This is a genomic window from Spirosoma harenae, assembly GCF_054776975.1.
On the sequence record NZ_BAAHBD010000031.1, the window covers coordinates 173,015 to 230,685 of the forward strand.

General features: G+C 43.4%; 45 protein-coding genes (1 of these 45 cut by a window edge). 23 read left to right on the forward strand and 22 right to left on the reverse strand.

What is annotated here, in order from left to right; all coding sequences use genetic code 11:
• The 7 genes from ACYVE4_RS28450 to ACYVE4_RS28480 all read left to right on the forward strand — a co-directional run.
• A protein-coding gene (locus ACYVE4_RS28450; protein WP_461043803.1) for a serine hydrolase crosses the window boundary here: on the forward strand, positions 1–1,133 show its 3' portion. Its footprint begins 367 nt before the window's first position; the window shows 1,133 of its 1,500 coding nt (coding positions 368–1,500); the start codon falls outside the window, past its left edge; the stop codon is at positions 1,131–1,133.
• A 97-nt stretch (positions 1,134–1,230) separates the two neighbouring features.
• Positions 1,231–2,871, forward strand: coding sequence for a TldD/PmbA family protein (locus tag ACYVE4_RS28455; RefSeq protein ID WP_461043804.1), 1,641 nt, complete (start codon positions 1,231–1,233; stop codon positions 2,869–2,871).
• A 462-nt stretch (positions 2,872–3,333) separates the two neighbouring features.
• Positions 3,334–4,731, forward strand: coding sequence for a serine hydrolase (locus ACYVE4_RS28460; protein WP_461043805.1), 1,398 nt, complete (start codon positions 3,334–3,336; stop codon positions 4,729–4,731).
• Between the two features lie 74 nt (positions 4,732–4,805).
• A complete protein-coding gene (locus tag ACYVE4_RS28465; protein WP_461043806.1) occupies positions 4,806–6,497 on the forward strand; it encodes an N-acyl-D-amino-acid deacylase family protein in 1,692 nt (563 codons plus the stop codon).
• 28 nt (positions 6,498–6,525) lie between these two features.
• Complete coding sequence (locus ACYVE4_RS28470; protein WP_461043807.1) at positions 6,526–8,571, forward strand: M13 family metallopeptidase; 2,046 nt, start codon at positions 6,526–6,528, stop codon at positions 8,569–8,571.
• Positions 8,572–8,770: 199 nt separating this feature from the next.
• Positions 8,771–12,844, forward strand: a complete 4,074-nt coding sequence (locus ACYVE4_RS28475; protein WP_461043808.1) for a sensor histidine kinase — start codon at positions 8,771–8,773, stop codon at positions 12,842–12,844.
• A gap of 148 nt (positions 12,845–12,992) precedes the next feature.
• Positions 12,993–14,957: a response regulator gene (locus ACYVE4_RS28480; protein WP_461043809.1), complete on the forward strand. Its 1,965-nt coding sequence runs from the start codon at positions 12,993–12,995 to the stop codon at positions 14,955–14,957.
• A gap of 131 nt (positions 14,958–15,088) precedes the next feature.
• On the opposite strand, the gene ACYVE4_RS28485 is transcribed toward ACYVE4_RS28480, so the two are convergent.
• The 7 genes from ACYVE4_RS28485 to ACYVE4_RS28515 form a co-directional block, all read right to left on the reverse strand.
• Complete coding sequence (locus tag ACYVE4_RS28485; RefSeq protein ID WP_461043810.1) at positions 15,089–15,700, reverse strand: hypothetical protein; 612 nt, start codon at positions 15,698–15,700, stop codon at positions 15,089–15,091.
• Positions 15,701–17,062: 1,362 nt separating this feature from the next.
• Positions 17,063–17,488 carry a PH domain-containing protein gene (locus ACYVE4_RS28490; protein WP_461043811.1) on the reverse strand — a complete coding sequence of 142 codons (426 nt, stop codon included), beginning with the start codon at positions 17,486–17,488 and terminating at the stop codon, positions 17,063–17,065.
• Positions 17,489–17,643: 155 nt separating this feature from the next.
• Positions 17,644–17,997, reverse strand: coding sequence for a T9SS type A sorting domain-containing protein (locus ACYVE4_RS28495; protein ID WP_461043812.1), 354 nt, complete (start codon positions 17,995–17,997; stop codon positions 17,644–17,646).
• A 341-nt stretch (positions 17,998–18,338) separates the two neighbouring features.
• Entirely contained in the window at positions 18,339–19,715 is a 1,377-nt protein-coding gene (locus tag ACYVE4_RS28500; protein WP_461043813.1) for a DUF3748 domain-containing protein, read from the reverse strand.
• Positions 19,716–19,884: 169 nt separating this feature from the next.
• On the reverse strand, positions 19,885–20,472 hold the full coding sequence (locus tag ACYVE4_RS28505; protein ID WP_461043814.1) for an HD domain-containing protein: 588 nt from the start codon (positions 20,470–20,472) through the stop codon (positions 19,885–19,887).
• A 10-nt stretch (positions 20,473–20,482) separates the two neighbouring features.
• Positions 20,483–22,390 carry a patatin-like phospholipase family protein gene (locus ACYVE4_RS28510; protein ID WP_461043815.1) on the reverse strand — a complete coding sequence of 636 codons (1,908 nt, stop codon included), beginning with the start codon at positions 22,388–22,390 and terminating at the stop codon, positions 20,483–20,485.
• Positions 22,374–24,047: an adenylate/guanylate cyclase domain-containing protein gene (locus ACYVE4_RS28515; RefSeq protein WP_461043816.1), complete on the reverse strand. Its 1,674-nt coding sequence runs from the start codon at positions 24,045–24,047 to the stop codon at positions 22,374–22,376. The genes ACYVE4_RS28510 and ACYVE4_RS28515 overlap by 17 nt, the downstream gene beginning before the upstream one ends.
• 176 nt (positions 24,048–24,223) lie before the next feature.
• Here ACYVE4_RS28515 and ACYVE4_RS28520 point away from each other — a divergent pair, with 176 nt between their 5' ends.
• Positions 24,224–24,391 (forward strand): hypothetical protein, encoded by a 168-nt coding sequence (locus ACYVE4_RS28520; protein WP_461043817.1) that lies wholly within the window; start codon positions 24,224–24,226, stop codon positions 24,389–24,391.
• Here the strand turns inward: ACYVE4_RS28520 and ACYVE4_RS28525 are convergent.
• The 5 genes from ACYVE4_RS28525 to ACYVE4_RS28545 all read right to left on the reverse strand — a co-directional run bounded on the left by ACYVE4_RS28525 (position 24,370) and on the right by ACYVE4_RS28545 (position 28,053).
• Complete coding sequence (locus ACYVE4_RS28525) at positions 24,370–25,122, reverse strand: cupin domain-containing protein (protein WP_461043818.1); 753 nt, start codon at positions 25,120–25,122, stop codon at positions 24,370–24,372. The genes ACYVE4_RS28520 and ACYVE4_RS28525 overlap by 22 nt on opposite strands.
• Before the next feature lie 138 nt (positions 25,123–25,260).
• On the reverse strand, positions 25,261–25,974 hold the full coding sequence (locus ACYVE4_RS28530) for an LrgB family protein (RefSeq protein WP_461043819.1): 714 nt from the start codon (positions 25,972–25,974) through the stop codon (positions 25,261–25,263).
• Positions 25,971–26,333 (reverse strand): CidA/LrgA family protein, encoded by a 363-nt coding sequence (locus ACYVE4_RS28535; protein WP_461043820.1) that lies wholly within the window; start codon positions 26,331–26,333, stop codon positions 25,971–25,973. The genes ACYVE4_RS28530 and ACYVE4_RS28535 overlap by 4 nt, the downstream gene beginning before the upstream one ends.
• A gap of 485 nt (positions 26,334–26,818) precedes the next feature.
• Positions 26,819–27,409, reverse strand: coding sequence for an HD domain-containing protein (locus ACYVE4_RS28540; protein ID WP_461043821.1), 591 nt, complete (start codon positions 27,407–27,409; stop codon positions 26,819–26,821).
• Between the two features lie 74 nt (positions 27,410–27,483).
• Positions 27,484–28,053 carry a Crp/Fnr family transcriptional regulator gene (locus ACYVE4_RS28545; protein WP_461043822.1) on the reverse strand — a complete coding sequence of 190 codons (570 nt, stop codon included), beginning with the start codon at positions 28,051–28,053 and terminating at the stop codon, positions 27,484–27,486.
• 728 nt (positions 28,054–28,781) lie between these two features.
• Between ACYVE4_RS28545 and ACYVE4_RS28550 the strand changes: the two genes are divergently transcribed.
• From ACYVE4_RS28550 to ACYVE4_RS28605, 12 genes are all read left to right on the forward strand, one after another.
• The gene (locus ACYVE4_RS28550) at positions 28,782–29,363 is read left to right on the forward strand and encodes a C39 family peptidase (protein WP_461044012.1); all 582 of its coding nucleotides are present in this window, start codon (positions 28,782–28,784) and stop codon (positions 29,361–29,363) included.
• Between the two features lie 716 nt (positions 29,364–30,079).
• On the forward strand, positions 30,080–30,934 hold the full coding sequence (locus ACYVE4_RS28555) for a hypothetical protein (protein ID WP_461043823.1): 855 nt from the start codon (positions 30,080–30,082) through the stop codon (positions 30,932–30,934).
• Positions 30,935–31,006: 72 nt separating this feature from the next.
• Entirely contained in the window at positions 31,007–32,161 is a 1,155-nt protein-coding gene (locus ACYVE4_RS28560; protein WP_461043824.1) for a phosphodiester glycosidase family protein, read from the forward strand.
• A 43-nt stretch (positions 32,162–32,204) separates the two neighbouring features.
• Positions 32,205–32,813, forward strand: coding sequence for a hypothetical protein (locus ACYVE4_RS28565; RefSeq protein WP_461043825.1), 609 nt, complete (start codon positions 32,205–32,207; stop codon positions 32,811–32,813).
• On the forward strand, positions 32,810–33,616 hold the full coding sequence (locus ACYVE4_RS28570; protein WP_461043826.1) for a retropepsin-like aspartic protease family protein: 807 nt from the start codon (positions 32,810–32,812) through the stop codon (positions 33,614–33,616). The genes ACYVE4_RS28565 and ACYVE4_RS28570 overlap by 4 nt, the downstream gene beginning before the upstream one ends.
• Before the next feature lie 105 nt (positions 33,617–33,721).
• Positions 33,722–34,282, forward strand: coding sequence for a hypothetical protein (locus ACYVE4_RS28575; RefSeq protein WP_461043827.1), 561 nt, complete (start codon positions 33,722–33,724; stop codon positions 34,280–34,282).
• Positions 34,283–34,534: 252 nt separating this feature from the next.
• A complete protein-coding gene (locus tag ACYVE4_RS28580; RefSeq protein WP_461043828.1) occupies positions 34,535–35,395 on the forward strand; it encodes a hypothetical protein in 861 nt (286 codons plus the stop codon).
• A gap of 82 nt (positions 35,396–35,477) precedes the next feature.
• Positions 35,478–36,674 (forward strand): phosphodiester glycosidase family protein, encoded by a 1,197-nt coding sequence (locus tag ACYVE4_RS28585; protein ID WP_461043829.1) that lies wholly within the window; start codon positions 35,478–35,480, stop codon positions 36,672–36,674.
• A gap of 44 nt (positions 36,675–36,718) precedes the next feature.
• Positions 36,719–37,216 carry a hypothetical protein gene (locus ACYVE4_RS28590; RefSeq protein WP_461043830.1) on the forward strand — a complete coding sequence of 166 codons (498 nt, stop codon included), beginning with the start codon at positions 36,719–36,721 and terminating at the stop codon, positions 37,214–37,216.
• Between the two features lie 148 nt (positions 37,217–37,364).
• Entirely contained in the window at positions 37,365–38,702 is a 1,338-nt protein-coding gene (locus ACYVE4_RS28595; protein ID WP_461043831.1) for a M12 family metallopeptidase, read from the forward strand.
• Positions 38,703–38,737: 35 nt separating this feature from the next.
• Positions 38,738–39,598: a hypothetical protein gene (locus ACYVE4_RS28600; protein WP_461043832.1), complete on the forward strand. Its 861-nt coding sequence runs from the start codon at positions 38,738–38,740 to the stop codon at positions 39,596–39,598.
• A gap of 80 nt (positions 39,599–39,678) precedes the next feature.
• Positions 39,679–40,578, forward strand: a complete 900-nt coding sequence (locus ACYVE4_RS28605) for a phosphodiester glycosidase family protein (RefSeq protein WP_461043833.1) — start codon at positions 39,679–39,681, stop codon at positions 40,576–40,578.
• 300 nt (positions 40,579–40,878) lie between these two features.
• Here the strand turns inward: ACYVE4_RS28605 and ACYVE4_RS28610 are convergent, their stop codons facing one another.
• The gene (locus tag ACYVE4_RS28610) at positions 40,879–41,193 is read right to left on the reverse strand and encodes a hypothetical protein (RefSeq protein ID WP_461043834.1); all 315 of its coding nucleotides are present in this window, start codon (positions 41,191–41,193) and stop codon (positions 40,879–40,881) included.
• 349 nt (positions 41,194–41,542) lie between these two features.
• On the opposite strand from ACYVE4_RS28610, the gene ACYVE4_RS28615 reads away from it, so the two are divergent.
• From ACYVE4_RS28615 to ACYVE4_RS28625, 3 genes are all read left to right on the forward strand, one after another.
• On the forward strand, positions 41,543–42,388 hold the full coding sequence (locus ACYVE4_RS28615; RefSeq protein WP_461043835.1) for a hypothetical protein: 846 nt from the start codon (positions 41,543–41,545) through the stop codon (positions 42,386–42,388).
• A gap of 96 nt (positions 42,389–42,484) precedes the next feature.
• Positions 42,485–43,546, forward strand: coding sequence for a vWA domain-containing protein (locus ACYVE4_RS28620; protein ID WP_461043836.1), 1,062 nt, complete (start codon positions 42,485–42,487; stop codon positions 43,544–43,546).
• 2 nt (positions 43,547–43,548) lie between these two features.
• Entirely contained in the window at positions 43,549–44,157 is a 609-nt protein-coding gene (locus ACYVE4_RS28625; RefSeq protein WP_461043837.1) for a hypothetical protein, read from the forward strand.
• A gap of 223 nt (positions 44,158–44,380) precedes the next feature.
• Here ACYVE4_RS28625 and ACYVE4_RS28630 read toward each other — a convergent pair whose 3' ends face one another.
• The 9 genes from ACYVE4_RS28630 to ACYVE4_RS28670 all read right to left on the reverse strand — a co-directional run bounded on the left by ACYVE4_RS28630 (position 44,381) and on the right by ACYVE4_RS28670 (position 57,651).
• Positions 44,381–46,864, reverse strand: a complete 2,484-nt coding sequence (locus ACYVE4_RS28630; RefSeq protein WP_461043838.1) for an outer membrane beta-barrel protein — start codon at positions 46,862–46,864, stop codon at positions 44,381–44,383.
• Positions 46,865–47,153: 289 nt separating this feature from the next.
• Positions 47,154–47,876: an outer membrane beta-barrel protein gene (locus ACYVE4_RS28635; RefSeq protein WP_461043839.1), complete on the reverse strand. Its 723-nt coding sequence runs from the start codon at positions 47,874–47,876 to the stop codon at positions 47,154–47,156.
• 368 nt (positions 47,877–48,244) lie between these two features.
• Positions 48,245–51,376 carry a PAS domain-containing sensor histidine kinase gene (locus ACYVE4_RS28640; RefSeq protein WP_461043840.1) on the reverse strand — a complete coding sequence of 1,044 codons (3,132 nt, stop codon included), beginning with the start codon at positions 51,374–51,376 and terminating at the stop codon, positions 48,245–48,247.
• A gap of 158 nt (positions 51,377–51,534) precedes the next feature.
• A complete protein-coding gene (locus ACYVE4_RS28645; protein ID WP_461043841.1) occupies positions 51,535–51,891 on the reverse strand; it encodes a VOC family protein in 357 nt (118 codons plus the stop codon).
• Between the two features lie 18 nt (positions 51,892–51,909).
• A complete protein-coding gene (locus ACYVE4_RS28650) occupies positions 51,910–52,947 on the reverse strand; it encodes an aldo/keto reductase (protein ID WP_461043842.1) in 1,038 nt (345 codons plus the stop codon).
• Between the two features lie 672 nt (positions 52,948–53,619).
• Positions 53,620–54,528, reverse strand: a complete 909-nt coding sequence (locus tag ACYVE4_RS28655) for a carbohydrate kinase family protein (RefSeq protein WP_461043843.1) — start codon at positions 54,526–54,528, stop codon at positions 53,620–53,622.
• Between the two features lie 21 nt (positions 54,529–54,549).
• On the reverse strand, positions 54,550–55,875 hold the full coding sequence (locus ACYVE4_RS28660) for a sugar porter family MFS transporter (protein ID WP_461043844.1): 1,326 nt from the start codon (positions 55,873–55,875) through the stop codon (positions 54,550–54,552).
• A gap of 234 nt (positions 55,876–56,109) precedes the next feature.
• Entirely contained in the window at positions 56,110–56,979 is an 870-nt protein-coding gene (locus tag ACYVE4_RS28665; RefSeq protein ID WP_461043845.1) for a winged helix-turn-helix domain-containing protein, read from the reverse strand.
• Between the two features lie 192 nt (positions 56,980–57,171).
• A complete protein-coding gene (locus tag ACYVE4_RS28670) occupies positions 57,172–57,651 on the reverse strand; it encodes a hypothetical protein (protein WP_461043846.1) in 480 nt (159 codons plus the stop codon).
• Between the last annotated feature and the right edge of the window lie 20 nt (positions 57,652–57,671).

The window sequence follows — 57,671 nt, forward strand, 5'->3', positions numbered from 1 at the left end:
ACGGCGTTGGCGTCATGCGGTTGGTACAGGATAAAAAAATCGATCTTTATACAGATATCAACCAGTACCTCACCGCCTGGAAATTCCCGTACGATTCTATTTCGAAAGGCAAAAAAATCAATACAGCCAACCTCCTAAGCCACACAGCAGGTCTGACCATTCACGGTTTTCCCGGTTATGCCGTTGGAGCAGCAATCCCTTCGCTAACACAGGTTCTTGATGGGCAGAAGCCTGCTAACACACAAGCCGTTCGGTCGATGTTTGAGCCAGGAGTAAGATTCAAATATTCCGGTGGTGGTACAACAATTTCGCAGTTGATGGTCATGGATATCACCAAGCAACCCTATGATCAATTTATGTGGGAGAACGTCCTGAAGCCCATGGGCATGGCAAACAGTTCGTACACCCAGCCACCCGCAGCCAACGCATTACTGGCAACTGGTTACCACGCCAATGGGCAAGCAGTAAAAGGTAATTACCATATTTACCCTGAGCAGGCAGCCGCCGGATTGTGGACAAACCCCAGCGATTTATGCCGCTACATCATCGAAACCCAATTGGCGTACGCTGGTAAATCCAGCAAAGTACTTTCGTCGCAAACGACGCGCCTGCGGCTAACGCCATATGTGGATAGCTCGGCTGCATTGGGGGTATTCATCGTAAAAAAGGGAGCTTCCATGTATTTCAACCACGGTGGAGCCGATGAAGGTTTTTTGAGTACCTATTACGGAAGCCTGACGGATGGTAATGGAGTTGTGGTAATGGTTAATTCCGACAACGGTCGTATTCTGGAGGAGGTTGTGAATAGTGTGGCGCAGGTCTATGGCTGGAAAGATTTTTACAAACCAACAATTAAACCCGTTGTCGCCGTACCGGAAGCTACGCTGGAAACCTATGTAGGTGATTATGAACTGGCACCCAATTTTGTTCTGACCATTGCCCGAGAGCAAAACCGACTCATATCCTGGGCAACCGGCCAACCCAAATTCCCCCTCTTCGCGGAAACGGAGACCCTATTTTTCCCAAAAGAATTTGAGGCTAAAATCGAATTTGTGAAGGATGAATCGGGAAAGGTGAATAAGGCAATTCTGTGGCAGGGCGGACGAAAAACAGAAGCGAAAAAGATCAAATAGGCCCGCTCCTAACACTCTAACAATCAGACATCGGCCTGGCCATTGATTATAGTTTTACTGTCGCATCATTCTATTCAGTAAATAGGAGAACCAAACCTTGAATCGTCGAGCTTTCAATCAACTTATGGGCCTGGGAACCGCTGGCATCCTGCTGCCTGCCCTTCCTCCCTTTTCACGTCCTGTCAGTGCCGAAATCCTACTGGAACCTGGCCTGGATGTGTCGGTAAAGAAACGGCTGGCCGATGCCGCCCTGAACGCAGCAAAAAGCAATGGAGCCACGTACGCGGATGTTCGGATTGGTCGCTATCTACGACAATACGTTATTACCCGCGAAGACAAAGTACAGAACATTATCAATACGGAGTCGTACGGCGTTGGGGTTCGCGTGATCGCGGATGGTTGCTGGGGTTTTGCGGCAATAGTTGACGCTAAACGTGAGGCCGATACGGCTAAAGCTGCCGAAGAAGCGGTGGCCATTGCCAAGGCGAATGCTAAACTGATGAAGCAGCCTGTTCAGTTGGCCACTCAACAAGGCTATGGCGAAGTTTCCTGGAAAACGCCCATTCAGCGCAATGCGTTTGAAGTGCCCATCAAAGAAAAGGCAGATTTTTTGCTATCGGCCAATAAGGCGGCTTTGAAAAATGGCGCTAATTATGTGAACTCGATGCTATTTATGGTCAACGAGCAGAAATATTTTGCTTCGACCGATGGTACGTACGCCGATCAGGACATTCACCGAATCTGGCCCACGTTTACTGTGACGGCTATTGATGCCAAGACGGGAAAATTTGAAACCCGCGACGCGCTGAGCGCTCCCGTTGGCATGAGCTACGAGTATCTGCAAACCAATCCAACCGATAAAGTTACTGGCATCACAACCCGTTACAATAAAGGGTACGATATGGTGGAAGACATAACGGCAGCCGCAAAACAGGCCCGCGAAAAGCATAAGGCAAAATCGGTAGAAGCGGGTAAATATGACCTGGTTCTCGATCCTTCCCACCTCTACCTGACCATTCATGAATCCGTCGGTCATGCAACCGAACTAGATCGTGTACTGGGTTATGAAGCGAATCTGGCAGGTACTTCGTTTGCCAGCCTGGACAAATGGAAATCGAAGATGTTCAACTATGGTAGTAAGCTGATCAATCTGTTTGCCGACAAAACACAGGTCGGGTCTTTGGGCGCCGTTGGCTACGACGATGAAGGGGTGCAGACCAAAAAATGGGATCTGGTCAATGAAGGCATTCTGGTGAATTACCAGGCCATACGTGATCAGGTGCATTTTATCGGAGAGAAAGAATCTCAGGGCTGCTGCTATGCTGATAGCTGGGGCTCGGTACAATTCCAGCGTATGGCCAACGTTTCGCTAGCTCCTGGCAAGGAACGCCTGTCGGTAGCTGATATGATCAAGGATGTGAAAAAAGGGATATACATTATCGGTGATGGGTCGTATTCGATTGATCAGCAACGCTATAATTTTCAGTTTGGCGGGCAGTTGTTCTACGAGATTAAGGACGGCCATATTGTGGGCATGTTGAAAGATGTAGCCTATCAGTCGAACACCCAGGAGTTCTGGAATTCCTGCGTAGCCGTATGCGACGAGCGCGACTATCGACTAGGTGGCACCTTCTTCGATGGCAAAGGGCAACCCGAACAAGTGAGTGCTGTATCACACGGTAGCAGCACCGCTCGTTTTAATGGCGTCAATGTGATCAATACCGCCCGGAAAATATAGCTTATCCTAGTCTTATTGCCGTTTTGTATCAATCTCTAACACACCATCTGAATTGTTGCTATAACATCTAAAGTCGCTCTCGATTCGCTGACGATTACTTAAGGACAGACAATTGCCAAAAGCCGTAAGAATTATCCTAAACTCCTCTTATTACCCAATGGACGATCGGATAATTACCCCCGAGCGCAGCCATTTGACCTGTGCTGACCAAAAAATGAACCTGAAAATTCTGGGTCCCGATCGGTATTGCTAAGTCTGCTAGTAGTTCGTCTACGAGATGAGTTATTTCGAGCCGTTCGACTCGCAGCCGATACGGGTATTCACTGTAAACGCTGGCTGCGGAGGAGCCATTGCCTATATGGTTACCAATACAGCCAGGGCTGATAACAAGATAAAAACTGACGTAGAACGATATCTTACCTTTACAAAATGCATTATACCACCTCTTTGATACCAGTAACCATGAAAAGCTACTTTACCTTCCTGCGCATTGCCATAGTCGCCTTCGCCTTAACTCTGAGCTTGGCCCTCAGTTCTTTATGTGTCCAGGCCCAGCCTCAAACCGATGCCCAACTCACGGCCCAGTTCGATAAGTTGCTGATGGAGCAGTTCAAATCCGACGGACCCGGTTGTGCCGCTCTGATAACCCGCAAAGGTCAAATCATTTACCAGAAAGCCTTCGGTTTAGCCAACATCGAACTGGCCGTGCCAATGAAGCCGGATAATGTCTTCCGGATTGGTTCCATCACCAAGCAGTTTACGGCTGTTGCTATTCTGCAACTGATGGAGCAGGGTAAACTCTCCCTTCAGGATGAAATCACCCGTTTCTTACCCGACTACCCAACTCAGGGCAAAAAGATTACGATCGAGCACCTGCTCACCCATACGTCGGGCATTAAGAGCTATACCGACATGAAGGAGTTTGAAACGATGATGCGAAAAGACATGACTCCGATGGAAGTGATCGATTTATTCAAGAATCAGCCGATGGAGTTTGATCCGGGTACCAAATGGAAGTACTGTAACTCTGGTTATTTCCTACTGGGCTATATCATCGAAAAAGTGTCGGGTAAAACCTATCCGCAATACCTTGAGGAGGTAATTTTCAAACCGCTGGGCATGACTAATTCCTACTATGGCAACGACACTAAGCTTATCAAGAACCGGGCAGCAGGCTATCAGGGCGGCAAGGATGTCGTCAGCAATGCCGATTACCTAAGCATGACGCTGCCTTACGCAGCGGGCTCGATTCAGTCGACGGTCGGTGACCTCTGGAAATGGCATCAGGCAGTACATAGCAACAAACTACTTAAAAAAGAGTCGCTCGCCAGGGCGTTTACCCGCTACAAGCTGAGTGATGGCAAGGAGACCAGTTACGGTTACGGATGGGGTTTGGGCACTTTACAGGGCAGCCCAACAATTGCCCATAACGGAGGCATCAACGGCTTTCTGACCAAAGGGCTCTACCTGCCGCAGGAAGACGTGTTTGTGGCTGTATTTTCTAATTCAACGGCCAATGATCCTGGTGGAGTAGCCGACAAGATCGCTACATTGGCTCTGGGAAAACCCCTTCCGGCTCCTCGTTCGCCTATATCCGTCAGCGAACGTATTCTGGATAGTTATGTAGGTGACTATCAGATGGCTCCCAACTTTATTCTGACGATTACCCGAGAGCAAAACCGGCTTATATCTCAGGCAACAGGTCAGAGTAAGTTTCCACTTTTAGCGGAAACAGAAACTAAGTTTTACCCGGAAGCTTTTGAAGCCCAGATCGAATTCGTAAAGGATGATACGGGGAAGGTCACGAAAATAATGTTATTACAGAATGGGCAGACAACCGAAGCGAAGAAGATAAAGTAGCTATATCAAATTCTACAAATAGCCTAACCGATTAATACTTATTTTCATCAATAAGTAATCTTCTTCTTCAAACTATGAAAGCACGCTACTCGCTTATTTGTCTTGGTCTTGCGTTCTCAGTAAGTTGTCTGGGGCAAAATCGCTCTTCAACCACCTATGACGTACTCATCCGCAACGGACTGATTTACGACGGTTCAGGTCAGAAACCCTACCAGGGTGATGTAGCTATTCGCGCTGATCGTGTCGTGGCGGTTGGTAAGCTGACGAATCTTAAAGCCGCTACCGTGATTGATGCCAGGGGAATGGCCGTGTCGCCCGGATTCATTAACACACTCTCGCATACCCACGCTAATCTGCTCCGTGACAACCTTTCTATGAGCGATTTAAAGCAGGGTGTAACCACCGAGATTTTTGGAGAAGTCTCCTGGGGGCCCGTCAAAACCGAGTCCGTGCGGAACGAAATGAATCGCCAGTTGAAATTATCGTTCGTGAATGATACCTGTTCCTGGACAACCCAGGAAGGGTTTATGCGTACCCTTGAACGAAAGGGAATCACGCCCAATATTGCGTCATATATTGGAGCCGGGGAGATTCGTATGAATGTGCTGGGTGAAGAGAATGTCAGGCCGACACCTGCTCAACTAGCGCAAATGCAGAAACTGGTACGCGATGAAATGCAGGGCGGTACACTAGGTATAACAACAGCCCTGATTTATCCGCCCAATACCTTCGCCAGCACCGACGAACTAATTGCCCTGTGCAACGAAGCGGCTCCCTACAAAGGCCGCTACATTGTCCATATGCGAAGCGAAGCCGACCGACTGGAAGAGGGAATTCAGGAACTGATTCAGATTGGCCGGGAGGCACACGTACCCGTAGAACTCTACCATTTCAAAGCAGCCGGGATGCGAAACTGGCCTAAAGTTGAGCGAGCCATTGCCCTCATCAATGACGCCCGCAAACGGGGCCAGGATGTTTCGGCAAATATGTACACCTACACCGCTGGAGCCACAGGGCTGACCAGTTGTTTACCGCCCTATGTTTTCAACGGCGGCTTCATGGCAGGCTGGAAACGGTTGCAGGACCCCGAACAACGCCGGAAAATTGCCGAAGAAGTTCGCCATCAGACGACCCAATGGGAGAATTTTTTTGTGTTATCGGGCTCGCTCGATAATATCCTGATAACGGGGTTTGAACAGGACTCCCTGAAAAAATACGTGGGCAAAACGCTGGGACAAATTGCCAGGCTACAGGGCAAAGATCCCGTAGAGACCGTAATGGATTTGATTGTCCATGACAAAACACGGGTCGAAACAACCTATTTTCTGATGTCGGAGGAGAATATTAAAAAGCAGATTCGCCAGCCCTGGGTTAGCTTTGGCTCCGATTGCCCGTCGATCAGCGATACCGACACCCTGTTTGGCAAGATGCATCCCCGCGCTTTTGGCAACTTCGCCCGATTACTGGGTAAATACGTCCGCGACGAAAAAGTGATCTCGCTCGAAGAAGCTGTTCGTCGGCTCACCAGCCTGCCCGCTACCAACCACAATCTGCCTAATCGGGGCTTCCTCAAACCCGGCTACTTTGCCGACGTAGTCATCTTTGATCCGGCCACTATTGCCGACAAAGCCACTCTTGAAAAACCCTTTCAGTATGCGGTTGGGGTACAGCACGTCTGGATCAATGGCAAACAGGTGCTGAACAATGGTGAACATACGGGTGCTTTACCCGGTCGGGCCTTGTGGGGTCCGGGAAAGAAAAAATAACTGAAACTATAAAACAAACCTTAACTTAATGAATACCTGTACACAAATGATGGTAGTTGGCTTGTGTCTACTGAGCGCCGTAGCCTGTCAGCAAAAGAAAGCGGATGAAGTACCCGTGCGGACTTCGTTCTTCGATAAATCGGGTATGGACACGACCGTTCTGCCTGGGAATGACTTCTTCTCCTATGTCAATGGGACCTGGCTCAAAAAAACCAAAATCCCCGACGACCAGGTTGCCTGGGGATCGTTTGATCAGCTTTACGAAAGCAATCAACTAAAAACCAAAACCATACTGCAGGAAGCAGCAAAAGCGGGTGCAGGAGCGGGGAGCATTGAGCAAAAAATCGGTGATTTTTATGCCAGTGGTATGGATACAGTTGCCATCGACAAGCGGGGCTATGAGCCTGTAAAAGCAGAGTTAGCAAAAATTGCGGCCCTGAAAGACTACAAACAGGCACTGACTTATTTAGCGGCTAATGAAAGCTATAGAGGAGGAAAATTTATCGGCTTTTATGTCGGTGCCGATGACCGACAAAGTACCATTAACCGAATCAACTTTTATCAGGCTGGGCTATCATTACCCGAAAAAGATTACTACACTCGGACCGACGAAGCCACCAAAAAAATCCGGACGGCATTCGTCACCTACGTAGCGAAGTTGTTTACCCTGACAGGCGTTGACTCTACGCTTGCCAAAACGAAAGCACAAGCGATTCTGGCATTCGAGACAGCCCTGGCTAAATCACATAAAGCACCCGCCGACCTGCGCGACCCAGTGGCTAATTACAACAAATTTGCCGTTGCCGATCTGGCGAAACGAATGCCCGCCCTGAATTGGCGCCCGCTGCTGGATAACATGGGCTTGACCAAAGTAGATACAGTGCTTGTATCTCAGCCCGGTTATTATCAGGCGCTTGCCAAATCGCTTTCGAGCGTACCCATTGAGTTGCTGAAAGATCGGCTGACGTTCGACTGTCTGGATCATGATGCAAACCTGCTCAGCAAGGAATTCGAACAGGCTCGATTTGAGTTCAATAACAAAGCACTGCAGGGGCAGCCAAAGATGCCTGAACGCTGGAAATCCATGACCAGGGTTGTCGACCGATCATTAGGCGAAGCGTTAGGGCAATTATGGGTCAAAAAGTATTTTCCGGCGGAAGCCAAAGAGCGGATGCTAACGCTGGTCGACAACCTGCAAAAAGTGTATCGAGTCCGTATCGAAAAACTCGACTGGATGGCTCCCGAAACCAAAAAAGTAGCCCTGACCAAACTGGATCGATTTCTGAAGAAAATTGGCTATCCCGACAAATGGAAAGATTATTCCGACGTGGAGGTAAAGCGTGATGATTTCTTTGGCAATGTACAACGAGCTCGTAGGCATCAGTACCGGGAAGATTTTGCCAAAATTAACCAACCCGTCGACCGTATGGAATGGGGTATGACCCCACCCACCGTCAATGCTTACGCCAATCCGACGAATAATGAAATTGTATTCCCAGCTGGCATTCTACAATTCCCCTTCTTCGACAAAGATGCCGATGACGCCATCAATTACGGAAGTATTGGCGTTGTGATTGGCCACGAAATGACACATTTATTTGATGATCAGGGCCGTCAATACGATGCCAATGGAAACCTGCGTGACTGGTGGACCAAACAGGATGCCGAACGGTTTACGAAGAAATCACAGGTTGTTGTGAATCAATTCAATGGATATAGCATACTGGACAACCTGCACGTCAATGGGCGACTGACCTTAGGCGAAAACCTGGCCGATTTAGGCGGTATAACGCTGGCCTATCAGGCATTTAAACTGACCAAGCAGGGCCAGGGCTCTGATAAGATTGATGGATTCACGCCCGATCAGCGATTTTTTCTGGGTCACGCCCAGGTCTGGCGTAGTAAAGTACGGGACGAAGCAGCCCGCGCCTGGATTACCACTGACCCTCACTCGCCCGATAAATTTCGAGTCAACGGCCCCTTGGCGAATTTCGAGCCATTCTACCGGGCTTTTGATGTAAAACCCGGCCAGAAGCTTTATAAGCCAGAAGTCGATCAGGCAAAGGTTTGGTAATACGCCTTACCCCCTGAAGGGAGCTTAAGTCGAGAATACTCAAGCAGAGCCCCCTTCAGGGGGTTGGGGGTAAGGCGCAAAAGCTGTCTCAAACCTTACAGTTTTTGTCTCAAACGATATAGCCCCGCTGTGTAGAAGCCACTTATTTTTGAGTGGCTTTTATGCGTTTAGCCAACCGCTTTCCTCTTCCATTCATGCCATGAGTTACCTCCGCTTATCTTTCCTCTTTCTGGTAAGCCTTACTATGCTATCCACTGGGTTGCTGGGCCAGCAACCCAGTGGAGCATCCACACGACAGGCGGTACCCCGTATCCGGTTCGAGCACCTGACTACAGCCGATGGCTTACCGGAAAACTCAGTAACGTCTATACTTCAGGATCACTTAGGCCTGATGTGGCTGGGTACGCAAAATGGACTGGTTCGCTACGATGGTACTACTATGACTACGTTTCGATATGATCCCAGACAACCATTTAGTTTGAAGGGAAGGCAGGTAAGAGCCTTACATGAGAATCGAAACGGCGACATATGGGTTGGCTGCGAAAGCCTTTTTCGCTTTGAGCGAGCTACCGGACGATTTATCGAGTATCCGCAACCGAAAGCGAATCGAGCCGACAAGGAAGTCCGAATAGACTTTCTCCATGAAGACCAACAGGGATACATATGGACCATTACAGCTCAGAATGATTTTGAAACCTATGTACTGGATCGGCTCGATCCTAAAACCAAAACCTGGCTATCCTTTCGCCATAATCAAAAGAACACTCATAGTTTAGCCAGCGATAATGTATATGCAAGCACTGCCAATGTGCTTAAGTTTTCCTTTGCCGAAGCCCCAGACGGCACCATTTGGGTCGTCACCAGAGGGGCAACCGAGAATATACTGCACTGGTTTGACCCCAAAACGGCTCAATTCAACCGCTTTCAGCCAAAGGCATCACCAGATATACTTCACGCGTTTAAAAAGGCTGGCTTTGTGCTACCGGTGGGCGATCAACTTTATGTGTCCAGTTACGTGAATGGGATGTTTCGGCTTAACCCAAAAACTGGCCAACTCACCCAATTCAAACATGATCCTCGCAATCCGGCTAGTCTACAAGCGGATTCGGTTTCCTGGCTCTTTCGAAGTCGGGATGGGCTAATTTGGGTACCCAACCCGCAAAGTGTGGACCGCTTCGACCCCAAAACGGGTCAATTCACGCATTACGTTTCGCGGCCCAACGACCCTACTACGCCCAGCAAGAATTTGGTTAGGGGACTCCACGAAATGCCCAATGGTGATATATGGTTTGTAGCTGGGAACGGCATAAATCTGTATCATCGACAAAGCAATCGCTTTGTCCGTTACGAGCATAATCTGGCTGGTGGAGAGGAAAACTTACAGGGAAACATAATCTTCTCGTTTCTGGTGGATAAAACGGGGTTAGTTTGGGCTGGTAGTTGGGGATTGGGTCTCAACAAACAAAGCCGAATGGCCCATTTTCCGTTACTCACGAGCAAAGCTGGCAGTTCCAATAGTCTGCAAAGTAATGAAGTCAAAACCGTTTACGAGGCTCCATCCGAACCCGGCGTCATCTGGTTCGGTACGGATAAGGGCCTGAGTCGACTAGACAAAAAAACAGGCCTGTACACGCATTATCGGCATGATAGTCTCTCGAGACATTCGTTGGGTAAAGGAGAAGTTTGGGCGCTGGCCGAAGACCCAAAAGGCCGTTTTTGGGTAGGTACAAGTGCGAACGGGTTATATCAGATGGACCGAAAAACGGGCCAATTCACTCGCTTTGTCCCCGACCTGAAAAAGAATCCGAACGAATCGCGTTTTCAATATATCCGCCGACTACTTCCTGCCAGCGATGGTACACTTTGGGTAGTTACTGATGCCGAACTGGTTCATGCCGATGTCGATCAGCAACGCTACCAATATTTCCATAAAACAGCCGATGCCTATTCGCCTGACCTATTTGCTTCGCTTACCCCACTGCTTATTTCTCAACGTCGGATCGCCGACATTCTTCATCCGCAGGGAAAGGTCGATAAAACGGTTGCCTTCGTTCTGAACGCGCCAACTGACCTCTGCGTAGTGATCGGCGGAAGTATGCGCGCCGACGTGAAGTGGGATTATGGCTGGATTGAAGACGCCAACGGGAAGACGGTTTGGGAGATGACGATCGAAAACAGCAAAACGGATAGTTTCTCCGATCAGCGGATCGAAGTCAAAACGCTGCAGTTGCCAGCCGGTCGTTACCGACTGCGTTACCGCTCTGATAACGCATTTTACTACGGTTCGTGGCCGATGTTCCCGCCAATACACGCCGATCTTTGGGGAGTACAGATCGTAAAAGTGACCCCCGATGAGCGGAGTGCGCTCGATCGGCTTATTGCCCGGAAATATCAGCGGGAAGGGCTGTCGGATAACACACTTTTTACAATTCGACAGGATAAGCAGGGGCGAATCTGGACGGGATCTAATTCGGGCGGAGTCTGTATGCTCGATCCTGCAACGGGCCGGTTCAGTACCTGGATGACTAAATTGAACGGTCCGAGCTGCGTGCTGGCTCTGCTCGAGGATCAGTCGAGCGGGGGTTGGTGGGTCGGTGATTATGCCAATGGTTTATTATTGCTGGACCAAACGGGCAAGCGCATTCGCAGTTATAATTCAACGAATGGCTTACCAGGCGACCGGGTTAGCGCGATTCAGCGCGATAAACAGGGCTGGCTCTGGCTAATGACCGACAACGGTTTATGTCGGTTTAACCCCAAAACGGAGCAGTTCCTGTCTTTTACGGATCAAAATGGCATTCCCGCAAAAGGACGTGGTATTGCCGATGGTTCGTTTAAAGCTCAGGATGGCCAGTTGTATTTCTGGGGCTCAAAAGGAGTCAATGCCTTTTATCCTGATCAGGTACAGAACGACACGTATACTCCGTCTGTGATACTGACCGACCTAAGCATCAACGGCAAACTGGCCACGCTGAGCCCTGACGGTCAACTGCCCACTCACGTTTCAATGGCCGACGATATTACGCTGCCACATGACCAGAATGACCTCAATTTCCAGTTTGCAGCACTCAACTATAATCGAGGCAGTGAATCGCAGTATGCGTTTAAACTATCTCCGCTTGATACAGCCTGGTTGCCGATCGGAACCACCCGACAAGCTCGCTTTCTGGATTTACAGCCCGGTACTTATACCTTTCATGTCAAAGCGGCCAATGCTGATGGCGTCTGGAATGAAAAAGGAACGAGTATTCAACTAACGATTTCTCCCCCCTGGTGGCAAACCTGGTGGGCCTATATGGCGTATGCGCTGTTGATTAGCGGAGCCATCTGGACGTTTATTCATTACCGTTCAAGCGTGTTACGTCAGGAGAACCGTATTTTAGAGGAAAAAGTAGCTCGGCGCACGAACGAAGTTCAAGAGCAGAAAGAAGAAATCGAAGCCCAGCGGGATCACCTCGAGCAGACCCTAACGGAACTGAAAACTACCCAGGATCAACTTATTCAAAAAGAAAAATTAGCCAGTCTGGGCGAGCTAACGGCCGGTATTGCCCATGAAATTCAGAATCCCTTGAACTTCGTTAATAATTTCTCCGAAGTATCAACCGAACTGATCGATGAATTAAAGGAAGGGCCGTTTCAGAACTTACCTGATTCAGAGAAAAAGTATGCTGAAGAAATCCTGGGTGACCTGACTAGTAACCTGCAGAAAATCACGCACCACGGTGGCCGTGCCAGTAGCATTGTTAAAGGCATGCTGGCACACTCTCGTACGGAAACCAGCGAGAAACGTCCTACCGATGCAAACGCACTAGCCGATGAATATCTCAAGATTGCCTATCACGGTCTACGGGCGAAAGACAAACGCTTTACCTGTGGGTTAGTAAGTGAATTTGATGGAACTCTAGCGCCAGTGGTAATGGTGCCCCAGGAGATTGGTCGGGTTTTACTGAACCTGTACAATAATGCGTTTTATGCCGTTTCAGAGCGGGTAAAGAAAACGAACGAACCTGACTATCAACCAACAGTTACCGTTAGTACCAGGCAGCTACGAAATGCCGTAGAGATTCGTGTATCAGACAACGGGACAGGTATTCCGGATTCGGTAAAGGCCAAGATTTTCCAACCCTTCTTCACCACTAAACCTACGGGTGAAGGCACTGGCTTAGGCCTCTCTCTTTCCTATGACATTATTACCAAAGGACATAGCGGTACATTCAAAGTAGAAAGCATAGAAGGCAACGGAACAACCTTTGTCATTCAACTACCTGCATAAACTACTATACTTTCACAAACACCTCATTAAGAAATACGTTGAAGTCACGAACAAAATTTTTCGATGTTATCCATGAAATTATTGTCATGCTCATAAACTCGATTATTTTTGTTAACCTCTCTATAACCGTGACTTTACTTCTTACTTAATGACAACCAAAATCTTACTCGCTGATGACGAAAAAGATCTGGAAGATTTGTTTCGTCAACAGTTCCGCCAACAAATCCAGAATAAAACCTACGAATTCTTTTTCGCCCACGATGGTCAACAGGCGCTGACCATGCTGGAACAGCAACCGGATATCGATGTTCTGCTCAGTGATATTAATATGCCCGGCATCGATGGGTTGACCCTTCTCACTAAAGTTCCGCTCGTTAATCCTGTGTTGCGCACGATTATTGTCACGGCCTACGGCGACATGGCTAATATTCGTACTGCCATGAACGAAGGCGCATTCGACTTTCTGACCAAGCCGATCAAGTTTTCCGACCTCAAAAAAACGCTGGATAAAGCCATTCACTCGGCCGCTCAACACCGCGAAATGGTTGAATTGAAAGCTATGGACGAGATGAAAACTCGCTTTTTCGCCAATGTCACCCATGAACTTCGGACGCCACTTTCCCTGATTGTTGCCCCCGTGGATAATCTGCTGGAAACCGCTGAACTACCCCCAAACCATCAACATCAATTAGCGACCGTACAGCGCAACGCCCGCCAGTTACTTAGGTTGTTCAATCAACTACTGGATATTAATAAGCTCGAAGCCAAGCAAATGGAGCTCGTTAACGAGGTAGGCGATTTGCCCGAATTTGTTGGCCAAATTGTTGAGTTATTCCGGCCGTCAACCGACATTAAAAAACTCTCGTTAACCTATCAGACGGATTTACCCGCTGGCAACTATCTGTTCGATGCCGACAAGTGGGAAAAAATCCTGTATAATCTGCTATCGAATGCCATAAAATTTACTCAAACTGGGGGCATTAGTGTCCATCTACGGAAAATGCCTACTGCGGCTCAACTGCTAGTTAGTGATACCGGCATGGGCATTTCAGCGGATAAACTTCCTTATATCTTCAATCGATTCTATCAGGTAGATCAATCGCTGAACCGGACGCACACTGGGACAGGTATTGGGCTGGCTTTAGTCTATGAACTGGTGATTCGCTTAGGCGGCACGATTCAGGTGTTCCCTCAGGAAACTGGCCAGGGAACTCACTTTTTAGTGGAACTCCCCGTGCAACAGGCAGCTCCCGAACCGGATTCACATGCCTTGAAACCAGTCTCTTTCGACCGGTTGGTTGAAACAGAATTGCCTTTCGTTCAAGAAGTACAATCAGAGTACAGCCTGTCGGATACGGCCCCCTTACTGCTGATTGTGGAAGATAATACGGAATTACGGGAGTTTATGACCAACGAATTGGTCAATTCATTCCGAATCCGATCGGCCAGCAACGGGTATGAAGGCTGGGCAATAGCCAAAGACGAACTGCCCGATATTATCGTGACCGACCTGATGATGCCGCGTATGGATGGATATGAACTGATCGAACAACTCCGGCATCATCCCGAAACAGATCATATTCCAGTTGTTCTGCTGACGGCGAGTCATGATTCATCGAAGCGATTAGAGGTACTAAATTCGGGCGTCGATGATTACCTGACCAAGCCTTTTAGTATGAGTGAATTGCGGCTACGGTTACGAAATATCCTGAATCGACAGGCTAAACTGCGGGAATCCTTACTTCGTCAGCTCACACAACCCCAGCCCGCTCCGGTTCAGGCACCAGTAGAAACAATTGAGGAACAGTTTCTGGCCCGATTCTATCAGTTGCTGGAAGGTCGACTGGATGATTCGGCGTTGAGTGTCGAGTGGCTGGCAGGCGAGTTAGCGATGAGTCGCCGGAAATTGCATCGCAAGTTGCAGAGTTTATTACAGTTATCTCCCCACGATGTGATGCGACAGTATCGGCTTCGTCGGGCGATTGATCTGTTACGATTGGGGCACAATGTATCGGAAACAGCCTACAAAGTCGGGTTTGAGTCGCCATCGTATTTCACGAAGCTGTTTAAAGAATTCTATCACCAAACACCTACAGATTACGTTCAGGGCTGACTTACTGATTTCCCGTTGGTGGTACTGGTCTCATTTATGTCTTAAAACATACCGTACTATAGCCAGACTGATACCGAAACCGACTGGGTAGGCTATTTTTCTAGCCCCCGTCGTTTTCATCATTAAGTTAGCTACCTGGCAATCGTTATTGCTGGCATTGCAAATTGATTAACCTTAGTCAGCAAATCAGCTTTCGTTTGGTTCAGTGTACTCAGGAATACTTTTGTATTGGCTCCATAGCTACGTTGGCTAATGCCGAATAATAATATCCCTCTATTTCCAGACGGGTCGGTCAGTTGTTTGTATCGATATACGTTTCGCTCAACAATACTCAGCGATTTCCCATCAGGGGTAGCCTGGCTTAGTAGAAAATCAAGTACGTATTCCCCCATCTCTGGCTTTTCAATGACCTGATAGCTTACCATCGGATTCGTTGTTTTTAGTTTCCTAAGTTCGGCAACTTTGCTCGATACGACGTCTTTTACAGGAATGCGTTCGGTCAGTAGATCGAGCAAAAGCATTGACTTAAACTGGGAAAGATCATCTCCTTTGGTAAGGTATTCCTGCTTATAATAAGTAGATGTCGGATGAGACGTCCAGGCTAAGTAATAGGGTGTCTGGCCAAACTTTAGCGGACCAGGAAGTTGTAAATAATCAATGGATGAGCTAGAGGTCTGCGCGAGTGAACTGATAGAAAACAGGCTGGCTATTAGTAGCAGCCCAAGCGGGTGGTTGGTATTCATGGCTGGAAAACTCAGTTAATCAAAATTCTATACCTTTTTATACAAGCATCGAATACGGCTTTACACTCCTGGCAGAAATCGAATGCCATATCCGTGAACTAAGGCTTGCTATCCGGACAAAGGTCGACTCCTTTATCGCGCGAAACCAGCCAGAATGTATAACTGGCAGCTTTGGCGATATTTCTAGTCTTTATTAGCAACTGGAGGAGATTGATGAACTCGCCAAAACCTACCTATTTACAAAACAAAACCCTCGCTAGCAGCAAGGGTATGTTCTAGACTTGTAAACTTGAAAAATGGGTTAGACATTGGTTGATGTGCAACCGCATATTTTCTCAAGAAACGACAAAAGGCCACTGTTTGTTTTTAGAGTAATCAACTCACTCTCAAACCAATACAGATAAACAAATCCCTCACGTACACAGGAGGGATTGTAATCAATGTGGTAGCTTGTCCTTTTTGAGAATAGTATAAAAGTAGCGAATCCTGAGTCAGGCGAAGACGGGGTTTTCCCCGTATTTGAGCAAAACAAAACCCTTACCAAAGGCAAGGGCATGATTACAATCTTAACTTGAACTTTAATTAATCAATTACGTCTGGATGGCCGATTCGGGCTATTTACATGCTGAAAAGTGGGATCAGATTTTTTGTCACGCAGGATAAAACAAAGCCCGATTCTAGTCGGAACCGGGCTGTTCATTGTTTCCTCAAGGTTACTAATAAGTTTGCTGAAGCAAGTCTAACTGGTTATGCTAAAAATCAAATTACGGTAGGTACACTTTTTCCGTTTCAGTTCAAGTTACAGGCGGTATTCTCTTCTAAATTCAGTTCAAGTTACGAGACACTCTTCTCAAAATCGGTCAAGTTACAGGGGCACTTTTTTCAGTTCAGTTCAAGTTACAATCGGTACGCTTCCTTTTAAATTCAGTTCAAGTTACGATAGGTACTCTCTTTCAAGTTTAGTTCAAGTTACGATTGGTATTCTGCTTCCAGCTTAGTTCAAGTTACGGCTTCTGTGAAATCTCTCGAGCGATTCAGTGAGCCAAAATTAGCGGGTTCAGCCGCGATAGCCATTGCGAAAACCGTTCAACTAATTATGATTTACTATTAATCATTAACCAGCTATCAATCAGCTATTTAAATAAAAACCGAAAGGCCATTTTTTACTTTTTGATACGTATATTTTCATTTTTGTTACTGAAGGTTGATATAGATTTTCTATCGAAACACTATCCATAGTGTCGACACAAAACAAGAACACCCCGACTGCTGGCCGGGGTGTTCTTGTTTTGTCATAAACCGATGTTAACCTAGCCAACACTAGTGATGGCAGAACGATGCTGAGAGACAGAATGAGTGGTTCTAATACTCTGCTGCTCTTAAGGTAATCTGACTTGTGGGATAGACTTCAATGAAACGACCAAGTCCATCACTACCAGCCTGCCCTATGTATTCGTCGTTATACAGCAGTACATACATATCCTGATCGAATGCATTCTGGCCGCTAAAAACAACATCTACATTTTCAAAAAAGTAGTTAAACGGAGTTTTTCCTACAGCGCCGGTTATTGTTATGTTGATCACTTCACTTGTAAGTTCATCAACGCGAATGGTTCCCTTTGGTTGATTATCCGCCAGGCTCTCTGTTGTGTATTGGGTTAGTTGATAGGCTCCCACTGTAGCAGAGGCCACATGGGGCCTAACAGACGTGTGACCACAACCAGACAGAAATAAACTACCTATAGATACTAAAACAAAAAATGACTTTTGTAGGTGATTTACTTTCATGAGAAGTTGCTATATAGATGGATAAGTCAATTTAACGAACTATAAGATAATAGCTATTTTTTGAGTAAAAATACGCATAAATATCTTAAGTACTTTATTGACGGCTCATCAATTAGACTCTTTTCTTACAGTAGTCGTACCACCTACACAACTAACTAGGACTCCTGCATGATGAAGCTCGTATCGGGATCAGCCTGCACCACAAACGTTTTCGTCACCACCTGGCCACCAGTTTTCAGGGTCATTTGGTAAGTGCCTGTACCCAGGTTAGACAAATCGAATTGCTGGCTCAAGCCTTTCTTAAGCGCTACTATTGACTGATAAAGCGTTTGCCCTTTTGCATCCCGGATCGAAAGCTCGCCCTTAGTAGCTATAGGTTGTATGTAGAGTTTAATTTTATGGTTGTTAGTCATCACCACACGCGTTTCCGAACCAGCAGGGTTCATCGGATTAGCGAAAGATGCTGTAGTAACGGTCAGACCTAACAGGAAAGCAAGTATTTTTTTCATGGCTTTATTTAGTTTTGATTAACTCTCTGATTTGAACAAAACAAAGTTGCGCTCAAAATAAAAAATAAGAAAATCAAAAATGACGAGTGCCGTTATTAGCCCGATGAATGCGGCCTTTTTAGGGATGAACTACCAAGATACGCTCACAACGCATTAATTATCAGAAGTATATACCAAAATAAATTCACTATTTTAATCAACTATGCCTTTCTTAGATCCTATTTTCCGAATTCTTTCGCAATAACCAATCGAATAACTATTTCGAATTTACTTTGTACTATTATAATATATCCTTAACCTCAATAGCAGTACACTGTCGATAGCAGACATGCATTACAGATTTATAATCCCGTTAGCTGAAACAATTGAATGTAACGCCCGGTAGCGGCTGAAACGTAGCGATTATACACGATTCGATCCCCTTTGTTAGACCATACTACACCATTAATCGGTCGCTGCTCATCGGTCGAACGGGGAGTAAGCCGATGAAACTTTCCACTGGCCAGATCACTCACAAAAATGCTATTATCAGCCGCATAAGCAACCTGTTTCCCATCGGGACTGAAATTGAAGGTTGTTTGTATGGCGAACGGTTGATGAGTCAATTGCCGGATCGGACCACCATTGGGCGAAACCCCAAAGAGCTGAATCAGTCCAGCAGCATCTTTCGCTAAGAAACCGATGAGAGAACCATCGGGCAAGCTTCGTAACCAGTGCCGGGGACCTTCAATGCCGTGTTTGGTGAAAGTAATCCGGCGCTGGGTAACGCCAGCGGGGGGATTTGGGCGGCTCGTGGCTGTACCTTCCAGCGGTCGGCCTGGGCTGGCCTGCGTCAGATCTTCCGGCAAATCCACGACAAACACTTCCGTTAGGAGCTGATTGGATTGATCCCGAACATTACCCTGAAACGCTATGGCTCGTTTTTGTTTACTCCCATCAGCTTTACGATATCCATCGTTACCAATCCAGGTTTCATCAAAAGCCCGCTCGATCTCGTCGCTACCAGCCTTAGGTTGCTCGGTTACCTGAGCAATAACCGTAGCAAACCATTCGCCATCAAAACAGTCGGCATCATTTGAATCGTGTACGTTTACAGGATGACCTTGGGTTAAAACGCCTACCGTCCGAAGATCTTTTACAACTGGATTTGTCTGAGAGAGCCGCTCCATGACTTCATCGTTGTACGTAAAACTGATTCGCTGTCCATCGGCACTCCACTGATGCGCATGCGTTCCCCCGCGTAAAGCACCCGGCACAAACGGAGTTTTAAGGCATCGGGCATCCAAAAAATGGGGTTTCTGCGGCTGATCGACAGCGACCAGCACGCCCGTTCGCCGACTCATGGAATACGGGTATTGAGCGTCGGCATTCCTAAGCCCATGTAAGAACAGCACTTTGGGTTCTATAGGTGAAAACGTAACAGCGCCCGCTCCCGGCCCGTATTCGGTTTGATTGGGCGTTTGATAAAGCTGCCTGATTTCTTTCGTGTTCACATCGACCAGCTCAATGGAACGGGTTTGGCCTAAACCCGTATCGACATTGCGCGTATCATACACAATCCAGCGATCGTCTGGCGAAAATGTCTGGTTATTGTTAAGCGTATGGCCTTTGGCCTCGAAAGTCAGTTGTGTTTCAATCGGCATTGTCTGTCGTTCGCCAGCCAGCAAAAGTCCTAAAAAAAGCGGCCAACCGGGTATCAAGTGTTGAAGAGAGGGCATGACATACATACTAGTAACTCTGACGATACTATCTCATCCGTTTACTGCCATAGTACTGATGTCTAGTCCAATCGTACCTCCTCTCACTAGAAAAATGTTAAAACGGCTCGCAATGTTGTCATGTCAGCTATTTATACAATGTACCTGTGCGCAGACAATCACAAGTACATTATACACGGACAAAAGATGGTTGGAGATTGGTTAATGTTTGCTGTTTGCGGGGTTCACGAAGTTGTTGATTCGTTCTGGTGAAATAGGAGTGTTTCGTTAGAAACGAGCGCTGAATAGAAAGCCACTGACTAGGATCAGGCAGATAGCCGAACGTCAGCCATTCCGTAAGCAGTAACTGACTGATAGACGCATAATCGTCGCGGCCGAGGTAGTCCAGATCGGCATCGCACAGAATGGCTTCTGCTAATGTGGTTGGAGCCTGCGGAAGTCGGGTCGCCCGGATAAGCTGGCAAACCTGTGCGATCTGCGAGGGAGAATAGTCAAACGTTGGCAAGTGACGGGTGGCAATCTGGCAGCTCTCCTCCTCGTGATTGGCATAGACATACAGAAAACCCGCATCGTGGTAGCAGGCTGCTGTGTGTATTAGCGCCAACAATTCGTCATCGATAATACCTTCGGCGCGGGCAATTCGGTTGGCCTGCTTCACTACGTCATACGTATGGTCTATATTATGGTAGGTAAGCTGGTGAGGCAGATGAGCTGTCAACGCATTTAGTATGAACTGACAGGCAAGTTGAGTTTGCATACGTAAAGTGTTACGCCCGTAATCGGGCCAGTTCATCGGAATTTAGTTGGTTTAATACAGTTAGAGCATGCTCGTATCCTTTCTGTACGATGCTGTCATAGGATGACCAGTTCATTATACCATAGCGGCTCACATCGGGATTGAAGTAGAGGTCGGTATACTGAATATTTTCATTACGCCGGGCACTGCTATATAACAATGTAGCATTAAGAATGATTGACATTAATGAAGGCAACCGGAATTTACGTTGCCGCTTCGAGCGAAACCGATCCCGTAGCAGGGCTGATGGACTGGGCATCTGCTCCATAGTCATCTTCCTGGGTTTATCGATACTGAGGTCTACGCCAATAATCTTACCCACCCCGAATCGACTCATAACATCAGAAGGGAAGTTATTAAATGAACCGCCATCTACCAGCAGGTCGTTGCCATCGATCACCGGTGGAAATACCCCCGGAATAGCGGAAGTAGCCAGCAAATATTTGACCATAGCGCCCCGTGTATGAACCTCTTCACGTGCCTGCGTATAATTGCTTGACAGGGCAAAGAAGGTCAGCCAACTATCTTCGATGTCAGGATTCCTGTTACCCGTGAAATCGCTGATGCAGGTTTGAATCATCTGTTCAATACGTCGGCCACGGATCAGGGAAATAAACGGCAGGAAGTTATAGTCCTTCGTTGGGTTGAAATGAGCGGCTTTTCGGAGGTGACGGGTAGTAGGTTCAATGGCTTCATCGAACGAGAAGGTAGCTGCTACCAGGGCACCCACGCTGGTGCCGCCTACATAATCGATTGGAATTCCCCACTCTTGTAAAGCCCTCAACACACCGATATGCGCAAAGCCCTTTGCTCCGCCCCCTGCTAACACCAGTCCAACAGATGTACCGCTCAGGATGCGGGCCAGCCGCGCCATATCCCGACCTAGTTCCGGACGGATGTGGTAGTGCGATTTTACGGCCGGACGCAACGCCAGCCAATCGGCCGTACGGCGCGGATGAGCCGTATCGGACGGGTGTAGTAGTAGTAACGTGTGTGGCACACCGGCGCGTAGTTCGTTCGTCAGATATTGAATTTCGATACGAGTCAGATCGGGTTCCTTCCGGGCATCGGCCAGTAGCAGAATTTCATCAGCCTGACGCAGGCACCGGCGTGTCCACTCGGGAAGGGGTTCTCCAGGCTGGAAAGGGTCTGTTACGTACAGTACAAACTCGTGCTGCGATTCCTGATCGTCGAGCCATTGGGTCAGCTGGCGATAGGCCATTGGGGTTTGTTTGTCTACCTGGGCGAATCCGGGCTGGTTGAAATACGCGTCCACCTCGTCGCTCGACACCACGAACGTTGCTCCCTTCTGGTGCAACAGGGGCGATAGTGCCGAAGTAAACCGAGCAGCCAGGCTAATCGATTCTTCAGGGTCTTCGTGCAAACCAAGTACACAGATATTAATAGGTTTCTTGATCGCTTTTCGCTGCCCCTGCGAGGTACGAAGTCTGTTGATTATCAGCTTAGTTACATTCATCGATACAGCCGGATAGGCTGCAATAACGTTTTCAAAAGCGTGTTGAGATAGTTTCACCAGTACAGTATCGCGCAGGGCAACAATAGTAGCGCTACGGGGATCGCCAGTAAAAATGGCCATCTCACCCACGGTTTCGCCCCGAACGATCTCGCCAATCACCTGATGACGCCCCCGTTCATCCGTTACATACGCCTGTAACCGACCGCTAATAACAAAATACAGGGAGTCGCCCGTGTCGTGTTGTCGAAACAGAATATCCCCACCGCTGATCTCTACCCACTCCAGCATGGGTTCGAGCATAGTCAGCATGGTGGTATCGAACTCCCCGAAAATGCGGTGCAGGTTCGTCAGTAACTGCTCTTTCTGATAGGAATTAGCTAAGGGTTCAATTGTAAGTCTCATAGGAGTTCTCAGGCTGATAGTTCACTGCTTTTTTGATATCATTTCGCTGTATATCAACAAAATACATACTCATATTTGCCTTGTTTTTCGTAGCTATTTCGCCCCGATACCGGCAGTCAAACTGGTCCTGAACTCGCTGATAGGTTGCTCCGGAAATATTGACCTGCCCAGGCTTACTGGCCGACTCGAGTCGGGCTGCCGTATTGACGGTATCACCCCAGATGTCGTAGGCGAATTTGGTAGCGCCAACTACCCCTGCGATTACTGGCCCGGTATGAATGCCAATCCGAATCTGGAACGCCACCTTACCTTCGCGGGCACGTTGTTTTTCGAGTTCACTAATGAAGTCCCGAATTTCCAGAGCGGCCGCTACCATCTCATGGGCATGGCTGGGATGCGCAGCAGGCAGTCCACCCGCGCACAGGTAGGCATCACCAATAGTCTTGATTTTTTCGAGGCTGGGATATTTGCCGATGATATGATCGAAATGCCGAAAGCAGTAGTCAATTTCCTGCACAAGATCAGCCGGAGAAAGCTGTTCGCTGATCTTCGTGAAATCGCGAAAATCGGTGAACATAATCGTTACTTCATCATGCTGGCGCGTTCGGGTGATGCCTTTTACCTTTAGTTCGTCCACCAGTTCGCTGGGCAGGATGTTCAGTAACAGCTCGTCGGAACGTCGGCGGGCCAGATCGAGTTGGGTGTTTTTCTGTGCCAGTTCACGATTGGCGCGTTGCTTGTTGGTAATAAGTCGCCAGAGCAGCCCGGCAAGGGCCAGCAGCAACCCAGCCCCAACCAGCAGGGCGTTCCGGACTGTCCGTTCCTGCTCGGCTTCGGCAGCTTTCAGGGCTTTTTCCTGTTCGAGAATCTTGATCTGATCCTGCTGAAACCGGAGCAGCAACTCCCGCTTGGTCAGCATCGAATCTTTCTGTCCGATGAGGTGGTCTTTTTGCCCAATCAGCTGATCCTTCTGACCAATGAGCTTATCCTGTTGACGAAGTTGCTGGTTGCGTACAGCGAGTTGCTTGTCTTGCTGAGCCAGAATAACCTGTTTTTGTTGCGCTTCGCTACTCAACTGATTCACAGTCTGCTGGGAAATGGCGGCTGCATCAGCGTTTATTCGTGCCGCTTCCTCGGCCTGCGATTTCTGCGTTTCAAGCTGATTTAGCTCGGCCATCAGGTCTACCGATCGCAGTGTTTCTTCGGCGCGTTTGCGGAACCGACGAGCTTTTGCTTTGTTGCCTAATAGTGTATGCAATTTTGAGAGTTGCAGAGCAGCCAGGCCAATTACTTTGGGAGCTTTGAGCTTTTCACCAAGGCTGATCGCTTGTTGCGCATAGGCGAGTGCAGCGGTTGGATCATTGGCCTCCATGTCTTTGGCCATAAATAATAGCACCTCTGCTTTGCGGGTGCTGTCCGTTTGTCGACCCAATTCATTAGACCAGTATGACGACGAACGAGGAGCATTCTGCGCCCAGAGTGGAGACAGCAACCCAAACAGTAAGCCCATCAGTGCCAGGAACTCTATTTGGCAGTTCCTGAAATGTGTAACTAGCTGATGTGAGGTGGAATGAATCCGATTCAGTTCGGGGGCCGAACTAAGCCGACACGAAGCGCCTTGGGGAGGCTTTAGATGAGAAGAGGAAGTTGTTGACATAATCGTTTTAGCTTGCCTAAAGCTCCGATTATGCCTATTCGATTGCTAACACTCATGTTTCATTCTTTAACGCTTATGTTTCATCAAGATAAAAAAAGGGGGTCTAAAGAGCAAAAGCGTGTGATTCTGCCTTATCATTTCACGGATACAGGCATATCTACCCTCACCAACGGCCTGTGCAGAAAGCTCCCTCCACATCAGGTAGCTCCTTATATAGTCGGGCGACTGCCGGTCAATCCACTCTGATTAGTGCCAATCCAGTCGAGACGACAGACAATACTTCAACACCTGACGCTAATCAGTTAGGCTGGACGGTATTATCCTACAATTGGAAAGATAAGTAAGTACTTCCTTCTGAAGCCTTCGTTTGAATATCGTGAGCTACCTCCGATTCAATAAAGACGACATCGCCCGCTAATGCTTCTTTTTTTGCCTGATCGATTTGCACCTGAACGGAATGGTCCAGAACGAAAATAAGCTCAGCCGCTCTATGGCTACGGATGCCAGCAGGCGGGTTCGATTTGTTGATCTGCACAGCAATACGATTGCTCATAACGCTGGAATAAGCTTCTTTTTGTGAGTTACTCCCGGAATGATCAGCATTTGTGGCAATATCCTGTCCCTCAACCCAGTACGATCCCCCTACTAGCCGATACAAATCCAGATCCGGCATTTCGTTAGACGTGTATCGTAGTTGATAATACGTCAGGGGCTGGGCAGCTTTATTAGCTATTCGGAACTCATCTCCTGGCATGATCATAACCAGGCTGCCTGGTTTTAGCGTTTTGCGTTTACCGCCAAGCGTCAGCGTTAGTTCACCCGATCTGATAATCAGAGCCGTCTCTTCGTCAAGTAGTTGCATGGGTTGTTCAGCCTGATTCGGGAGTAGCGTTATGGCCTGTACAAGTAGATGGGCATAATCTCGGGTGGTACCTTCGAGCAAGGTCCGCTCCTGATAACCCGAATACTTAACAACTGGTGCACTGTTGTACGCGTAGACGTTCGAGAGAACAGCCTGAGAGAAAGCTGGCGAGGCTCCTAAAACGACAACCAAACAAAGCAGGAAAAATTTCATAACAAAACTATTCACTCTCATCAAGCCGTGTGGTTTCCGGGTAGCAAATCCAACGATATATGGACGAATCCATAAAATATACGAATTGTCTTTGGTTAAGTCGTGTCTAGCCTGCTTTTTACTTAGTTTGACGCGATTTCAGTAAAGTAATCGCTCAATCAGGGGTAGTACCAATGTTGTTAATGTACCCATAACCCCGATCGCTAATCCACTAGCTGCCCCTTCAACAGCACCTAACTCCAGCGCGCGGGCAGTGCCTATGGCATGGGAAGCTGCTCCCAGCGACAGCCCAATGGCTAGTTTACTTTTTACCCCAACTAATCGTAGAATCATTGGCCCAAATAGTCCGCCATAAAGACCACTGAGTACCAGGAAAGCGATCGTTAATTCAGGGATACCGCCCGAGTTTTTTGATAGTTGCATGGCAATTGGCATCGTGACTGATTTAGGCGCCAGGGAAGCTAACAACACCGTATCCGCTCCCAACACTTTTGCCGTTAGAACGACACTGACAATCGCGATGATACAGCCAACCAAAACACTAAGCAGGATAGCGCCAATATGCCCTTTAAAGTTTTCTATCTGCTCAAACAGTATATAGCCCAGAGCAACCACCGAAGGGCCAACCATAAAGTTCAACAAATGGGCTTTCGCAAAAAACGTAGAGTAGCTTATACCTGAGACATTTAAAAATAAAGCGATCAGGACAACTGAAACCAGTATTGGCTGTAGTAAAGGAAGCTTAGACCGCTTATTGAGGTAAATACCAAACCAGAATGTAACAAAGACCAGCAATAAAGAAGCTAATTCCTGAGACAAAAGCGACTTAAGTTCAGTAGCGAAATGGGTCATTTGGCATACTGTTTACGTTTCGCTCTCGTTTCAAAAAACCGCTGAACCAAGGCTACAATCAGAATAGTCAATGTTGTGCTGACCACAATGGCCACAGTTATTGGTACGACAGCATTCAAAAGTTGTTGGGTATACATTACAATACCTGCTGCTGCGGGCGTTAGAAATAACGCCATATTTCCCGTCAGTAGTTTTGCCGTTTCGCGTACCTTTTCAGGCTTGACCCATTTCAGCGTTAGACAACCAAATAAAGTTAGCATTCCAATAACGCTCCCTGGAATAAATCTGTCGATCAGCAGACTGATTGCCTCACCAAGCCAGTAGAACAAAAAAATCAGTGATAGTCCTTTAATCATCATTTCCCTTTAGAAAATTTAAAACTACTACCTGAATAGTGGCTTTGTTTTAGGCTATGGAAAAAGTCCTACATCTTCATTTTATACTATAAAAAACGATTTAGTCCAGTCACTATTCTCAAAATAATTCAATCCTGTCTTTTACCACTTATTGCCATTTTTGAGGGATTCATCCCCTGATTTCCACACTTGGTAAGATATCGGTTGGTGGAATTGAAGGCCTCACCCATCTTTGTGTCAACATTCACAAACAACAAAGACAAATGAATATGAAACTTATGCACATCAACCGCCCAGCTCGTCCCCGTATCATTGAAGTAGGTGGCCCCGTTATTGGCCTACGTGGTCGGACCATTTATCGGATGCGGGCTCGCTAAGTGAGCACTTCCCCAAGCGGTAAGCTCCCCGAAGTGGGAGCTTTTTTTATGCCCAATGTACTCATTACCCAATCAGCGAACGGGTCAGATGGGATTTGGCTATTGGAAGCCTTACTTTTTTAAGATTCCTTTTTCAACGTTCTCATTAAGCAGTTGCTCCGCATACTGCCAAATTCGATCGGAACCCTGTTGGATAACCTGTTTTTTGGCATACACCTGATCATACTTCACATCGAATTCAGTCCAGGTCCCACCGTTGTTCGACGTATTCTGTAATAGAGGTTCGAGTCGGTCCATGGCTCGGGCAAATTTAGCTTCCGCCGTTTGCCGCTCTTCAAACTCTTCCCAAATGGCTATTAATTCATCTGCCTGCTCATCAGGCAATAAGCCGAAAATTCGTTTAGCGGCTTCTCGCTCTTCCGCCGTATTGTCGTGGCTTTTTTGCGTATCATAGATAAAGGTATCGCCAGCATCTATTTCAACAAGATCATGAATCAGTAACATCTTAATCACCTTCAGCAAATCGATGGGGGTATTCGAATGCTCGACCAAAACAAGGGCCATCAAGCATAGGTGCCAACTATGTTCGGCGTCGTTCTCGGGCCGATCGCTGTTCAATAGCTTCGTCTTACGAAGGATATACTTCAGCTTGTCTACTTCCTTGATAAACTCAATCTGCCTGAAAAGATTTGTCGATTCCATCGGTCACTTTTTGATGATGGGACAAAATTGAGCGGTAGGGCTGTAAACGCAATTGCCAATTGGCAAGAAATGCCTTAGCGGATATTTTTTCGTATCCGACTGAGCGAGGAGGGAGTGATGCCCAGATACGAAGCCAGCATATTGAGCGGAACACGATTGGCTAGTCCTGGATAATGATCAAGAAAATTCAGGTATCTTTTTTGAGCGTCCTGCACCAACATATTACTGGTAAACTTCAATTTATTTTCCAGTACATATGACGTGATTTTAACGAATATATCCTGCCAGCCGGGAATAAGCGCGGCCAGTTGGGCGAAATCTTCTTTGGAGAAAACTACCAGTTGACAATCGGTAATGGCTTCAATATACTCAGCCGAGGGCATTTCATCGCGAAAACTAGCGGTATCAACGACAAATCGGTTCTCATAAACAAAATAGCGGGTAAAACTGTCGCCTAGTTTGTCGTAATAACAAACCCTGAAAACCCCGTCCGTCACATAGCCAATCTGTGTGGAAATTTTCCCCGCTTCGGCAAAATACGCTCCTTTAGCAATACGCTTATGTTTGGCCTTCGCCAGAATCAACGCTCGTTGCTGAGCGTCCAGATGGCCAAATTGGGTCAAATAGATGATGAGTTCTTCCATTAGCCAAAGCTATTCAGTAAGGCACAAACATTGACAGCGCCGTTTACTGATAAACAATATAGGACACCACTATCGTTTTGTAACGCATCAAAAAGCCTTATTACCTCAACTATAGTACAGTCTTCGTCATCAGTAAATGGTTCGGCCGTTTCATAATAGAGGCTATTTCCTCAAGGTATTGGTTGACTTATTTGAGAGTGAATTTGAAGTGCTTTTACCAGATATCAATAAGCCGTTAGGCAAAGGCTGGTCTACACTTGAAGATCATTACAAAACGATAATTGTCCATACCCGACGGAGGAATCAATTGAATCATCAGGCTCAGAGCTGGCTTCGATCCGCATCTCAAGATAACTTATCGTGATTCAGCATTAACTACTTTCCAACCGGGCCAATTAGCCTGCAATGGTCGGTTTTAATACTCTTTTATCTATTAAAGTACTGAATGCTGACTGCCAGGTTTGTAACTAGATTGGCGTTCATTTAATGACCCAGCCCCCTTTTATAAAATGTTCAGCCCGAATCCGTTCGTACAGTACGAAAACGCAATTTGATGAAGGAAATTAGATTTCTTTAACTCCTAACATCGAATCACTATACAGCCGAAATATCCCAAATTCTCGTTAGAATACGGGATATTTCTCGTTTTCAGGATCATTAATAATCATTTTGTTTGTACAATTTTTAATCTTTTGCTTATGAGAAAATGTGTATTGTTTCTAGTTTTTATGATAAGTCTTCATGTAGGTTCAATTGCCCAACAACCAATTTATGTTGGTATTCCTAAGAACCGTTTTGACCACTTTGCATCCGCACAAACAAATTCAAACTGGTGCTGGGCAGCCTCTCTTCAGATGATCTTTAATTATTATGGTATCGATATAACCCAAGCTCAAATTGTCCGACGAAGTTATGGATCAGACCCTTACGGAAATTTGCCCAATTGGACGGGAAGCATGCAGTTAATAACAGCAAATTTAAACAACTGGAGTTTCACAAATAGTGGAATACAGTACTCTGTACAAGCTTCTCTTAATTTGGGGCCTCCTAATCCAACATATATGATACAGGAGCTTTCGGCAGGTCGTCCAATACTTATAGGATACAAGTCAGGACCAAACTCGGGGCATGCTGTCGTTATAACAGCTTGTAGCTATATACAAACAAACCTTGGGCCTTATATACAATCAATTGTTGTTCGAGATCCATGGCCAAGTCCACAGAATATCGCCAATCAAGGTCGAGTCGAATATCCAGCATTAAACCTTGGGAGCCTTATTCAATCTCACTGGTATGTCAGGATACGATAATAGATTACAAACCAGAATACGGTTTAGATGAATAGCATGTTTAGTTCGACTTAGCTTTATTTAATAATAAAGTTTTCGTTAACTAAAAGGCAAAAACGTTCATCAAATACAAACAATTCCCAAGATGAGCTTTAACGAAAAATACCTAATGGTAACAAAGGCTTTATTTAATAAATATCTCATGCAACAAGACATTCATACACCATATGTCACCGATTTTACCAAAAAACAGAATGAAAGCTTTCAATTTCTGACGATAAAGTCTAATGGAAAAGCAGAAATATTCTACCTGTTTACTACCTCCAAGTAAAAAAATGTTTTTCAAGAACTTATTTAATGGAATTTAAACTTAAATTAGCGTCCTAATAGAATCTCGAGTAGAAGTACTTAACTATCCACATAACGTTTCAAGACATGAATCAAAGTCCGTTCGCCCTTCTGAAGTATCGCCAATACAGCTCAGAGTGTTTAGAATCACTTAGAAGCCTGAGAGAGCCAGAGTATCCTACTGTCAATGTACAGATACTAATTCCCTAATTAAGCATACAAGGTAAAAAGCTGCTGATAGCGTTTGCTTTCGACAGACTTATATACTTGTGAACTCAACGAAAGCATAAGTACATAGAACATATTTCGGGTAGTTTGCCTACCTGGACTATGACGGTATTTTATTGTCTGTTAGCTCATTCGTTAACCTACTAAATATCTCTTACACCATGCGTAAACTGTTTACATTACTCTTTTTTGGTATTATCAATCTAGCCCACGCCCAGTATCATTATTACATCCAGTCAGGTAGTTATTTCAGTGGAGCATACACTGTAAAGAAGAGAACCTCTGGAGGAAGTACATTCATTCTATTTGACTTCAACCGGGAAAACAATGCCGTTAAAGCCAAATATTTTGCCCGGAATGCTTACTCTCAATATACAAATTGGAAAGCTGGTAAAGAAATTCTATTAGTCACTGCAGGCGCTTATAGTGACGGATGGACTTCGTATGCTTCACCAGTAGGCCTTTGCGTCGATAATGGAACCATTGTAACCAGAACCCCTAATGATGATATGGACGGGATGGTAATTGTTTATAATGGAGGAGGTCAGGAAGGTGGGGTTGCTGTTGTAGATATGGATGTGAACCCTGTCAGAGCAGGTTCAGTGAGTTATAATCCTCGCACGAATTCCACAGATCGGGTAAATTTTCTGAACTGGGGCCAACAGAATGGACTTACTCTCTTCCAAACTCATCTAGTTTACTCCTCTGATCGGTCAACCAACTTTGCGAATATGTATTATGGCAATAAACGGGAACGACGTTTCTTGGCAGTTTGCAAAAGAGGGGGAATCGTTCACCATGTTATTGTAGATGCCCCCGACCCTCTTGAGCTAAACGTATCTGCTTCTAATGCGAAAACGGTCTTAGAATCAGAAGGTTTCTTAGTGTCATATATTATGAATCTGGATACCGGAGCTAAAAATATATTGTATGGTTATGAAAGCTATCTCAAGGACTACAAGCCTTCCACTGCCAAAATTGAGGAAGCTACTAATTTAATAGTTTATTATAAATAATTATTATATGATATAGCTGCAATAAACTATTAAAAAGTTCCACTTAAGTACTCCTAATCATAATTAACCACGATGAATATCATCAAGTTTTTTTCAATATCTAAGTTATTCATTTTTGCATACATGTTAATTTGCTTAACATGTATGCAATGTAATGGTCAAGATAAGAAAGGATGGAAAAATACCAATAACGATCAGATAGTAAACAGTCAAGATAAGATAAGAATATTAGTCAAAGATTCTCAAAGCGTAAGATGGTTTTGCAGAAATCGGAGAGTGAATATTAACGAATTCTTAAGCCTTAACCCTACAATTAACGAAGAAGATATTCTTAATGAAGGAGAAATTGTATACATACCTATACCTATTAAATGGGGTCGTACAATTAGACCACCACGCCCGTACAATGGAGAAATTACCAATCCTACTTCTAAAACAGTTACTGGCGGTGTATCAGCATCTGGTTTAGCTGGAGAAGGTAAATTACCTAATAAAGATGGAAAATCAACAACAACCACTGGTAAAGAAACAGCAAAAATTACATCACTTGATCCCAATAATCTATTCAAAGAAATCATATTCAGAAATAAGCAGTATCACCTATGTGAAATCGATCCACAGCAATACAAAATTGAGTTATTTAATAAAGTAGAAAATGGAAAGGATGTTTATAATTTTTCGTCACTAAGTGCTAAAAAACAGGGTAAACTCTTGTTTGCTATGAATGGCGGGATGTTTCAATCTGATTTAAGTCCAGTTGGCTTATTTATTTCGGAAAATAAACAAGTTAAAGACATTAACTTATCAGTAGGGCCTGACGACAATTTTCACATGCGTCCTAATGGGATTTTTGGTTTAGACAGTAATGACAAACCATTTATCTACCCAAGTGAAGAATATAAAGGTAATAAGAATATTCGTCTGGCTACTCAATCAGGACCTATGCTTGTCATAAATAATACCTATCATGAGAAACTTACACCGGGCTCCCCTAATGTAAAAATTAGAAATGGCGTAGGGATAAATAAACAAGGACATGTTTTATTTATTGTTTCGGATGATCCAGTCAATTTTTATGAGCTTGCCGAATTATTTAAAGAACAATTAAATTGCAAAGATGCATTGTATTTAGATGGTGTTGTAAGTCAATATTTCATTCCTTCAATACAGCAAAAACCTCGACCAGGCGTAAAACTTGGCCCTATATTAACCGTCAGTAGAAAATAAATTGATTTATTTCCAGTGCTCATTTTTCATACCGTATTCGCTCATGAAAAACTATCTACCACTCCTGCTCGCCCTGATCGGCACAATGGTCACCGCTGCCAGCGCTCAACAACGAATCCAGGAAACTTTTGATACACAAACAATTGATCAAATCAGTACCCTCAAAATCGAGCCCACAAGCCCACAAGAGTATCTCAAACTAACCCAGTTTGCCATTCTAAACGCCAGCGATACGACGAAAGCTAACGCTGATAGATCCTTGAAAGCCCAGGTGCTGCTGGATAACCTAGCCACTCATCTGACCGCTCAGATCAAAAATGAAGCATTGCAGGCTGATGATGAAACAATCCAGACTCTGTACACCCTCTACCGGAAACAGGGCTACAGCATCATTGATATCAGACCCTCTGAGTTCGAAAAGATTGTGCATTATATTCATGAAGGCAAATATGGGTACATCTACAATCGACTCAGCAACAGTTGGTTTTTCATCCCGCTGGTTTGTAGTGTCCTGGTGGTCACCCTTTTTTCAATCAGCAACCTGATTGGCTTAATTCAGTGGCGGTTCCGTAAGCACTATAATTGGTTGATGGTGAGCAGTGTCAGTGTGGTACTGGTCGCATTTGTCTTCCTAATGGTTAAATACAAGTGAAACAAATAGGCTGGCTGATTATTGGCTGGATTATCATGCACGGAGATGGGTATGGACAGACCAATAAGCTGTCTAAAATACCCTTTTATAGAACAAATGCGAGTGTTATAGAAATCGATATAAAACTTAATAACTACGCATCAAGGTTTATTGTCGATTCTGGGGCATCTATAATCTCTATTGGTAAAAGGCTTTATAACGCTTTATATCAAAACAAATTGATTAATGATTCTGATAAAAAATACCATACAAAAACCAAATTAGCCAATGGCACTTTGATTAATGCATTTGTGATCAATATAAAAAAAGTCAACATTGGTGATTTTGAATTAAGCAATGTTGAAGCTATGGTTTTGGAAACCGACGATGTACCTCTTTTATTGGGGCAAAATATCATAGGGCGCTTTAATTCATTTTCAATAGACAATAAGAATAACCAGTTAATACTGGATGGACTTATTCCTGAGAATAATCAAATACTGATTGCGACATTAAAAATGATCCCTTGCAATCTTAACGCCGTTTCGGAATTAAACAGAATTAAATCTGAAATAAGCAAGGCGCAAGCGATTCAAATAAATAGTTTGAAGGTTGAGACTCAAATACCTCGAGACAATGCAGTAAAACGCATTCCTCGTAAAATAACAGTTCGGTATTTTGATAGCCAAGACCTCTACAAAGCAAGCGCATTAGTATCTAAATTAGTCACTCTAGGGTACGAAGAAAATGTAATATTTCTTGAAAATATGACTTTGTATTACAATTCCCCTATTTCAGATTATCTTGAAATTTGGATTAAATAATACTATTTCGTCGGCTTAAAGTCTAATTAATCAGATGTTTACGTGATTTAATATTACCTTAGAATTCACAACTAAATTGATTGCAAATTTTCACTAAAAAGAGCTATGAAATCATCGCTAATTCTAGCCATTTGTATGTTCACAATGGTTTGCTTTATCCAAGTTTCATCTTCTGCAAATGGAGCAGATTTGTTTAAAAACCCAAAACGGCCAGCTTTACAAGCCACGAAAACGAGTATTCTAGGAGCGGCAAAAAAATTACCTTCTTCAAGCGCTGAACACAGAGCACGGGCAATTGTCAGTAAAGTTAACAATGAGCTAGACGAAATTAAATTTATACCTGCTGACAGCTCTTCAGCTGCTAGAGCTGATTTATCCGTTAAAGCTGACTCCGCAAAAAGTATTATTTCGGGTTCGCCTTTATTTAAAGTCAAGAATTATACTAAAGAAACCAATCCAATTCCTCAGGTTGCTATTGACAGGCTTCCAAATGAAACCACTATCCGTTTTTTCCACCCAGATGATGAAGCAAAAGCAGTAGCATTAAAGACATTATTAGTCGAGAAAAAACTCTATCCTGAGCCTTCAATATCTATTGAGAGTATGCTTTCTAAAATAAAAAAAACTATACCCAATTATATTGAGATTTGGATAAGACGTAAATAATATAAATTCAATACATTAACATTTTGATCAGGTGATTCAAAAAAGATTAATGTATTGAATTGTCTTTCCGTTGCAATAGTTCTTATCGGAATAAATACAAAGTACTATTGTAAGCTTTTTTGAAGACACAGTCGAAGAGGGAGGAAATTATATGAAAACCGTCAAGTCGGATCAAATAATGGAAACCCAGTGAAACTTAGTGCTTGCTTGTCTATCAGTTCATTTATTAACCTGTTAAATATCTTTTACACCATGCGTAAACTGTTTATAGTACTTTTTTTTGGCATTATTAACTTAGCTCACGCTCAGTATTACTCATCTATCCAACCCGGTAATTACTTTAATGGAGCACTGAGCGTTAAGAAGAAGAATTATTCAGGTACTAATTATATTCTGTTTGACTTCAACCGGGATGGCAATGTCATGAAAGCCAAGTATTTCGCCCGGAATGCGAATACTCAATTTACCAACTGGAGACGGGGCAAAGAAATTTTATTGGTTACTGCAGGGGCTTTTAGTGATAGTTTTTTGCCTAGTGGCCTTCCAGTAGGTCTATGTGTAGATAATGGCACTATTGTTACTAGAACTCCCGATGATACGATGGATGGGATGGTAATTGTCTACAATGGTGGGGCTCAGGAAGGTGGAGTAGCGGTGGTGGATATGGATGTAAAACCAGTCACTGCGGATAAGGCCAGCTATTACCCCCGCACAAATGCCTCCGATCGGGTAAATTTTCTGAATTGGGGCCAACAGAAAGGACTTACTCTCTTCCAAACCCAATTAGTGTATTCATCTGATCGGTCTTCCAACTTTAATAACATGAGTTTTGGCTCAAGACGTGAACGGCGATTTTTAGCTATTTGCAAGAAGGGAAATGTGGTTCATCATGTAATTGTTGATGCTCCCGATCCACTAGAACTCAATGTATCGGCTAGTAACACGAAATCAGTCCTTGAGTCGGAAGGGTTCTCAGTGTCCTATATTATGAATTTGGATACTGGAGACAAAAATATATTACATGCCTATTCTGGAGCTTATCTCAAAGATTATAAGCCCAATAGTAATGCAAAAATAGAAGATGCTACTAATCTAATAATTTACTACAAATAATAGATGGGAAGTAGCTTTTATTACACCTTTTCCATTACTGGTAAATGGTAAACTTTCAGTACCAAAATTAGATCCAATTCCGATGAATATCATCAAATTTTCTTCATTATCAAAGGTATTCATGTTTGCATCCATGTTAGTTATTCTAACATGGATGCAAACATATGGACAGAATGGACCTAAAATTAAATCTATCAAAAATGATAAAGACAAAAGCGTCTCGGGTTTTTGTCTTTATCATAACATAGATACTCTAGAGTTCAGAAAATTAAATCCTACAGTTGGTGCTATTATAAAAAAAGGCAAAACTATTCTATTACCTCCAAAAATAAATCCACAAGTTTCCGATGTTACGTCATTCACTAATAATGCATCTATAAAAAAAGAGGGGAAAGCATCTAAACGGGATACCATACCAAATAAAAAGGGAGATTTATCTATAAGTCAAGATAGTTTACTAAAAGGAGAATTATTAATAAAAAAAGATAGCTTATTAAGCAAAAAAGGGAATGCAACAGTAAAAAAAGATAGCTTAGTTAAACCAAGAGACACTACAACTGTCTACAGAGAGTCTATTGCGGAATTTTCAGAGCCTAGAGGTAAGTATCAATTATTCAGACAAATTATATTTAGGGATAAAATATATTTTGCTTATGAAGTTGATCCACATAAATATAAAATTGAGTTGTTTAATAAAACAAAAAACGGGAAGAGTGTATATAATTTCTCAGCGATTGAAAGAGAAAAAAAGGGGAAACTTTTATTTGCAATGAATGGAGGAATGTATGAACCCAATCTAAGTCCAGTTGGTTTATTTATTTCAGAAGGCGTGGCAGCTAAAGACATTAATTTATCAAAGCAACCCAGTGATAATTTCCACTTACTTCCTAATGGTATTTTCGGTATTGATAGTAGTGATAATGCATTTATTCACCCAAGTGAAGAATATAAAGGCAATAAAAATATCCGCTTGGCCACCCAATCAGGGCCAATGCTTGTCATAAATAATACCTATCACCCTGCTTTTATAAAAGGATCCGCTAACCTAAATATTAGGAACGGAGTAGGAATAAACGATAAAGGAAAAGTTATTTTCATTCTTTCTTCTGACCGAGTGAATTTTTTTGAATTTGCCGAATTATTTAAAGAAGAATTACATTGCAAAAATGCCTTATATTTAGATGGAGCCATAAGTCAAATTTATGTTCCTTCATTAGAACCTAATGGACCACGCCCTGGCCCAAGTCTTGGCCCTATTTTAACCGTTAGTGAAAAGTAAATTGATTAATTGTCAGTGTACTTTTTTTCGTAATGTATACTTTTATGAAGACTTATTTTCTACTCTTTCTCTTTCTGCTAAATTGTACCATTACTGTCCTTGCTCAGCAACAAATTCAGGAAACATTTGATACCAAAACAGTGGATCAAATCAGTACATTGAAAATTGAGCCGACCACTCCTGAGAATTACCTTAAACTGACCAAGTTCGCCATCCAAATCGCCAATAATACGGATACGGCAAACGCGCAAAAAGCATTGAAAGCACAGGTCTTATTGGATATCCTGCATATCCATCTGGCTGATCAGATCAAAAATAAGATCCTAGATGATGATGATCAGATAGTATGTTTGCTAGACACCCTCTATCTAGCACAGGGCTACAAGATTATAGATCATAGCCCCTCTGAACTGGCTAAGCTCATACATTACATCCACGAAGGCAAATACGCACATATTTATAGTCGATTGAGCAACAGTTGGTTTTTCATTCCGCTAATTGGTAGCATATTAATTGTAACTCTTTTTCCATCAGCAATATAATGGGCTTAATTCAGTGGCGATTCCAAAAGCAGTATAACTGGCTGATGTTAAGCAGCGTCAGTATGATACTGGTCGCATTTGCCCTCCTAATGGTCAAATATAAATAATATTAAGTCTATTACTGAGCTTGTTATAGGTGAATATGACCATGAAATCGATTCTACTTCTTGTCATTCTTTGTGCTATTGAGCTAAACGTATTTGCCCAAATTCCACATCCTATAAGTGGAATAAATATGTTGAAGAATGCAAAATGGCTAACTCAAACTAATGGAAAAACTACAATTCAAGTAAGCTGGGAAAATCCATCCTCAACAAATATCCAACAAAGAGAATGGGTAAAAAAAGCGGTAGAAGCAACCTGGGAAACATATGCAAATATAGATTTTGTAGGATGGGGTAAAGCAGACGCAAACTCTAAAGGTATTAGAATTTTAATTGATAATACGGGTTGGCCACATACTAAAGGTTTAGGAACAGAACTCGACGGTAAGCCGGAGGGTATGTCATTAAATTTTGAATTCTTAGGAACATACAAGTGTAGCCTCTCGAAAGAGGATTGTATTAAATTTATTGCAGTACATGAGTTTGGTCATGCTTTAGGACTTGCTCATGAACAAAATAGACCAGATTGCTTATGCAATGAAAAGCCTCAGGGAGGAAACGGAGGTTTTTATGTAACGCCCTGCGATCTAGAGTCAGTGATGAATTATTGCAATCCTAAATGGAGTAATTTCGGAAAATTGAGTGCAAATGACATTAGTGGCATTCAAGTCATTTATGGAATCCCACAAAATACTATAAATATTTTAAGCTTGGATGAAATAAGGTTTATACCAGCCAATAATTTATTGGTTGATAAAGCAAATACCATTAAAGAGATTGTTTCTAAATCCCCCTCATTCAAAGTAAAAACATATAGCCAGGAAGCAAAGCCAATATCTCAGCAGATAATTGATAAACTTCCAAACGAAAATACAATCCGTTTTTTTGACACTAGTGATGAAGTAAAAGCTATGACACTGAAAAAACTATTGGTTGCTCAGGCTTTTAAAGACAGTACAATAACGATTCAAGATATGAGCTCTAGAATGACAGCTCCTTATCCTGGTTATATTGAAATCTGGTCGAAAGGAGTTAGTATAAGTAAAGTGAACAATAACCTAGATGAAGTTAGATTTATACCTGCTAATAGTTCATTATCTCCCAAAGCGGATTCATTAAAGGATGTCATGGCAACATCTCCTTTATTTAAAATCAAGGCCTTTACCAAGGAAAGTAAATCTGTTCCGATAAGCGCAGTTAATAAGATGAATGGCGGAATTACTATACGTTTTTTTCATCCTGATGATGAAGCAAAAGCAACAGCCTTAAAGAAGTTAGTAAGTGATAAAGGGTATACATCTATAGTGATTGAGAATATGATACCACGAATGAATAAAACTTACCCTAACTATATTGAAGTCTGGGTAAAGCGTATTAATTAATTTAAGCTATTGAAAATATTTGGTTAATTTTTATCATGAAAACTTCATATTATTGGCTTATTTTATTCTTACTAGGTACTATTAATTTGACCTATGGCCAATATTATTCGACTATCCAATCAAACAGTTTTTTTGATGGCAAATTCACAATAAAAAAGGAGACATATTCTGGATATACTTTTATCTTATTTGATTGTTCTCGAGAAAACAAAGCGATTAAAGCCAAGTATTTCGCCCAAAATGCTTACTCTCAATATACAACCTGGAAAGCTGGTAAAGAAATTCTATTAGTCACTGCAGGAAATTTTGTTGATGGTTGGGGCTCCGAAGCCAACCCAGTGGGCCTTTGTGTTGACAACGGCACTATTGTTAACAGAACTCCTAATGACAATATGGATGGGATGGTAATCCTCTATAATAACGGCGCCCAAGACGGAGGAATGGCTGTTGTGGATATGGATGTACATCCCATAAAAACGCCTGATGGCTCTTATAACCCTCGAACAAGTCCGGTTGATCGGGTAAATTTTCTAACCTGGGCACAAAAAAATGGTCTTTCTCTCTTTCAAACACAATTAGTTTATTCCTCCGATCGCTCACCTTGTTTCCCGTTAAATTATGGCCCAAAACGAGAACGGCGCTTTTTAGCAATATGCAAGAAAGCCGGAGTTATCCATCATGTCATTGTTGACGCGCCTGATCCTTTAGAACTTAACGTATCGTCTAGATATGCGAAGTCAGTTCTTGAATCAAATGGTCTCGCGGTGTCTTATATTCTGAATTTGGAAACAGGAGGGCATAACTTTCTTTTGGCCCGCGACGGTACATATTTACAAGAATATAAACCAATTAATCATTTTAAAGACTCTTACCCAATGATTGTTTATTATAAATAAACTAGTAAGAAAGTTCTTCATTAATACATTTAGCAATCAAGGTTATAGAATTATTTCGCTCTAGTTCGGAGCTAACGGGAATGCATTTAATCATTCTATTATTACCAAATTGGCTCATATCCACAGTCCGATTAGTTTTTCTAATTGGACTGTATTCTGGCAGCTATAAAGTTTTCTCCAGTGAATCGACTACTATAGTAAATGAAATAAAATCCCCTAAAATTCTTCATGAAACAGCTAATAAAATAAGAAATTTTTCTACAGATAATAATAGATTCTCATCTGTATCTTCAAATAATGATTCTTTATTCAAAATAGTTACTTTTCGGCAAAAGAAATACCACGTTTGTACAGTCGATCCAAATGATTATAAGATAGAGTTATTTAATAAAGTAGAAAATGGTAATGGAGTTCAAAGCTTTTCCAGTATTCATAATAAAAAGAAAGGAAAACTCCTTTTTGCCATGAACGGTGGGACATATAATCCAGATCTAACTCCTGTTGGATTATACATTTCAGAAGGAAAAACAACTAATCCGGTTAATTTATCGGTGGATAATGGTTCATTTCACACAGGCTCGCATGGAATCTTTGGCGTAGACTATAGCGAAAAGCCATTTATTTATACAGTAGAAGAGTTTAAAGAGTTGAAAAATAAGAAAAACATTCGAATTGCCACTCAATCCGGACCAATACTTGTCATGAATAATAAATATAATCCTAAACTTATACCAGACTCGCCTAACGTAAGAATTAGGAATGGTGTTGGGATTAATAAACAGGAACATGTTGTATTCATTATTTCAGATGATCCCGTTAATTTTTATGAATTCACTGAATTGTTTAAAGAGCAATTAAATTGTGAGAAAGTGTTATATCTTGATGGAGTGGTAAGTCAAATTTACATTCCATCTTTAAAATATAAGACGAATACTTCACAAGCTTCTTTAGGACCTATTTTAACCGTGAGTAAAAAATAAAGAAGTTACTTTAATTAATATAAGTAATGTAATATTCGCTAGTATAAATCTACAGAAATATACGTTTAGTAAATTATCTATATTTTTGATTATATTTTACAGCAAAAGTATTATTTTTAAATCTATTTGATATACACGAAAAATGTATCGAATAGCATATCCATCTCACTCTTTTATCTGTATATTTTTAATTTTCCTCTATGATTTAAGAGTTAGAAATAGGCAAGTGACATTCATTTATGTTGTTAAAAGAAATTTTATGACAATACATATTATCATTAAAACTTTACTTCTTACCTATTAACTTAATTCCACTATGAAATTCAAATCAATACTTTTGTATGTCGCAACTATTGCCTTATTCACTAGCTGCGAGGAAAATGAAGCCAAGCCCGATACTACCTGTGGAGGGAAAGTTACCTTCACACTCATAAATAAAACACCAGAGAGATTGGAAATAAGTGTACAAGGAAGCATCCCTTCGGGATGCGGTTCAGTAAGTCCAGATAGTAAATGTACTACAACTGTACCTACAGGTATTTCTATATCATATGCAGCAAAAGGAATAAGTTCTGGTAAATCATGGAATGGCCAACGTTCATTTGCTAATTGCACAGGTGTTGATTTGAGCCTTACTTATTAACTCAAACAAAAGTACTATCCAAGTAATTGGTATATCTTTTGGCTGCATGAAGTATACCTATCTTTCCCTAGAAAGGTTAGCTATCAGCTTCATGTACGCTACCTTGCCAACCGTTCTTATTTACCTTTAATTATTATTGAAATAGTATTAGCAATGTAAATTATAAGCATTAGTCATGTAGTTGCTAATGCTTATAATTTACATGCTTTAATTAGAATTTATAGCTTGTAAGCATTGGCAATTGGCATTATTCAGCTATGAAAATCTCATCAGTATACATGAGATAAATAAGGTAGTGGGATCTAATTAGAAAGCAGTAAGATGAAATTAATTGTTTGCATTCTTGTATTTACATTTCCCATTTTTAATAATATTATCTATGGGCAGAGTTATTTTGACGGTATGTTTACTGTGAATAGTTATACAACTAATAATCACAATTATAAATTGTATGATTTTTCAAGAGAGAATTCAGTAATTAAAGTCAAATATTTTGCACAAAACGCCTATAGGCAATACAGTGACTGGAAAGCAGGAAAACAGGTACTGTTAGTTACAAGTGGTGCTTTCTCTGATAAATGGGAATCAGATGCAACTCCCGTAGGCCTCTGCGTAGATAATGGTGTTGTTATAAATCGTACTCCAGACGATAATATGGATGCTATGGTGGTAGTTTATAACAATGGAGGACAAGAGGGGAAGATAGCAGTAATCGATATGGACGTCAGTCCAATTACTTTATTTGGCAAGCGATATTGGCCTAGAAATTATTCCTCAGATAGAGTTGAGTTTTTGTCAATAGCAAGGCAATATGGTCTTACTCTTTTCCAAACACAATTGGTTTACTCCGTTGATCGTTCTTCGAACTTTACAAATCTTTACTTTGGAGCTAAGCGCGAAAGACGTTTTTTGGCTATATGTAGAAAAAATGGCTATACACATAATGTAATCGTTGACGCTCCAGATGATTTGGAGCTAAATTTATCAGCAAAATACGCAAAGGACGTATTAAATTATGCTGGATTCGACGTATCGTATATATTAAATTTCGACACAGGTGGTAAGAACATTTTACGAGTTTACAATGGCACTTATTTAAGAGATTTATTAGTTGATTCAAAAATTACAGAATCAACAAACTTATTAGTATACTACAAAGATTATTGATGTTCATTCAAAAAAATAATCGCGTTTAAATCTCATAACTTTCGTCAATAAAAACACAATAAGTAAGGCTCATTTTCCACAAAAAATTAATGACTTATGAAAAAGATTCATTGGAAATTCCATGTAATTAGTATTATATTTCTTATTACTACAATAACAATAAGTTGCAAAACTTTATTTTACGGTGAAATTGACCCGTATTATAAAGAGTTGACTATTTATGCAAAATATGCCACAGTTAATGGAACACCAAGACTTGATCCTGATATTACTAATTCGTCCAAAGCAACTCAACAAAGTGGTCAATACACCTATGATGTTTGCAGCCCCAACAGAGTATGCCTCACGCTAAGAAATTTAAGGCTCAGGGATGAACTTGGAACCTATACTGTTTTGAAAAATACAGATAATAGAACGTTCGATGTAATAACGGAAGAATTAAATGAGGATAAATGGGGACAAGATTCAGAAAATAAATTAGCCATTACAACAACCCAAAGTCTCGACATTGTTCTTGTATTAGATTTTAGCACTTCTTTGGGTGATGATAAATCTAAAGTTATCACATATGCTACAAACTTTATTAGGTTTATTAGTGCGAATAATCCGCAGGCAAGAATAGGCGTTGTAGCTTTTTCGCAAAATATTTCAACCTTTCCTTTAGGGCAAAAAGGAGACTTTACAAATCCTATTAATTTTATTGGTAGACAAACAAGCGAAGATGCTACAAAACTATACGAAGCGATTGATTATGGAATATCTATGTTATATAATTCATCAGCTGAAAGTAGGGCGTTAATTGTATTTACTGATGGAAAAAATAACGCATGGTCTGCCAATACAGGTACAAAATATCAAACAACCGATTATATAATTTCTAGATTAAGAAATTCCGGTACAGGTAGTTCAAGTCCTATTAGTTGTTATTCTTTAGGACTTGAAGGCAAAAGTGGAGGTGTTGACAGTCAGGCATTATCAGGAATTGCTTTAAACGGTGGGTCCTCAGAAATTGCCAGTAGTAGCGCTACACTTGAGAATCTTTTCAATAAATATGCTGCTTCCGTTTCAACAGTATATACCCTTCAGTATAATAGGAATAACTCAGTAGTAACTACTCCAATTCAACTCAGATTTAGGTTAAAAACAAAACTACAATAGCCATGAGCAAATTATACATATTACTTTTATCATTCGCATTAATTAATAATTCATTCAGTCAACGCATTTTCATTCAACCCTATATTGGCTATAATTATGTACAGGTAAACACTTCATCAAATTATCGCCCAGCGGGTAATATTCCTTTAGGTATTAAAGCAGGAATAGGATCTGAGGTAATACAATTTGGAGCCGAATACAGTACATTAGCTTTACCGACAACTTATTTTTTTAATGACCCTTATTCAGAGAATGAAAGGTTCACTGAAAAGTTTAAAGAGGATTATTTAGGGGGACTAATCAGATTAAATTTTGGTGACAGAGACTACACACATCTCAATCTTACGTTGGGCGCTGGTATACTTAATATAAATAAAGAACTTAAAACCACTAATTTATTAACTGTTGAGAATAGCACATATAAAAATAATCTTCAGTGTAATGGTGGCTTGGGATTAAGTATTAGCTTGAGTGAGACTTTCCATATAAATGTTGATAGTCGAGTAATATATAGTCCAAGGCCATCAAATCTCTACGCTACCTTTGTAGATGGAGATAAATTGCATCAGATAAACTACGGAATACTTTTAGGAATTTCAGGAAATTTTTGAGATAGTATGAATTGTATAATAGGTGAATAAAGACGATGAAAACTTTAGATTTCATCACTATGACCAACTAGTTCGAACGACCTTCGCAGCGGTTTGTACTTAATATAGTGTAATAGATGACTATTCATAGCTAACGCCAACTTTTAATCAACAAAAAAGCCAGCCCTCAAGTTGTGGCTGGCTTTCACGTTTTCTTAACCTAAACTAAGTCCGTTGTTATCTATTAATTCTGTCCTCCCACCCGATTCTGTTCGGCTGATGTAGCTGAGTTCCGCTGGCGGGCACTTTTTACGTTCTGATTACCAAATCGATACGTGAAAGTCAGCATGATCCGGCGGCTTTCCCATCGTGAATTAACCCGGAAGTCGATATCCTGTACCAATGCCCGACCACTGAACCGGTTCAGCCAGAAGGGATCGCTTACGTTCAATTTTAGATTCCCTTTTCCATCCATCAGCTTCTTCTGAACACCCAGGTTGAATGCGCCCATGGGTTGTGCCCGGTAGAAACCATATTGCGATGCTGAATTATACCAGCCTGAGACTTCTGCCGACACCGTTTTACTCAGCGTGAAGTTTTGAGATGTGTACAAATTAAAGGCCGCAATTTTTACTTCGTAGGGGCTTCCCGAATAGAACGTCTGGTAGTTCTGGTAATAGGTGTTAATGTTGTTCTGCATCCGCCACCACTTCGTAATCTGTACCGGGAAGCTAAAATTTAAGCTTACATTGTCCATATGCCCCTGATTCTCAGGTGTTACGTAGGTGATGTTTTCAGCAGCAATCTGACGGGGCGTTTCGCGGTTAATGAAGTCCGTTGTGCGGCTGAAGCCCAGCGTGGTCGTAAATGCATTTTTAAACACGTGTGTCAGCTCGACCGAATTGGTGTATTGAGGCCGCAGAAATGGATTTCCTTTCTGATAGGTGTATGGGTCCAGATAGAACACGAATGGATTCAGGTTCTGGTAATCGGGACGGTCGATTCGGCGGCTGTACGAGAAGTTCAGCACGTTATTCGTATCCAGTTGGCGCGATAAAAACAAGGTTGGGAACAGGTTCAGATAGTTCCGATCAACGGTTTGATTCAGCGTTACTGATGTACCAATCGAGTGCGTATGCTCAGCCCGCAAACCAGCCTGTACTTTGAGTTTTTTACCCAGTTTGCCAGCGTAGTTAATATAGCCTGCGTTGATGTTTTCGTCGTACAGGAACTGGTTCGAGCGGCTGGCATCGGGAAGCCATTTTCGGGTTTCCTGTTGTAGTGTATCGTAAATTGAGTTGTTATCGGCGTTTACAAAGCTGCTTTTCAAACCCATCTCCCATTTCGCGCCTTTTTTGGTTGGCAGAACGTAATCCGTCTTGAACGCCAGGATGTTAATCGTTGATGGCATCACGTTCCGAACGTCCTGATTGAGCCGAGTGGGCAAATTGGTGGCATCCGTATAAGCCGTGCTCAGATTATTAGTATTCTCACCACCGTAATGTACGTAGTCCGCATCAATTGTCCATTCGCGTCCTTTCCCCATGTCGTATTTGTAATTCACGTTCGTCGTTACATTCGACATGTAGTTACCCATACTGGTCTGTGTAATCGCTTTACTGGTCAGTTGGCGATTCTCGTTACTAATCAATGTATTGTTCTGACCAGCCGACCGCCAGTCGTTTGAGAATCCATTGACCAATACCCCGATTGTGCTTTTCTGGCTGACGAAATAATCCAGTCCTGCTCGATATGAATGCCCTACAAACTGATTGGGCCGGAACGATGTCTGATCGAAATAGGTCGTGCGTCCATTGAAGGGAATAACCCGATTCAACTCGTTGCTCTGCGAACTTTCCCGATTTGTATAGCTGTAATTACCAAACAGATTGACTTTACCCTCCCGGTGATTCAAGTTCAGGGATGTATTGAATTTTGGCAGATCGTCACGCGCTCCGGCAAGATTGTTTACCCAGCCATAACCAGCACCCAGAATAATGTTTCCGTTCGTACCGAAATTCTTATTCTTCTTCATTTTGATATTGATGATCCCTGAATTGCCGGCAGCATCGTATTTAGAGCCGGGATTCGTGATAATCTCAATCGAGGCAATGTTATCGCTTGGCGTATTTTTCAGCAGATTCGACACTTCCTGCTGCGAGAGATAGGTCTGCTTTCCATCGATGTACACAATCACACCTGCTTTTCCTTTCAGCTGGATCTGATCGTTCTGACGATCGATCGTTACGCCGGGGGCTTTTTCCAGCACTTCAAGCGCGGTATTGCCACTAGCTACAATGCTGTTTTCAACGTTCATAACCGTACGGTCGACCTGCTGTTCGATAAACGGTTTCTGCGCAACAACTTTCACTTCAGTCAGCCGTTGGGTTTCTTCAACCATCGCTAACGTCGGCAATTCAAGCGCTGGATGAGACTCGTCGATTGCGAACGGTGCACTATACGTTTTTCGATAACCGATCTGTTGAGCTGCTACTAAATAGCGACCAGCCCCCACATTTTCGAAAACATATTTACCATCGACATCACTGATAGAACCTTTAACCAATGTCGAATCTTTAGCTTTGAGGAGCATCATCGTTGCGAACTCCAGGGATTTTCCAGCCGCTGTGCCCACGTGGCCATTGACAGTCCCCCGGGTTAGCACCTGCCCAAAGGTTGTCGTTATTAAGAGCAGGGTAAGAAGTAAGAAGGAAAATATCGGTTTCATAAGCATTTGCTGTAAGAAGGAAGTTCTGCTTGTTATAAGTACATTGCAAAGGTAGGTAGTATGCATCACAAAGTACCTGTTCTTACACAAGCGGTCTGAACAGCTGTATGAATGGATTTTTAACGGGGATTGATGCTTCTGGCGATGTTTTCAACGGAAAGACATCAGAGAAAGTAGAAGGTTGCACGCTCAGAGCGGGCTTTTTATTGGTTTTGGGTCCAATCTACTTTTGTTCCAATTTTCTCTTGGAAACAGAATTTAATTGAACCCAAAATCAACAAAGAAGGTATTAAAATTTCAAGCCGACTGTCCAAACACTGGCGTCAGGGCCCTGACCAGACTTAAAAGGGCTGTTGGGTTCGTAGCGGCCGAAGAGTTTGACATGGCCACGTACTCCCATTTCGGCCAAATATCCCCAGCGAATAGGATTTAGACTGTAGGTGCCATGATCCCGAACGGCTTCTCCTCCTACCGGCTTCACTTTGGTGTAGCTATCCAGGCGCAGACCGGCATACGCACCCAGCGACATCGTAAAACGTGATCGGAATGTCAGATTCAGCATTAGAGGTAAATTAAGCTGGGTTGTCACTAGCTTGGATCGGCGTAGGTCCACATCAGCTTGTTCAATCACGAGTTGTTTGTTCTGTTCAACCAGGGTATTTCGGCCTTCGAACATAAAATTGTTCCAGGCAACTTCGGGACCAGTTACTAACCGCAACTTGGTTGCGCCATTAACAGCGAGCGGGATGCGCATTTGCCAGCCCAGAGCCACAAACCGGGAGCCAACTGGTCGAAAATCATAACCTGCTGGCAACGATCCACCAAGACCATTAAAACCGACGTAAATTTTCAGATCAGAACGAACTCGCTCACTGAATCGGTGAGTGTATCGATGAGATCTGTAGGTCGATTCAGTTGTGGTCGTTGTAATAGTCGTGCTATCAGTTTGGGCAAAAGAAGCTGTCGAAGCAGCAAACAGGGCAGCGATCAGAAGGTGTTTTACAGTGTTCATGGTAGTTGTTGTTTACTAGTTGCGTTTAAGTAAGGAGGTCAAGGATTTAGGCGCTGGTCTGCTAGCAAGGTCGCCTGTTCATTGTATTTGTTGTTATTTGACAGGAAGATGTTAGAAGTCGTAGCAGAGGTTGCACGGGATTGAAAAAAATCAGGAAAATTTCTCATCCTTTTTACCCAAAACAAATAAAAATCCTGAAAATCAGCGATTTACAGGCTAAAAAAAACAGCAAGATAGATAATATGCTTATCCGTTTTTGTCGTCCCGACGGAAGGAGGGATCTTAAAGTATCATGATAATCAAGTAAGAATAATGTTAGATCCCTCCTTCCGTCAGGAGGACAAAAAGGCAAACGGAAGATCCGGCAATTATCGATTTACGGGCAAATAAAGTAGAAAAGTAGCCCCTTCACCTGGTTTGCTGGCCGCCGTAATCATTCCCCCATGATTGACCGCGACTTTCTCACAAATCGCTAACCCGATACCTGTACCTGCGTATTCATTCCGACCATGTAATCGCTGGAAAACCTGGAAAATCTGGTCGGCATATTTTTGATCAAACCCAATTCCGTTGTCGATAATATGAATCAGATGGTAATAAGAAGCAGGTCGGGTTGGTTGAATCGACGTAGGCAACTGTTCTGCTTTTACACGTTCGACTTTGATGTGAACAACGGGAATTGTATCAGGTTTCTGGAACTTAAGCGCATTACTCAGCAGATTTTGAAATAATTGTCGTAACTGAGACTCATCGCCTGAAATAGTCGGCAGATCGGCCACCAGAACTTGAGCATCTGATTGCTCGATCACTACTTCAAGATCATCCAGTACATCTGCGACAACCTGATTCAGCGATACAGGTATATCCACTTCCTGACGGGTTGAAATCCGGGAGAACGTCAATAGGTCTCTTATCAATAAAGACATTCGGGCGGCTGCCGTTTGCATACGCTCCAGGTAGTCGATGCCAGGGCCCAGACTATCAGCATATTGCCCTTTGAGAATATCGCCAAATGACTGAATTTTCCGTAAGGGCTCCTGTAGATCGTGACTGGCGATGTAGGCAAATTTTTCCAGGTTATCGTTCGACCGACGCAGATCGTAATTGGACGTCATCAACTGCTCTGTACGGGCTTGTATCTGCGTTTCCAGATTAGACGCCAATGCTTCAATTTCTTTTCTGACCAACACTTGCTCAGTTACGTCGACAGCCATATTCAAAATCGCATATACCTCTCCATCAGCGTTGGTAAGGGGCTGGTACATGAAGTTGAAATAATACTCTTTCGGTTCGCCATCTATTAACAAGTCGGTCTTTGTTTCCTGAGAATGGTAGGTATCTCTCGTTGCGTAGACTTCGTCAAGCAGTTGCAAAAATGGCTGATCCTGCAATTCAGGTAAGGCTTGTGCCAGTGGCTTACCAATAATCGACCGATCTTTGCCCCACAATTTGAGCATAGCTTCATTCGGCAGTTCGATAATTAAGTCTCGTCCGATATACAGTGCAGTCGCTACGGGGGCTTCTGCAATTAAGTCCCGAAAACGCTGCTCACTCTCCTGCAGGGCAATTTTAGCTTTTACTTGTGTAGTAACTTCGGTAGCCACAATGATAACGCCGTTGATCTCATCCAATTCATTCCGGATGGGCGCATAAACAAAATCATAATAGCCATCTTCCAGTTGGCCTTTCCGTTGTAATTGCACAAAAGTTTCGATGCCATAATGCGCGACACCGGAGTCGTACACTTCTTCCAGCAACCTGACAAACCCTTGTTCTTTCAACTCAGGCAGAGCCTCCCTAAAGGGGAGTCCAATAATTGTGGCATCCTTCCCCCATATACCCAGCATCGAATTGTTTGCCGTTTCGATAGCCATTGTACGACCACTCAGGATACTAATGGCAACCGGAGCATGGGTAATAATATTTCGAATGCGCTCTTCACTGGCTCGCAGTTTGGCTTCAGCTTCAACACGTTCGTTAATATCGTGGGCAATAACGATGATGCTTTGTGTTTCGTCCTGAGCATCAGTTACCCGTGTCACATTCAGCTCGACCCACCGAATCGACCCGTCTTTATGAATGTACCGTTTGACAAGGTCGAACGACGGGCGTTTTCCCTCAAAAACTTCTTCAAATAATTGACGATTCCAGGCTCGGTCGTCGGGATGAGTCAGAGCAAAACTATTTAAGGTGCATAATTCGTCTGTCGCGTAACCCAGCAGTTTACTGTAGGCTTCATTGACAAGATTAAAATTAGCTTGCTGATCAACAAAGGCGATCCCCGTCGATGTATTATTAAACGCGATAGCAAATCGTTCTTCGGCTTCCCGAAGCGCTTTTGCCCGCTCCGTTTGCTCAGTAACATCGAGTACGATACCCGAAACCGACGTTGGTTTTAGATTAGTATCGAATATATATTGCCCAATCACCTTCACTCGATGAACAGATTTATCTTTCCAGACAAACCTCGCTTCGTAGATCAGGTTTCCCGTTTTGAGAGCCACCTTATGCGCCTGATCCCGAATAGGCATATCGTCGGGATGAATGTGATTGATGAAGACAGTCCAGCGAATGTTCTCACGTTCTTCGCCTAGTAGGATACGGCCAAAATTCTTGGAGTAGACAATTTCATTGGTCAGCAAACTGACCATAAACGATCCTGCCCCCGATCCTTCCAACGCCATACGCGCTTGCTGCTCAGACAAATCGGCCTTTTCTTTAGCCAATACTTCGTCCGTAATATCTTCTGCAACACCCGAAAATCGATAGGCTGTTCCGCTTTCGGTGAAATGGGTCTGCCCCATAAATCGTACCCAGCGAAGTTTACCATCTTCTACACCAATTGTTCGAAAACTCGTATTGTAGTGCCCGCCCGACTCAGGACTAAGTGCCCATTGCACAGCTTTTTCAACCCGGTTTTTATCGTCGGGATGAATAAAATCCAGCGATCGGTTGTAGGAAATACTCGACTCGTTGGTGAGGCCGCAAAGTTCCTGGCATCGGCTATCCCAACTAACAACTCCCTGAATGGGATCTAGCTCCCAGGTACCCAGTTGCGCCGACTGGAGGGCAAATCGCAGCCGTTCGTCACTTTCGGCCCGTGCCTGCTGTAAGGAAACCTGCTCTGATATATCCTGCATAGCTCCTACCATTCGGATAGCTCTACCGTCGCGATGGAGAATATATCCTCTATCCAGCACAAAGGCACACGTTCCATCTGCCCGCCAGAATCGGTACTGGTCAGACCAGTTAGTGCCGCCCTGGTCAATTACCTGTTGAATACCCGTGACAATTCGATCTCTATCATCATTATGAACGTGTTTAGTCCATGACCCTAGTCCATCATTAGCTATCTCCTGATTATCATATCCAAACAGGTTGGAATAGCCCTCGTTCCAGAGAATGGTATTGGCTTCTATATTCCAATTCCAGACAGCATCACGGGTTGCTTTCGCCAACAGCTCGAATAGCTCACTAGTTGTTACTAAATCAGTATTCAATGAAATATATTCTCTTAAAGTTTTTTTAAAAGCACTCCTGCAAGTTAACTAAAGAACATAACCTATAAGCAATGATTTTTACCTTTAAATCAACAAAAAAAATGCCGATTTTATGGATCGGCATTTTTAGGTAATCAATATTTTTATGTGATTATGAATCAATTAGCAAACTGCAGCAATTCGAATCGATTGCCGAACGGGTCACGAAAGAAAAATCGATACCGCCCGTCGATCTCTGACGAATACTCGATTTCCAGCCCTTTCTCCGCCAAGAATCGTTTCGACTCATTGAGGTTAGCTACTTCGAAGGCTGGGTGCCGTTTAGAATAGTTTCCGCCAGCTTCTTCACGAATATGTAACTGAATATCGCCGATCTGAAACCAAATAGCCCCGCTGGGATGGTTCCCCGGAATCTCTTCCAATCCCAGGGTTTCAGCATAAAACGTTCTTGCCTGAGCGGTTGTATCTTCCGGTATGCAAATGAGCACGTGATCTAATCGCTTAAATTGAATCATGATGCAATGGATTGATTTTCAGTAAAATTTCGGAGGAGGATTCAGGGTCAGATTCTGGCGCTGGTGCCAATATGGATAAATGGGTGGAACTTCACTGGCACTATCTAGTTTTTTCATCTGGTCGATGGTCAAATGCCAGCCTACTGCTTCCAGATTCTGCTTCAACTGCTCTTCGTTTCGAGCACCAATGATGATACTCGACACGGTGGGTCGTTGCAATACCCAATTCAGGGCAACCTGCGCAATCGATTTTCCGGTCTCAGCCGCAATTTCCTCCAGTGCATCGGTAATTGTAAAAAAAGTAGCTTCGTCTACTACTTTCTGAGGCACAGGACTCCCGCCTTCCACCACTCGTCCCTGCGTTGGCTGAGGTTTTGTACGCCCGTATTTCCCACCTAAGCGTCCACCCGCCAACGGGCTCCAGACCAATGCGCCAACCTGTTGGTTGATACCCAACGGCATTAGCTCCCATTCATACTCCCGATTAACCAGCGAATAATACACCTGATGCCCCACATAGCGATTCCATCCATATTTCTCAGAAACGGCTAGTGATTTCATGAGGTGCCATCCCGAAAAATTAGAGCAGGCGATATAGCGAACTTTACCGCTTTGCACCAAGTCATCCAGCGTTCGCAGGGTTTCCTCGACAGGCGTATTGCCGTCAAATCCATGCATATGGTAAATGTCGATGTAATCCGTTTTCAAGCGCTTCAGGCTGCTTTCACATTGTTTTATCAAGTGAAAGCGCGATGACCCCTGATTATTTGGCCCTTGCCCGAATGTGAATGTAGCTTTGGTCGAAATCAGCACTTTGTCGCGCAGGCCGTCGAGCGCCTTCCCTAAAATTTCCTCAGATAGCCCTTGGGAATATACGTCGGCCGTATCGAAAAGAGTCACGCCCGCATCTATACATAAATCGACCAATCGTTTTGCTTCGCTGGTTTGCGTACTTCCCCAGGCTTTAAAAAAATCGTTGCCTCCGCCAAAGGTGGCTGTTCCAAAACTTAAAACGGGCACATTCAATCCCGAAGCGCCTAATTGTCGGTATTCCATACGTAGCGAACTAAATTGAGTAGCAAGATAACCAGACGTCAATGCCTGACTACTATAGGTACACTTCTTTTTGAAAACAGGTTCTATACAAATTGGCAAATTTCCTTGAACGAGACGTAACAAAAAATCGGTATCGAGATAGCCCGATACCGATTTTCAACTCTATCCAAAATATCCGTCGTGGGGATTTCTGGCACTATTCAACGTTAATCATAGGTTAAATTAATCTTACGCAAAGGATCAAGTTACGGTAATTCAGTTTGCTTAATGTGACGTTACGGTTGCTACTCTTCTAGTTTCAGTTCAAGTTACTGGTGTACGCTTATTTACAATTCAGTTCAAGTTACAGGAGGTACTCTTTTACGTTCAGTTCAAGTTACGCGGAGGTATTTCAAGTAAGTTCAAGTTACAGCAATCGGATTCTCTTTAAAGTCAAGTTACGATAGTCACTCATTACTAAAATCTCTCGAGCGATTTAGTAATCCAAAATTAGTGGGTGCACTTAACATGGCTATTCCAAATACCGTTCAACTAATTACGAAATTTCAACAGCAATCAAATCATTGATTATCAGAAATTTACACAAATATCAAACTAGCCAATTTTGAATTTTGATACGTGAATTTCGATTTTGTAACAGCAGTTAGGCAAGTATGCCTTACCTGATTCATCTTACAAGGAGTTCACTTGAGCGAATTCTTCTTTTCGAATTTGCTGCATAATCAATCGTTCCGAAACAATAGGTGTTGCGCCCCGCTGCCCGGCGACATAAGCGCCTACGGCACAGGCAAATTCAAGTATTTTTCCTGGTGCTTCGCCCTGTAATAGTTTGTACAGAAAAGCCGCTAAGAACGAATCCCCACTTCCAATTGTATCTTCTACTTTCACCTGAAAACCTGGATGTTCCGTATAGCCATCCTTGTTAAGTAAGCTGGCTCCATTTTCACCACGAGTCAGGCAAACCATCTTCAGGTTAAAGCGATCCCGAACAAATTCCATAGCGGCCTGCTCACTAAGGATTTCTGCCGTATACCAGCTAACGATTTCAGCTAATTCGTTGTGGTTAACTTTCAGTATATCGGCCTTTTGCAGCAAATACGTAACGTCTAAAGGCGTATAATGTGGCGCTCGTAAATTCACATCAAACACACGTAAGGCTGCCTGATCGAGTAACTTGTGTAAGGTATTGCGAGAGACTTGACTACGGGCAACTAGGCTGCCATACACCAGAATTGACTTCTGATAAAGAGCGCTTAATGAATCGTCGTATTGAATAAAATCCCAGGCCACGGGTTGCAGGATTCGGTAAACAACTTCGTTACGGTCGGTCAGATTTGCTTTGGCAACACCCGTCAATTGAGAAGCACCCAACTGTACATATGCTGTTGGCAGATGCTTTTCCCGCAAAAATTCCAGCATTTCGCGACCAAGTTCGTCATTACCTACGCGACTGATTAACAGCGAACTCATTCCGAAGTTACGCAGATGGACCGCAACATTCATGGGGGCTCCTCCTGGTTGCTTTCCAGTTGGAAGCACATCCCAGAGTACTTCGCCAAAACAAATAATCGATTGATTCATTGATGAAGAAAAGTAGGTTGGTTAATGAACAGCAAATGTTTTTTCAATTTGTTCCAGACTCGTTCCTTTTGTTTCAGGCATCATGCCCAGAACGAACACGAGCTGAAGAACCATCATGACTGTAAAAAATAGGAAAGTTGCCCCTCCGCCAACTTGTTCAGCCAGATAAGGAAAGGTAAACGTAACGATAGCCGCCATTAGCCAGTGCGTAAAACTTCCTAACGACTGGCCACTTGCCCGAACTTCGTTTGGAAAGATTTCAGAGATAAATACCCAGATGACGGCGCCTTGCGAGAATCCAAAAAAGGCAATGTAAACGAACAGCAATATAGGCACGCTCATACCGGCGAAATCTTGTAGATAGAAGGCTCGCGCAACTAAGGCCAGCGTTATGATCAAGCCGAATGATCCAATTTTCATGAGCGTTCGTCGGCCAAATCGATCGATGAGATTCATGGAGATCATGGTAAATACCAAATTAACGACCCCGATTCCAGCCGACGACAAGAGTGCTGAACTTTTGCCCAGGCCGGTCATTTCAAAAATCCGGGGAGCAAAGTAAATGATTGCGTTAATCCCGGATACCTGATTGAATACGGCAAATAACACAGCGAGTAACACAGGTGTTTTGTAAGTAGATGAAAATAATCGTGTCGAGCCTTCGTGCTGATGATTGCTTTGCTGAATCGCAACCAGCGTTTGCTGAGCGGTAGCTGGATCAATCATTTCTAACACCAGTAATGCTTCAGCTACCTGGCCTTTTCTAAGCAATAACCAGCGTGGACTTTCTGGCAGATTTAAAACCCCAATCAGGAAGGCTATAGACGGTATTGCCTGAATACCCAACATCCAACGCCAGGCATTCGGTCCAATATCCTGAAGCAAATAATTAGATAAGTAGGCAATCAGAATGCCCAGAACGACATTAAATTGAAACAGAGCGACCATTCGACCTCGCGATTTAGCGGGCGAAATTTCGGTAATGTACATGGGAGCCGCGACCGAAGATGCACCCACACCAAGCCCACCCAGAAAGCGAAAAAGGAGGAATATAGTCCAATTCGTAGCGAGAGCCGTGCCTAGTGAGGCAACGATGTAGAGAATTGCTATCCAGAATAATGTTTTTCGGCGACCGAGTTGCTCAGTCGGAATGCCGCCCAGCATTGAACCAAGCACTGTCCCAATCAGGGCGATTGATACAGTCAGACCATGTTCCCAAACAGTCAGATTCCATAACGATTGTAGGGATTGTTCGACACCAGAGATGACAGCTGTATCGAATCCAAAAAGAAAGCCGCCTAATGAAGCTGTAATTGCCCAGAAAAATATGCGCTGTTGGTGAGTCATTTTTCCAACTGGACCGGGTTTAGGTCGATTCAGTGAGTCAAAACTAGCGCGCGTACCTATAATGGCGACTCTAAATACTGTTCAAGCAGTTACGAAATACCAAAAATTTTTAACTATCTATTAGTCAGACAATTAAGCAGCCAAAAAAAAAGTAATTTTTTCGATTTTGTTACACGAATTTTCAATTTTGTTACACGAATTACTTGAGTAAGAAACCTCAGCAACCTGTTTATACTAGGCTTGTATTTCCAGTCGATATCCAATTCCGTGTATAGCTACAATTCGAACGGTAGGATCATCAACAAGCAACTTGCGAAGACGGGAAATAAATACGTCAAGGCTTCGTCCAACAATGATTCCTTCATCTTCCCAAACCGATTTGAGAATAAGATCGCGGTCGATCACCTGATTGGCATGTGAAATTAAAAACCGGAGGAGTTTGGCCTCGCGATAGGTGAGTTTATGCCGATCAGTTCCAGAATGTAGAGTTTGCGTCTTATCGTCGAAACTCGATCGCCCGAATTCTATGAATCCCGTTGTTTTGGGATCAGGCAATGTATGATTGATTGGCCCACTGACGACTCGTTTTCTCCATACGACATAGCCCAGACCGATGAGCAGGATTCCGGCGGGTAATCCCCAGGCCATGGTACTCGATTCAGGTGATCGTTCTAATTGACTAAAGCTCACCTGAAGTGTGTAACAACCCGCTATTTGTTTTCGCCCTACACAGGATACTTCTTTGGTATTTATGAAGTCCCGAAAATTATAACCTAGTTGCACCTCTCCGTTCGCGCAATCCAGCACAGCAACATCATAGTTATCCTTAATATCATGTACCTGAAAGGATTCTTTCAATAAATTCGGCAACTGATCATAGTTGAATGAACGATTGATCCGGATCAGAAATGTTCGGTCATCGGATTGCTTTACGGGTTCGATTCGGGATGAATCATCACCAGCGTTGCTTAATAAATGGTGTGCCGTTCGCCGGAGAGCCAGATTCACTTTCTGAGCGAAATAAGCTTTTTTATTACCTGTTTCTGAGGGCGTAAGCACAGCAAATTGTGTAAACAGGAATCCTGTCAAAACAAGGCTAACCATCCCAATTATCAATTTGCTCAAGCTAGTACTCATGGCAAGTAAAAAAATTACGAATTCCGAAAGGCGGTGTATGAATTACGATTTTCAGACAAGTTAAGCTATTTAGCAAAAAAACGCATTCAACTGCTCTTAACAAATCTAAATCACTGAAAGTCAAAATTCTTGATGCATACATCGCCTTTCGGAGTTCGTTTAACATCCTGGCTTGATCCAGAAAAACCAGTGCGTACTTTTCAGATGAATTACTCGTCTTGCCTCTTCGTCAATTTTATTGACGGGTTCAATAATCAGTTCGTCACCATGCTGGCTTTTGGATAGTACAGCAGCTAAATCAGCCTCATAAACCTCCCGGTTACAACTCGATGTACCGTTCAGAATATTCATACCATTCCGGCGAAGATACACGCGGAAAGGTATTTTGGTGGCCTCTTTTGAGTCAGGATTTCCAGCAACTACCGCCAATGTTCCTCGGCTCGACGTTGTGAAAAACGTATAATCCAGCGATTTCCCATTCAGGACTAAGGGATTAGTATAAAAACTATGCTTCTCAGCCACCGCAGCTGGTCGTGTGGCTACAGTCCGTATGGCCATAGCAATAGTTTGCGCCTGTGAATTCCAGGCAGTCAGCGCCATCAGGAGGCTGACCAAAAACGGGATTGTGTATTTATACATAAGAGTTTTAGTTTAAGAAA

What these genes read in the sequence shown, in the direction of transcription:
- ACYVE4_RS28460 (WP_461043805.1), top strand. Translation starts at nt 3,334, where the DNA reads ATGAAAAGCTACTTTACCTTCCTGCGCATTGCCATAGTCGCCTTCGCC.
- ACYVE4_RS28465 (WP_461043806.1), top strand. Translation starts at nt 4,806, where the DNA reads ATGAAAGCACGCTACTCGCTTATTTGTCTTGGTCTTGCGTTCTCAGTA.
- ACYVE4_RS28470 (WP_461043807.1), top strand. Translation starts at nt 6,526, where the DNA reads ATGAATACCTGTACACAAATGATGGTAGTTGGCTTGTGTCTACTGAGC.
- ACYVE4_RS28475 (WP_461043808.1), top strand. Translation starts at nt 8,771, where the DNA reads ATGAGTTACCTCCGCTTATCTTTCCTCTTTCTGGTAAGCCTTACTATG.
- ACYVE4_RS28480 (WP_461043809.1), top strand. Translation starts at nt 12,993, where the DNA reads ATGACAACCAAAATCTTACTCGCTGATGACGAAAAAGATCTGGAAGAT.
- ACYVE4_RS28485 (WP_461043810.1), bottom strand. Translation starts at nt 15,700, where the DNA reads ATGAATACCAACCACCCGCTTGGGCTGCTACTAATAGCCAGCCTGTTT.
- ACYVE4_RS28490 (WP_461043811.1), bottom strand. Translation starts at nt 17,488, where the DNA reads ATGAAAGTAAATCACCTACAAAAGTCATTTTTTGTTTTAGTATCTATA.
- ACYVE4_RS28495 (WP_461043812.1), bottom strand. Translation starts at nt 17,997, where the DNA reads ATGAAAAAAATACTTGCTTTCCTGTTAGGTCTGACCGTTACTACAGCA.
- ACYVE4_RS28500 (WP_461043813.1), bottom strand. Translation starts at nt 19,715, where the DNA reads ATGCCCTCTCTTCAACACTTGATACCCGGTTGGCCGCTTTTTTTAGGA.
- ACYVE4_RS28505 (WP_461043814.1), bottom strand. Translation starts at nt 20,472, where the DNA reads ATGCAAACTCAACTTGCCTGTCAGTTCATACTAAATGCGTTGACAGCT.
- ACYVE4_RS28510 (WP_461043815.1), bottom strand. Translation starts at nt 22,390, where the DNA reads ATGAGACTTACAATTGAACCCTTAGCTAATTCCTATCAGAAAGAGCAG.
- ACYVE4_RS28515 (WP_461043816.1), bottom strand. Translation starts at nt 24,047, where the DNA reads ATGTCAACAACTTCCTCTTCTCATCTAAAGCCTCCCCAAGGCGCTTCG.
- ACYVE4_RS28525 (WP_461043818.1), bottom strand. Translation starts at nt 25,122, where the DNA reads ATGAAATTTTTCCTGCTTTGTTTGGTTGTCGTTTTAGGAGCCTCGCCA.
- ACYVE4_RS28530 (WP_461043819.1), bottom strand. Translation starts at nt 25,974, where the DNA reads ATGACCCATTTCGCTACTGAACTTAAGTCGCTTTTGTCTCAGGAATTA.
- ACYVE4_RS28535 (WP_461043820.1), bottom strand. Translation starts at nt 26,333, where the DNA reads ATGATGATTAAAGGACTATCACTGATTTTTTTGTTCTACTGGCTTGGT.
- ACYVE4_RS28540 (WP_461043821.1), bottom strand. Translation starts at nt 27,409, where the DNA reads ATGGAATCGACAAATCTTTTCAGGCAGATTGAGTTTATCAAGGAAGTA.
- ACYVE4_RS28545 (WP_461043822.1), bottom strand. Translation starts at nt 28,053, where the DNA reads ATGGAAGAACTCATCATCTATTTGACCCAATTTGGCCATCTGGACGCT.
- ACYVE4_RS28550 (WP_461044012.1), top strand. Translation starts at nt 28,782, where the DNA reads ATGATAAGTCTTCATGTAGGTTCAATTGCCCAACAACCAATTTATGTT.
- ACYVE4_RS28555 (WP_461043823.1), top strand. Translation starts at nt 30,080, where the DNA reads ATGCGTAAACTGTTTACATTACTCTTTTTTGGTATTATCAATCTAGCC.
- ACYVE4_RS28560 (WP_461043824.1), top strand. Translation starts at nt 31,007, where the DNA reads ATGAATATCATCAAGTTTTTTTCAATATCTAAGTTATTCATTTTTGCA.
- ACYVE4_RS28565 (WP_461043825.1), top strand. Translation starts at nt 32,205, where the DNA reads ATGAAAAACTATCTACCACTCCTGCTCGCCCTGATCGGCACAATGGTC.
- ACYVE4_RS28575 (WP_461043827.1), top strand. Translation starts at nt 33,722, where the DNA reads ATGAAATCATCGCTAATTCTAGCCATTTGTATGTTCACAATGGTTTGC.
- ACYVE4_RS28580 (WP_461043828.1), top strand. Translation starts at nt 34,535, where the DNA reads ATGCGTAAACTGTTTATAGTACTTTTTTTTGGCATTATTAACTTAGCT.
- ACYVE4_RS28585 (WP_461043829.1), top strand. Translation starts at nt 35,478, where the DNA reads ATGAATATCATCAAATTTTCTTCATTATCAAAGGTATTCATGTTTGCA.
- ACYVE4_RS28590 (WP_461043830.1), top strand. Translation starts at nt 36,719, where the DNA reads ATGAAGACTTATTTTCTACTCTTTCTCTTTCTGCTAAATTGTACCATT.
- ACYVE4_RS28595 (WP_461043831.1), top strand. Translation starts at nt 37,365, where the DNA reads ATGAAATCGATTCTACTTCTTGTCATTCTTTGTGCTATTGAGCTAAAC.
- ACYVE4_RS28600 (WP_461043832.1), top strand. Translation starts at nt 38,738, where the DNA reads ATGAAAACTTCATATTATTGGCTTATTTTATTCTTACTAGGTACTATT.
- ACYVE4_RS28605 (WP_461043833.1), top strand. Translation starts at nt 39,679, where the DNA reads ATGCATTTAATCATTCTATTATTACCAAATTGGCTCATATCCACAGTC.
- ACYVE4_RS28615 (WP_461043835.1), top strand. Translation starts at nt 41,543, where the DNA reads ATGAAATTAATTGTTTGCATTCTTGTATTTACATTTCCCATTTTTAAT.
- ACYVE4_RS28620 (WP_461043836.1), top strand. Translation starts at nt 42,485, where the DNA reads ATGAAAAAGATTCATTGGAAATTCCATGTAATTAGTATTATATTTCTT.
- ACYVE4_RS28625 (WP_461043837.1), top strand. Translation starts at nt 43,549, where the DNA reads ATGAGCAAATTATACATATTACTTTTATCATTCGCATTAATTAATAAT.
- ACYVE4_RS28630 (WP_461043838.1), bottom strand. Translation starts at nt 46,864, where the DNA reads ATGAAACCGATATTTTCCTTCTTACTTCTTACCCTGCTCTTAATAACG.
- ACYVE4_RS28635 (WP_461043839.1), bottom strand. Translation starts at nt 47,876, where the DNA reads ATGAACACTGTAAAACACCTTCTGATCGCTGCCCTGTTTGCTGCTTCG.
- ACYVE4_RS28645 (WP_461043841.1), bottom strand. Translation starts at nt 51,891, where the DNA reads ATGATTCAATTTAAGCGATTAGATCACGTGCTCATTTGCATACCGGAA.
- ACYVE4_RS28650 (WP_461043842.1), bottom strand. Translation starts at nt 52,947, where the DNA reads ATGGAATACCGACAATTAGGCGCTTCGGGATTGAATGTGCCCGTTTTA.
- ACYVE4_RS28655 (WP_461043843.1), bottom strand. Translation starts at nt 54,528, where the DNA reads ATGAATCAATCGATTATTTGTTTTGGCGAAGTACTCTGGGATGTGCTT.
- ACYVE4_RS28660 (WP_461043844.1), bottom strand. Translation starts at nt 55,875, where the DNA reads ATGACTCACCAACAGCGCATATTTTTCTGGGCAATTACAGCTTCATTA.
- ACYVE4_RS28665 (WP_461043845.1), bottom strand. Translation starts at nt 56,979, where the DNA reads ATGGTTAGCCTTGTTTTGACAGGATTCCTGTTTACACAATTTGCTGTG.
- ACYVE4_RS28670 (WP_461043846.1), bottom strand. Translation starts at nt 57,651, where the DNA reads ATGTATAAATACACAATCCCGTTTTTGGTCAGCCTCCTGATGGCGCTG.